The organism is Pantoea sp. ACRSC (assembly GCF_022346785.1).
In the GTDB taxonomy this organism is placed as follows: Bacteria; Pseudomonadota; Gammaproteobacteria; order Enterobacterales; family Enterobacteriaceae; genus Pantoea; species Pantoea alvi.
The window spans coordinates 1-55,990 of sequence record NZ_JAKRNN010000022.1 but is presented as its reverse complement, the minus strand read 5'-3'; the positions used below and the strand labels follow the sequence as shown (position 1 = coordinate 55,990).

Annotated in this window: 53 protein-coding genes, 3 pseudogenes and 1 riboswitch; of the genes and pseudogenes, 23 read left to right on the top strand and 33 right to left on the bottom strand. The window is 57.3% G+C overall.

Going from position 1 to position 55,990, the window contains the following annotated elements; genetic code table 11:
• Positions 1–116: 116 nt before the first annotated feature.
• Entirely contained in the window at positions 117–275 is a 159-nt protein-coding gene (locus MHZ97_RS18330; RefSeq protein WP_158253400.1) for a hypothetical protein, read from the top strand.
• Here MHZ97_RS18330 and MHZ97_RS18325 read toward each other — a convergent pair.
• The 9 genes from MHZ97_RS18325 to MHZ97_RS18285 form a co-directional block, all read right to left on the bottom strand.
• Complete coding sequence (locus tag MHZ97_RS18325; protein ID WP_103796962.1) at positions 272–790, bottom strand: O-acetyl-ADP-ribose deacetylase; 519 nt, start codon at positions 788–790, stop codon at positions 272–274. The genes MHZ97_RS18330 and MHZ97_RS18325 overlap by 4 nt on opposite strands.
• 68 nt (positions 791–858) lie before the next feature.
• On the bottom strand, positions 859–1,800 hold the full coding sequence (locus tag MHZ97_RS18320) for an ABC transporter substrate-binding protein (protein ID WP_239315345.1): 942 nt from the start codon (positions 1,798–1,800) through the stop codon (positions 859–861).
• A 9-nt stretch (positions 1,801–1,809) separates the two neighbouring features.
• Positions 1,810–2,544 carry an ABC transporter permease gene (locus tag MHZ97_RS18315; protein WP_239315344.1) on the bottom strand — a complete coding sequence of 245 codons (735 nt, stop codon included), beginning with the start codon at positions 2,542–2,544 and terminating at the stop codon, positions 1,810–1,812.
• On the bottom strand, positions 2,537–3,271 hold the full coding sequence (locus MHZ97_RS18310; protein ID WP_239315343.1) for an ABC transporter ATP-binding protein: 735 nt from the start codon (positions 3,269–3,271) through the stop codon (positions 2,537–2,539). Before MHZ97_RS18310 ends, MHZ97_RS18315 begins: the two co-directional genes overlap by 8 nt.
• Positions 3,268–4,236, bottom strand: a complete 969-nt coding sequence (locus MHZ97_RS18305) for a HesA/MoeB/ThiF family protein (RefSeq protein WP_103796966.1) — start codon at positions 4,234–4,236, stop codon at positions 3,268–3,270. Before MHZ97_RS18305 ends, MHZ97_RS18310 begins: the two co-directional genes overlap by 4 nt.
• 12 nt (positions 4,237–4,248) lie before the next feature.
• Positions 4,249–5,007, bottom strand: a complete 759-nt coding sequence (locus MHZ97_RS18300; RefSeq protein ID WP_103796967.1) for a thiazole synthase — start codon at positions 5,005–5,007, stop codon at positions 4,249–4,251.
• 3 nt (positions 5,008–5,010) lie between these two features.
• Positions 5,011–5,208 (bottom strand): sulfur carrier protein ThiS, encoded by a 198-nt coding sequence (thiS, locus tag MHZ97_RS18295; protein ID WP_239315342.1) that lies wholly within the window; start codon positions 5,206–5,208, stop codon positions 5,011–5,013.
• Positions 5,192–6,133: an FAD-dependent oxidoreductase gene (locus MHZ97_RS18290; RefSeq protein ID WP_239315341.1), complete on the bottom strand. Its 942-nt coding sequence runs from the start codon at positions 6,131–6,133 to the stop codon at positions 5,192–5,194. The genes thiS and MHZ97_RS18290 overlap by 17 nt, the downstream gene beginning before the upstream one ends.
• A 140-nt stretch (positions 6,134–6,273) precedes the next feature.
• A riboswitch (TPP riboswitch) is annotated at positions 6,274–6,393 on the bottom strand.
• A 41-nt stretch (positions 6,394–6,434) separates the two neighbouring features.
• Positions 6,435–7,364, bottom strand: coding sequence for a DMT family transporter (locus MHZ97_RS18285; RefSeq protein WP_239315340.1), 930 nt, complete (start codon positions 7,362–7,364; stop codon positions 6,435–6,437).
• A 602-nt stretch (positions 7,365–7,966) separates the two neighbouring features.
• Between MHZ97_RS18285 and MHZ97_RS18280 the strand changes: the two genes are divergently transcribed.
• From MHZ97_RS18280 to MHZ97_RS18265, 4 genes are all read left to right on the top strand, one after another.
• The gene (locus tag MHZ97_RS18280) at positions 7,967–8,860 is read left to right on the top strand and encodes an SDR family oxidoreductase (RefSeq protein WP_239315339.1); all 894 of its coding nucleotides are present in this window, start codon (positions 7,967–7,969) and stop codon (positions 8,858–8,860) included.
• Between the two features lie 85 nt (positions 8,861–8,945).
• Positions 8,946–10,787: a glycoside hydrolase family 15 protein gene (locus MHZ97_RS18275; RefSeq protein ID WP_239315338.1), complete on the top strand. Its 1,842-nt coding sequence runs from the start codon at positions 8,946–8,948 to the stop codon at positions 10,785–10,787.
• The gene (locus MHZ97_RS18270; RefSeq protein ID WP_239315337.1) at positions 10,787–11,206 is read left to right on the top strand and encodes a VOC family protein; all 420 of its coding nucleotides are present in this window, start codon (positions 10,787–10,789) and stop codon (positions 11,204–11,206) included. Before MHZ97_RS18275 ends, MHZ97_RS18270 begins: the two co-directional genes overlap by 1 nt.
• Before the next feature lie 421 nt (positions 11,207–11,627).
• Positions 11,628–11,795 carry a general stress protein gene (locus tag MHZ97_RS18265; RefSeq protein ID WP_103796973.1) on the top strand — a complete coding sequence of 56 codons (168 nt, stop codon included), beginning with the start codon at positions 11,628–11,630 and terminating at the stop codon, positions 11,793–11,795.
• A gap of 242 nt (positions 11,796–12,037) precedes the next feature.
• Here MHZ97_RS18265 and MHZ97_RS18260 read toward each other — a convergent pair.
• The 6 genes and pseudogenes from MHZ97_RS18260 to MHZ97_RS18235 form a co-directional block, all read right to left on the bottom strand.
• A pseudogene (locus tag MHZ97_RS18260) lies at positions 12,038–12,451 on the bottom strand (Tn3 family transposase); the annotation flags it as partial.
• 300 nt (positions 12,452–12,751) lie between these two features.
• Entirely contained in the window at positions 12,752–13,015 is a 264-nt protein-coding gene (locus tag MHZ97_RS18255) for an immunity protein (RefSeq protein ID WP_239315336.1), read from the bottom strand.
• Positions 13,015–13,446, bottom strand: a pseudogene (locus tag MHZ97_RS18250) (klebicin D activity protein); the annotation flags it as partial. The pseudogene MHZ97_RS18250 and the gene MHZ97_RS18255, both read right to left, overlap by 1 nt.
• A 1,135-nt stretch (positions 13,447–14,581) precedes the next feature.
• Positions 14,582–16,561: an autotransporter outer membrane beta-barrel domain-containing protein gene (locus MHZ97_RS18245; protein WP_103796978.1), complete on the bottom strand. Its 1,980-nt coding sequence runs from the start codon at positions 16,559–16,561 to the stop codon at positions 14,582–14,584.
• A 261-nt stretch (positions 16,562–16,822) separates the two neighbouring features.
• Complete coding sequence (locus MHZ97_RS18240) at positions 16,823–17,149, bottom strand: gamma-glutamylcyclotransferase (RefSeq protein ID WP_103796979.1); 327 nt, start codon at positions 17,147–17,149, stop codon at positions 16,823–16,825.
• Positions 17,150–17,555: 406 nt separating this feature from the next.
• On the bottom strand, positions 17,556–18,605 hold the full coding sequence (locus tag MHZ97_RS18235) for an NAD(P)-dependent alcohol dehydrogenase (RefSeq protein WP_239315334.1): 1,050 nt from the start codon (positions 18,603–18,605) through the stop codon (positions 17,556–17,558).
• A gap of 110 nt (positions 18,606–18,715) precedes the next feature.
• Here MHZ97_RS18235 and MHZ97_RS18230 point away from each other — a divergent pair, with 110 nt between their 5' ends.
• Positions 18,716–19,114 carry a helix-turn-helix domain-containing protein gene (locus MHZ97_RS18230; RefSeq protein ID WP_103796981.1) on the top strand — a complete coding sequence of 133 codons (399 nt, stop codon included), beginning with the start codon at positions 18,716–18,718 and terminating at the stop codon, positions 19,112–19,114.
• Between the two features lie 34 nt (positions 19,115–19,148).
• Here MHZ97_RS18230 and MHZ97_RS18225 read toward each other — a convergent pair whose 3' ends face one another.
• Positions 19,149–19,970 (bottom strand): Cof-type HAD-IIB family hydrolase, encoded by an 822-nt coding sequence (locus MHZ97_RS18225; RefSeq protein ID WP_239315333.1) that lies wholly within the window; start codon positions 19,968–19,970, stop codon positions 19,149–19,151.
• Positions 19,971–20,214: 244 nt separating this feature from the next.
• On the opposite strand from MHZ97_RS18225, the gene MHZ97_RS18220 reads away from it, so the two are divergent.
• Positions 20,215–21,477 carry a DUF1479 domain-containing protein gene (locus MHZ97_RS18220; RefSeq protein WP_239315332.1) on the top strand — a complete coding sequence of 421 codons (1,263 nt, stop codon included), beginning with the start codon at positions 20,215–20,217 and terminating at the stop codon, positions 21,475–21,477.
• Between the two features lie 75 nt (positions 21,478–21,552).
• Entirely contained in the window at positions 21,553–22,302 is a 750-nt protein-coding gene (locus MHZ97_RS18215) for a DNA-binding transcriptional regulator YciT (protein WP_239315331.1), read from the top strand.
• 8 nt (positions 22,303–22,310) lie between these two features.
• Here MHZ97_RS18215 and MHZ97_RS18210 read toward each other — a convergent pair whose 3' ends face one another.
• Positions 22,311–23,195: a LysR family transcriptional regulator gene (locus MHZ97_RS18210; protein WP_103796985.1), complete on the bottom strand. Its 885-nt coding sequence runs from the start codon at positions 23,193–23,195 to the stop codon at positions 22,311–22,313.
• A 99-nt stretch (positions 23,196–23,294) separates the two neighbouring features.
• Here MHZ97_RS18210 and MHZ97_RS18205 point away from each other — a divergent pair, with 99 nt between their 5' ends.
• Positions 23,295–24,020 (top strand): SDR family oxidoreductase, encoded by a 726-nt coding sequence (locus MHZ97_RS18205; protein WP_239315330.1) that lies wholly within the window; start codon positions 23,295–23,297, stop codon positions 24,018–24,020.
• Positions 24,021–24,103: 83 nt separating this feature from the next.
• On the opposite strand, the gene MHZ97_RS18200 is transcribed toward MHZ97_RS18205, so the two are convergent.
• The 3 genes from MHZ97_RS18200 to MHZ97_RS18190 all read right to left on the bottom strand — a co-directional run bounded on the left by MHZ97_RS18200 (position 24,104) and on the right by MHZ97_RS18190 (position 27,320).
• Positions 24,104–24,325, bottom strand: coding sequence for a YdgH/BhsA/McbA-like domain containing protein (locus MHZ97_RS18200; protein ID WP_239315329.1), 222 nt, complete (start codon positions 24,323–24,325; stop codon positions 24,104–24,106).
• A 101-nt stretch (positions 24,326–24,426) separates the two neighbouring features.
• A complete protein-coding gene (locus tag MHZ97_RS18195) occupies positions 24,427–25,125 on the bottom strand; it encodes an aspartate/glutamate racemase family protein (protein WP_239315328.1) in 699 nt (232 codons plus the stop codon).
• Between the two features lie 146 nt (positions 25,126–25,271).
• A complete protein-coding gene (locus MHZ97_RS18190; protein WP_239315327.1) occupies positions 25,272–27,320 on the bottom strand; it encodes an FUSC family protein in 2,049 nt (682 codons plus the stop codon).
• 208 nt (positions 27,321–27,528) lie between these two features.
• On the opposite strand from MHZ97_RS18190, the gene MHZ97_RS18185 reads away from it, so the two are divergent.
• Positions 27,529–28,455: a sulfonate ABC transporter substrate-binding protein gene (locus tag MHZ97_RS18185; RefSeq protein WP_239315353.1), complete on the top strand. Its 927-nt coding sequence runs from the start codon at positions 27,529–27,531 to the stop codon at positions 28,453–28,455.
• Positions 28,456–28,824: 369 nt separating this feature from the next.
• On the opposite strand, the gene MHZ97_RS18180 is transcribed toward MHZ97_RS18185, so the two are convergent.
• From MHZ97_RS18180 to MHZ97_RS18170, 3 genes are all read right to left on the bottom strand, one after another.
• Positions 28,825–29,799 (bottom strand): ParB family protein, encoded by a 975-nt coding sequence (locus MHZ97_RS18180; RefSeq protein ID WP_103796988.1) that lies wholly within the window; start codon positions 29,797–29,799, stop codon positions 28,825–28,827.
• Positions 29,800–29,806: 7 nt separating this feature from the next.
• Positions 29,807–31,006: an AAA family ATPase gene (locus MHZ97_RS18175; protein WP_103796989.1), complete on the bottom strand. Its 1,200-nt coding sequence runs from the start codon at positions 31,004–31,006 to the stop codon at positions 29,807–29,809.
• A 1,406-nt stretch (positions 31,007–32,412) separates the two neighbouring features.
• Positions 32,413–33,345, bottom strand: coding sequence for a RepB family plasmid replication initiator protein (locus tag MHZ97_RS18170; protein WP_103796990.1), 933 nt, complete (start codon positions 33,343–33,345; stop codon positions 32,413–32,415).
• Between the two features lie 436 nt (positions 33,346–33,781).
• Here MHZ97_RS18170 and MHZ97_RS18165 point away from each other — a divergent pair, with 436 nt between their 5' ends.
• Positions 33,782–35,152, top strand: a complete 1,371-nt coding sequence (locus MHZ97_RS18165) for an aldehyde dehydrogenase family protein (protein ID WP_239315326.1) — start codon at positions 33,782–33,784, stop codon at positions 35,150–35,152.
• 160 nt (positions 35,153–35,312) lie between these two features.
• Here the strand turns inward: MHZ97_RS18165 and MHZ97_RS18160 are convergent, their stop codons facing one another.
• Positions 35,313–36,203 carry a LysR family transcriptional regulator gene (locus tag MHZ97_RS18160; RefSeq protein ID WP_239315325.1) on the bottom strand — a complete coding sequence of 297 codons (891 nt, stop codon included), beginning with the start codon at positions 36,201–36,203 and terminating at the stop codon, positions 35,313–35,315.
• Positions 36,204–36,308: 105 nt separating this feature from the next.
• On the opposite strand from MHZ97_RS18160, the gene MHZ97_RS18155 reads away from it, so the two are divergent.
• Positions 36,309–36,818, top strand: a complete 510-nt coding sequence (locus tag MHZ97_RS18155; protein WP_103796992.1) for a phenolic acid decarboxylase — start codon at positions 36,309–36,311, stop codon at positions 36,816–36,818.
• An 89-nt stretch (positions 36,819–36,907) separates the two neighbouring features.
• On the opposite strand, the gene MHZ97_RS18150 is transcribed toward MHZ97_RS18155, so the two are convergent.
• From MHZ97_RS18150 to MHZ97_RS18135, 4 genes are all read right to left on the bottom strand, one after another.
• Positions 36,908–38,140: a sensor domain-containing diguanylate cyclase gene (locus tag MHZ97_RS18150; RefSeq protein ID WP_239315324.1), complete on the bottom strand. Its 1,233-nt coding sequence runs from the start codon at positions 38,138–38,140 to the stop codon at positions 36,908–36,910.
• A 412-nt stretch (positions 38,141–38,552) separates the two neighbouring features.
• A complete protein-coding gene (locus MHZ97_RS18145) occupies positions 38,553–40,097 on the bottom strand; it encodes a methyl-accepting chemotaxis protein (RefSeq protein WP_239315323.1) in 1,545 nt (514 codons plus the stop codon).
• A gap of 464 nt (positions 40,098–40,561) precedes the next feature.
• On the bottom strand, positions 40,562–41,080 hold the full coding sequence (locus MHZ97_RS18140; RefSeq protein WP_239315322.1) for a GNAT family N-acetyltransferase: 519 nt from the start codon (positions 41,078–41,080) through the stop codon (positions 40,562–40,564).
• Between the two features lie 88 nt (positions 41,081–41,168).
• Positions 41,169–41,714: a helix-turn-helix domain-containing protein gene (locus MHZ97_RS18135; RefSeq protein ID WP_375337775.1), complete on the bottom strand. Its 546-nt coding sequence runs from the start codon at positions 41,712–41,714 to the stop codon at positions 41,169–41,171.
• Between the two features lie 102 nt (positions 41,715–41,816).
• On the opposite strand from MHZ97_RS18135, the gene MHZ97_RS18130 reads away from it, so the two are divergent.
• Positions 41,817–42,482 carry an AzlC family ABC transporter permease gene (locus tag MHZ97_RS18130; RefSeq protein ID WP_103796997.1) on the top strand — a complete coding sequence of 222 codons (666 nt, stop codon included), beginning with the start codon at positions 41,817–41,819 and terminating at the stop codon, positions 42,480–42,482.
• The gene (locus MHZ97_RS18125; protein WP_103796998.1) at positions 42,479–42,802 is read left to right on the top strand and encodes an AzlD domain-containing protein; all 324 of its coding nucleotides are present in this window, start codon (positions 42,479–42,481) and stop codon (positions 42,800–42,802) included. The genes MHZ97_RS18130 and MHZ97_RS18125 overlap by 4 nt, the downstream gene beginning before the upstream one ends.
• On the opposite strand, the gene MHZ97_RS18120 is transcribed toward MHZ97_RS18125, so the two are convergent.
• The 3 genes from MHZ97_RS18120 to MHZ97_RS18110 form a co-directional block, all read right to left on the bottom strand.
• Complete coding sequence (locus MHZ97_RS18120) at positions 42,784–43,329, bottom strand: GNAT family N-acetyltransferase (RefSeq protein ID WP_239315321.1); 546 nt, start codon at positions 43,327–43,329, stop codon at positions 42,784–42,786. The genes MHZ97_RS18125 and MHZ97_RS18120 overlap by 19 nt on opposite strands.
• 80 nt (positions 43,330–43,409) lie before the next feature.
• Positions 43,410–44,354, bottom strand: a complete 945-nt coding sequence (locus MHZ97_RS18115) for a glycosyltransferase family 32 protein (protein WP_239315320.1) — start codon at positions 44,352–44,354, stop codon at positions 43,410–43,412.
• Positions 44,355–44,372: 18 nt separating this feature from the next.
• Positions 44,373–45,326 carry a glycosyltransferase family 32 protein gene (locus MHZ97_RS18110; RefSeq protein WP_255729656.1) on the bottom strand — a complete coding sequence of 318 codons (954 nt, stop codon included), beginning with the start codon at positions 45,324–45,326 and terminating at the stop codon, positions 44,373–44,375.
• A 287-nt stretch (positions 45,327–45,613) separates the two neighbouring features.
• On the opposite strand from MHZ97_RS18110, the gene MHZ97_RS18105 reads away from it, so the two are divergent.
• The 7 genes from MHZ97_RS18105 (at position 45,614) to MHZ97_RS18075 (ending at position 54,263) form a co-directional block, all read left to right on the top strand.
• Positions 45,614–46,510, top strand: coding sequence for an alpha/beta hydrolase (locus tag MHZ97_RS18105; protein ID WP_239315318.1), 897 nt, complete (start codon positions 45,614–45,616; stop codon positions 46,508–46,510).
• A gap of 471 nt (positions 46,511–46,981) precedes the next feature.
• Positions 46,982–49,693 carry a cation-transporting P-type ATPase gene (locus MHZ97_RS18100; RefSeq protein WP_239315317.1) on the top strand — a complete coding sequence of 904 codons (2,712 nt, stop codon included), beginning with the start codon at positions 46,982–46,984 and terminating at the stop codon, positions 49,691–49,693.
• 307 nt (positions 49,694–50,000) lie between these two features.
• Complete coding sequence (locus tag MHZ97_RS18095; protein ID WP_239315316.1) at positions 50,001–51,200, top strand: M20 family metallopeptidase; 1,200 nt, start codon at positions 50,001–50,003, stop codon at positions 51,198–51,200.
• A 10-nt stretch (positions 51,201–51,210) separates the two neighbouring features.
• On the top strand, positions 51,211–52,059 hold the full coding sequence (locus tag MHZ97_RS18090) for a transporter substrate-binding domain-containing protein (RefSeq protein ID WP_239315315.1): 849 nt from the start codon (positions 51,211–51,213) through the stop codon (positions 52,057–52,059).
• Between the two features lie 6 nt (positions 52,060–52,065).
• Positions 52,066–52,791, top strand: a complete 726-nt coding sequence (locus MHZ97_RS18085) for an ABC transporter permease (RefSeq protein ID WP_103797004.1) — start codon at positions 52,066–52,068, stop codon at positions 52,789–52,791.
• Positions 52,792–52,800: 9 nt separating this feature from the next.
• Complete coding sequence (locus tag MHZ97_RS18080) at positions 52,801–53,484, top strand: ABC transporter permease (protein WP_239315314.1); 684 nt, start codon at positions 52,801–52,803, stop codon at positions 53,482–53,484.
• The gene (locus MHZ97_RS18075) at positions 53,484–54,263 is read left to right on the top strand and encodes an ABC transporter ATP-binding protein (protein WP_239315313.1); all 780 of its coding nucleotides are present in this window, start codon (positions 53,484–53,486) and stop codon (positions 54,261–54,263) included. Before MHZ97_RS18080 ends, MHZ97_RS18075 begins: the two co-directional genes overlap by 1 nt.
• A 12-nt stretch (positions 54,264–54,275) precedes the next feature.
• Here the strand turns inward: MHZ97_RS18075 and MHZ97_RS18070 are convergent, their stop codons facing one another.
• Both MHZ97_RS18070 and MHZ97_RS18065 read right to left on the bottom strand, forming a co-directional pair.
• Positions 54,276–54,689, bottom strand: coding sequence for an ASCH domain-containing protein (locus MHZ97_RS18070; RefSeq protein ID WP_103797066.1), 414 nt, complete (start codon positions 54,687–54,689; stop codon positions 54,276–54,278).
• Between the two features lie 4 nt (positions 54,690–54,693).
• A complete protein-coding gene (locus MHZ97_RS18065; RefSeq protein ID WP_308544715.1) occupies positions 54,694–54,981 on the bottom strand; it encodes a hypothetical protein in 288 nt (95 codons plus the stop codon).
• A gap of 668 nt (positions 54,982–55,649) precedes the next feature.
• On the opposite strand from MHZ97_RS18065, the pseudogene MHZ97_RS18060 reads away from it, so the two are divergent.
• Together MHZ97_RS18060 and MHZ97_RS18055 are read left to right on the top strand one after the other, a co-directional pair.
• Positions 55,650–55,871, top strand: a pseudogene (locus MHZ97_RS18060) (phenolic acid decarboxylase); the annotation flags it as partial.
• A gap of 31 nt (positions 55,872–55,902) precedes the next feature.
• The coding region (locus MHZ97_RS18055; protein ID WP_239313698.1) for a hypothetical protein at positions 55,903–55,990 on the top strand (88 nt) is incomplete at its 3' end.

Genomic DNA, 55,990 nt, shown 5'->3' with positions numbered 1-55,990 from the left:
CAGGGATCCTCCTGCCGGCACGCCAGGGCTGGCATAAGTTTTTAGTAGAAGTGTAAATCGGCTATCACCCCCGCTGCTGCTATGTTAAATAAGGCTTTTTTTAGCGGGAGTCTGGCATGTCTGCATACTTACTGGTTTCGCTTATGGCGCTCTGCATCGCGCTGGGATTCTTAATCACGGGCGTTAAGCGCCAGCAGAAAAACCTGCTGACGCGAGCGGGCGTCTATGCGGTGGTGGCTGTGGTACTGCTTATCCTTGGTCTGGTGATGAATTAGTTCAGCAGTCCGGCATATATCTCGAAATTCTCCTCATCGAAGCAGACGACGATCACCTCTTCCAGCGCGGGATTGTCCGCCAGCGCCTCGCGCATCGCCGCCAGCGCAATCTCAGCCGCCTTCTGCTTTGGAAAGCGGTAGATGCCGGTGCTGATGCTGGGAAAGGCGAGCGTTCTGATATCGTGCTGGCGCGCCAGCGCAAAGCAGCTCTGATAGGCGCGCTTTAGCAGCTCCGCCTCTTTTTGACTGCCGCCGTTCCAGACCGGCCCGACAGTATGGATCACATAGCGCGCGGGCAGTTTGCCTGCGGTAGTGATCACCGCGTCGCCGGTATGACAGCCGCCCTGACGGTTGCGAATGATTTTGCACGCCTCCAGTATCTCCGGCCCGCCGGCGCGGTGAATCGCGCCGTCCACGCCGCCCCCGCCGAGCAGCGAGCTGTTCGCCGCGTTAACGATAGCGTCAGCCTCAATTTTGGTAATATCGCCCGCCACCAGCCTGATCTTCTCTGTCATCGTAAGCTCCTTATCCTTTTTCTTTAGTCTAGTCGCGTCGGCTAAAGGGCATGAGACAAAGCGCGCATTTACTGCGACGGCAGCGAGTAGCGCGTCATCGGTGCCATCTGGCTGATAAGCTTATTGTCCAGCATATAGCGGGCAAAAGCCTGATAGCGCGCCGCGTCGAATCGGCCGGCATCGCTGGCGAACAGCGGCAGCGTCGCCTGCCACGCCTGATGGTTAAGCGGCGTGTCGAGTTCCGGGTAAGCGCGGATAAATGCCTGCCAGACCGCTTGCGGATGCGCGCGCAGGTAAGTAACCCCCTCGTTCAGCCCGTGAAGAAACTTGCCAATGCGCGGATCGGTCGCCGCCGTATTAGCGTTGGCCAGCAGGATCAGTTCGTCATAGGCGGGCACCCCGTGATCTTCCGGCTTGAACGTCAGGGTATCCGCGCCCTGCTGCTTAAGCTCCAGCAGCTCATAGTTGCGATAAATGGTCATCGCGCCGCTGATTTTGTGGCTGAGCAGCGCCGAGGCGGCATCCATATTGAGGTTGATCAGCTTTACCTTATCGACGTCCACGCCCGCTGACCTGAGCATGGTCTGGATGGCGACATCTTCAAAGCCGGGAATAGCGTAGCCGAGCGTTTTTCCCTCGAAATCTTTTAGCCTGTGGATATCGCTGCTTTTCAGCGCGGTCAGGGTGTTGAGCGGCTGGTCGATCAGCGTGCCGACGCGGATCGCCGGTACCCCTTTATCCACCAGCGTATAGAGCTGCGGCTGGTAGCCTACGGCGAGGTCCGCCTTCCCTGCCGCAAGCAGCAGCGGCACCGAGGCGGAGTCCGCCGGCGCAATCATCTCGACGTCCAGCCCCTGACGCGCAAAGGCGCCGCTCTCTTTGGCGGCAAAGATCGCCGCATGGTTGGGATTAACGAACCAGTCGAGCAGCAGGCGCACCTTCTGCGCCGCCTCGGCGGGCGCGGCCGCAGCGATCAGCAGCGCCGCCAGCATCAGCATCACTTTTTTCACGATTATTCCTTATGCAGAGTAGAGAAAGCGGCGGCGCAGCAGCGCGACAACGCCGGATAACAGCAGCGCCAGCAGCATTAACAGCGCCAGCGCGGCGAAACTGAGCGGCGTGTCGAGACGCGCGCTGGCGTGCATCATCAGATAGCCAAGCCCTTCGCTGGCGCCGACCCATTCGCCGATCACCACGCCTACTGGCGCGAGGATCGCCGCCATCTGCAGGCCGGAAAAGAAGTTCGGCAGCGCGGCGGGCCAGCGCACGTGCAGAAAGAGCCGCAGCCGCGATCGGTTCATGGTCTGTGCCAGCTCCAGCCAGCCGGGCGGCGTGCGACACAGCCCGTCAAACAGCGACAGACAGAGCGGGAAAAAGACGATCAGCGCCGCGACCAACACTTTGGAGGCGACGCCGAAGCCGAGCCACAGCACCAGCAGCGGCGCCAGCGCGAATACCGGAATGGTCTGGCTGGCGGCGACCAGCGGAAACAGCAGGCGGCGTAGCAGCGGGCTGGCGGCCATCGCGATCGCCAGCAGCACGCCCGCGCCGCCGCCCAGCAGCAGCGCCAGCGCAATCTCGCCGAGGGTATAGAGGGCGTGATGGGCCAGCAGAGCGTGCTGTTGCCGCAGCGCCTGCCCCACCGCCTGCGGAGAGGGCAGCATAAATGCGGGCACGCCGCTGTAGCGCGCCAGCTGCCACGCGCCGCCGACGATCGCCAGCAGCCAGGCCAGGCTTAGCAGGCGCTTAATCATGGCTGAGCAACTGAAACAGCTGGCTTTGCGCCCGCAGGATCGCCTCTGACTGCGCCGAGCGCGGCACCTCGCCATCGGGGGCGGGCACGTCGCGGACGCGCAGCGGCACATCCTCCAGCAGCCAGATATCATGCGCCAGGCGGCACGCCTCGAGCGGATCGTGCGTCACCAGCAGCAGCGTTCTACCGCGCAGCAGCCCGGCGGTCAGGCTCTGCAGACGGAGTCGGGTCATCACGTCGAGCGCGGCGAACGGCTCATCCATCAGCACCACCGGGCGATCCTGATAGAGGGTGCGCGCCAGCGCGACGCGCTGGCGCATGCCGCCGGAGAGGGAATCGGGCCGCGCATCCCCCAGCCCGGCGAGGTCAACCTGCGCCAGCAGCGCCTCGGCGCGTTTGCCGTCGGGCCGCTGACCGTTGAGCCGTGCGCTGAGCATGACGTTGTCGCGCACCGACAGCCAGGGATAGAGATCGTCACGCTGCCCCATCCAGGCGACCTGCTGCGACAGCGCCCCCGGCAGCGAACTGCTGACGCCTCCCTGCTGCGGCGTCGACAGGCCCGCCGCCAGTCGCAGCAGCGTGCTCTTGCCCGCGCCGCTGCGGCCCAGCAGCGCGTTGGTTTTGCCGCCGCGCAGCCGCAGGCTAAAGCGCGCGCAGAGGGGTTTGCTCTGCCAGCCGAAGGTGACGTCGTCGAAGAGAATATCGGGGCCGCACGGCGTCAGGCTCATAGCTGGTTTGCCGCGATAATCGCCAGCTGGCTGACGCCGCGCTGCGCCAGCGCGTCCGCCGCCTTCGCCGCCCGAATGCCGCTGGCGCATACCAGCACCACGCGCCGACCGACCGGCGGCTGCCATGTAGCGATCGCCTCAGGCAGCAGCCGCTCGACCTGCGCCGCCACGCTGTGCGGCGCTTCCGCCAGGCTGCGCAGCTCAAGGATACAGTCATCGTCACGCAGCAGATCGCGATCGATAAAGGGAACGGCGGGCTGCGTCGGCTCCTGTGCGTCGTCAAAGCGAAAGGCGCGGAAGTGCCACTGGCTAAAGTCGCAGTTCACCAGGCTACCGAGCGGCGACGGCGTCAGGCCAAGCAGCACGCTGAGCGCCATCTGCGCCTGCATCGCGCCCAGCGTTGCCACCGCCGGCCCCATAACGCCCGCGGTCGCACAGCTGGCGGCCGAGGCGGGCAGCCGCGGAAACAGGGCACGATAGCCCGGCGCGGTGCCGCAAAAGCCACCGACATAGCCCTGCCGTCCCAGCACCGAGGCGCTGATCAGCGGAATATTGCGCAGCTGGCAGGCGTCGGAGAGCGTATAGGTCACGGCGAAGCTGTCCGCCGCGTCGATCGCCAGGTCCACCTGCGACAGCGCCTGCCCGACGGTACTGGCGCGCAGCGCCTGCTGCTGCGCCTCGGTGATGCAGTCGCGGTTGCGCGCGGCCAGCGCACGCGCGGCGCAAAACGCCTTAGGCTGGCCAACATCCTCCTCGGTGTAGAGCGTCTGGCGATGCAGATTGTGCAGCTCCACCCGGTCAGGGTCCCAGATGCGCAGAAAGCCGACGCCCGCCCCCGCCAGCAGCGGCAGCAGCGCCGATCCCAGCCCGCCCGCGCCGACCACCAGCACGCGCGCGGCGCGCAGCCGCCGCTCTCCCGCCTCGCCGATTTCCGGCAGCATCTGCTGCCGCTGATAACGATTCATCATCTTGTCCTGTTAGCTGAGCTGCGCCAGACCAAACACTGGCGTTGACGCGGCGGCCATATCGCGCCGCTCCATCAGGCCCGCCTGATGCGCCTGATGCCCCGCGCGGATCGCATCCGCGAAGGCGCCCGCCATCGCCGCCGGATCCTGCGCTTTCGCCACCGCGGTATTGAGCAGAATGGCGTCAAACCCCATCTCCATCGCCTGCGCCGCCTGGCTCGGCGCGCCGATACCGGCGTCAATCACCAGCGGCACCCCGCTGAACCAGGCGCGGAAGCTGCGTAGCCCTTCGATATTGCGCAGCCCCTGACCAGAGCCGATGGGCGCGCCCCAGGGCATCAGCACTTCGCAGCCCGCCTCCAGCAGCTTTTCGCCGACAATCACATCCTCGGTGGTATAGGGAAAAACCTGGAAGCCGTCCGCGCAGAGAATGCGTGCCGCCTCTACCAGCGCGAAGGGATCGGGCTGCAGCGTGTCGGCGTTGCCGATCACCTCCAGCTTTATCCAGGGGGTGTCGAAGAGTTCGCGCGCCATATACGCCGTGGTCACCGCCTCTTTCACGCTGTGGCAGCCAGCGGTATTGGGGAGCACGCGGCGGTTGAGCTGGCTGAGCAGATCGCGAAACGCGCCGCCCTGGCTGCCTTCGCGCCGCAGGCTGACGGTGATGATCTCCGCCTCCGCAGCGCAGATCGCCTGCTGCAAAACAGCGGGCGACGGGTAGCCAGCGGTGCCAAGCAGAAAACGCGAACGGGGAACAAAGCCGTAGAACATGGTTTAGCCTCCCTGCATCGGCGACAGCACTTCGAGACGGCACCCCGCCTCTAGCCGCTGGCTCTTATACTGCGCGCGCGGCAAAAACTGGCCGTTATAGGCGCTGGCGACGCAGGCGGCGTCGATCTGCCGCTCCTGCAGCAGCGCGGCGACCGTCGCCGCCTCGGTTTCCACTCGCTGACCGTTAAGTTCGATTTGCATGATTCGACTCCTGACTAAGCAGTTGTATAAGCTGCTGCGCCATGGCGGGCGCAAGCAAAAAACCGTGGCGGTACATGCCGTTAAGGGAGAAAACGCCGTCGCGGTAGCGCACTTCGGGCAGGTTATGGCGATAGGCGGGACGTCGTCCCGTCCCGCTCTCGACAATGCGCGCTTCGGCCAGCGCCGGGTGGATGCTCCAGGCGGCGCTGAGCAGCTCCATCATGGCGCGGGCGCTAATCGGGCTGGCGTCGTCACTCTCGACCATAGTGGCGCCGAGCATAAAGCGGCCCCCGGCGCGCGGCACCAGATAGCAGGGAAAACGCGGATGCAGCAGCCGGATCGGCCGGGAGAAATGAAGTTCGTCGCACTGCAGGATCAGCATCTCGCCGCGCACCGCGCGCAGTTCAGGCTGACGTTCCACGGCGTGAATGCCGCGGCAGTCGATAAGGGTTCCGCCTGGTTTACCGCGGTGAAAGGCGACGCCGCGCGCCTCCAGGCTGGCGCGCAGCTGGCGCAGGGCGTCGCGCGGATTAAGATGCGCTTCATCGGGGAAAAACAGGCCGCGCGCAAAGCGCCCCGCCAGCTCAGGCTCAAGCTGCGCGGGATCCGCCCACTGGTGCTGCCGCGTCATGCGGGCAAAGCGCGTCAGCTCCGCCGCGTCGCGCGGCGACGCCACCACCAGCGTGCCCTGATGCGCGACGCCGTCAACCCGCTGCGCCCACCATCCGGCGGCGCGCTGCCCCAGGTCGATAACCTGTTCAGGCGCGCTCTCCCCTTCGCAGAAAGGCGCCAGCATACCGCCTGCCCAGTGCGACGCGGGGGTCTCGTCGCTGACGATTACCTCTGGCGTTTCGCCCTGTTCAGCCAGCAGCGTGGCGACGCATAGCCCGGCGACGCCGCTGCCGAGTACCGACCAGCGGCTCATGACGCGGTCCTGACAGAGAAAAGTGTTTGAAATAGAGTTAGGTTCACGCTGGCCTCGACGTTGACGACCCGTGATACGTGAAGGGAAAGAGCGTGAGCAATGATCGAGCTCGCGCGGCAGGCATCTCATAAAGCGTAAAAACAATGAGATACAAGTCTTCCTACGCCAGTATCAACTGGGTCAGGTTCAAAGGGTCGCTAAACCGCGCGCTGCGCTCTTAGCCTCTCAGTCTCTCTGGCGAGACTCCCCCGACGGCCATTAGTTGTAGGGCAACTGCCTGCCCGACGTCAAGTACGGCGTGTTAATCAGCGGTCTCGCTGCGGGCAGTGAATCGCGCTGACGCCACCCGGCGACGCTCGCTTAAAACCGAGTAGATACCGGCGAACGCCACCAGGCTGGCACCGATCAGGGTGAGCTTTTCCGGCAGCGCGCCCAGGAAAATCACGCCGATAATCACCGACCAGAGCAGCGAGCTGTAATCGAACGGGGCCAGCAGCGAGGCGTCAGCGTAGCGCATGCTCAGCGTCAGCAAAATTTGCGTCAGTCCGCCGCACACGCCGCATCCCAGCAGCAGAAGCAGCTGCTCGCCCTGCGGAAAGCGCCAGCCAAACGGCAGCGTCAGCAGCGAGGTGGCGCCGGTCATGGCGGTAAACCAGAAGGCGATCGCGCCCGGCTTCTCCTTGCCGCTCAGATAGCGGATCTGAATCAGCGCGCCCGCCGTGCAGAGCGCCGAGAGCAGCGCCAGCAGCACGCCGACGGAAGAGGCCAGGCTGGCCACCGTCAGCCTGGGCGGGCCGCTGAGCGACAGGTGGCCGGAAAGCATAATCACGATCCCCGCGAAACCGGCCACCACCGACAGCCAGCGGTTGAGCCGCACCTTTTCGCGCAGCACCACGGCGGCAAGCAGCACGGTGAACAGCGGCGCGGCGTAGTTGATGGCGGTGGCGTCGGTCAGGGAGATATAAATCAGCGAGAGATAGCTCAGGTACATGCTGCAGGTGCCCGCCAGGCCGCGCCCGATATGCCCTTTCACATTGCGGGTTTTTATTCCCTGAATAATGCCGCCCTGAAAGGTCAGCCATAGCAGCAGCGGTATTACGCCTACCAGCGAGCGGAAGAAGATCACCTCCCCGACCGGCAGCGCCCCCTCCAGCCCTTTTACGCAGGCAAGCATCAGCGTCGAGCTAAGGGTCGCCATAATTTTAAGTGAAATTCCCGTCGACGCGCTCACGTCGCGCTCCTTATTTGCCCGCTGCAGAAAGTGAGCCTTCAGGTTAACGTAAAGGCGCGGGGCAGGCGGCGGGAAACCGCAGTAAATACAGCGTATTCTGCCTTTATGAACCTGACGCGCAGCATAAATATGCGCGCGATTTTTCCACCCGCGCCACGCTGCCGTCAAAAAAAATATTTACCGGTTTGCTTAGGGCGAGTGAATATAATTTCTCGCCGCGGCGGCGTACGCGGCCATCGCCAGACAAAGCGGCCGCAGCTGAAAAACCAGGCCAGAATAAATTTATATATTTCCGCAGACGCAAAATCAGAAACAATATCCAAGCAACTGAAGTTAATAGGATTTAAACACTTACCCTCTCTCAGCACTCGCTGGCAACCTCAAGTCACCGCAGGTTATATAAATCGTTTACTAAACCGTCAGTTAAATAGCCGTGGCAAAAAAAACAGTGCTGCTCGCCCTTAAACTCAAAAAGGCGTCTTATTATTAATGCTGATCCCTAAACAGGTGGATTTAATAAGCCAGCGCGAAATTAAATGTGACAAACCTCACATATGTGCCAGGCTTATTCTTATCCGAAAACGATGTGCAAGGAGCGAAGCATGAGTAATCAAAACGACAAAACACTCGTCCCGGTTGAATTTCCAACACCCTCTTTTCCGGGCCAGAAACAACCTGTGCCAGGACTTGCCAGCAAAATGGATCCGGTTCCGGACCACGGGGAAACCTCCTATCGCGGCACGGGCCGCCTGACCGGACGTAAGGCGCTGATTACCGGCGGCGATTCCGGTATCGGCCGCGCCGTCGCTATCGCCTACGCCCGTGAAGGGGCTGACGTGGCGATTAACTATCTGCCTGAAGAAGAGTCTGACGCGGCAGAAGTTATTCAGCTGATTGAAGCAGAAGGCCGCAAAGCCGTGGCGATCCCTGGCGATATCCGCGATGAAGCCTTTTGCCAGTCGCTGGTTAAACAGGCGGTAGAGAAGCTGGGCGGGCTGGATATTCTGGTGAACAACGCCGGTCGTCAGCAGTTTAACGAATCTATTCGTACCCTCTCCACTGAAGACTTCGACGCCACCTTTAAAACCAACGTCTATGCGATGTTCTGGATCACCAAAGCGGCGGTTGACTACCTGCCGCGCGGCGCGTCCATTATCAACACCTCATCCGTGCAGGCCTATCAGCCGAGCGAGATTCTGCTCGATTATGCGCAAACCAAAGCGTGTATCGTCGCCTTTACCAAGACGATGGCGCAGCAGCTGGGCAAAGAAGGCATCCGCGTGAATGCGGTCGCGCCAGGCCCATACTGGACGCCGCTGCAGGTTTCCGGCGGCCAGCCGCAGGAAAAAGTAAAAGAGTTTGGTGCCAGTGCGCCGCTGGGTCGTCCCGGCCAGCCGGTAGAGATTGCGCCGCTCTACGTGACGCTCGCCTCGGTCGAGAGCAGCTATACCTCTGGTCAGGTATGGTGCTCCGACGGCGGCACCGGCACGCTGTAACTTCCCTGCTATCCGTCCAACTGGCCGCCCTGTGCGGCCAGTTTTTTCGTCTGTAGAGAATGCGTTTCAGACAAGGATGCTTCTGATGAAAAACGGTGATTACGCCTCGCCCGTGCGCGAGGAGGGTTTTGCTGGCCTCGGCGACTACGCAGCGATTGGCGAAGGACGCTCGGTCGCGCTGATTGCCCCCGACGGCGCCATCGACTGGTGGTGTGCGCCCAATCTTGATTCGCCGCCGCTGTTCGATCGTTTGCTCGATCCAGACATCGGCGGCTTTTTCGCGCTTACGCCTGTTGAACCCTATCGCATGCAGCGACGCTATCGCGAAGAGAGCAACGTGCTGGAAACCTGCTTTACCACCGAGCAAGGCGAAGTGCGCCTGACGGAGTCGCTGAACAGCACCCTGGCGGGCCGCCTGCCGTGGAGCGAGCTGGCGCGTCGCGTGGAGGGCGTGCGCGGCAGCGTAAAGCTTAAACTCCATCTGCGCTTTGGTACCGTGGGGGAGACGCGTTCGCCGTGGATGGCCAATACCACGCAGGGCAATGTTTTTCATATCGGCGATATTATGGCGATGCTGCGCACCAGCGACGACGTAGTGATTACCCATATGGATGACGAGCAGGTGATTGCCGAACTGACCGCGCAGCAGGATTCCCGTTCGCTGGTGGCGCTGCTGATTACCCAGCGCGAGCCGCTGGCGGTGCCGGATCTCGAGGCTATCGATACCCGCATTGAAACCAGCCATACCGCCTGGCAGGACTGGACGCAAAGCCTGAGCTATGAGGGCGAGTATAAAGTCCACGTCAAACGCTCGGCCCTGTCGCTGAAGTTTCTCTGGTACTCCCCTACCGGCGCGCTGGCCGCGGCGGCCACCACCTCGCTGCCGGAAGGCATCGGCGGCGAGAAAAATTACGACTACCGCTACGCCTGGGTGCGCGACGCCTGCCTGATTATTAAAGCTTTTGTCTACCTCGGCGCGCTGGAAGACTGCAAAGCGGCCTTCTCCTGGCTGTCGCAGACTATCCTGCGCCACGGCATCGAGCTGCGCACCTGCTATACGCTGGAAGGGGATATCGTGCCGCCCGAGCGCTATCCGACCCTGCGCGGCTACAAAGATTCGCGGCCGGTGCGCGTCGGCAACAACGCCCGCGACCAGCGGCAGCTCAGCATGTATGGCGATATGCTCGCCACGGCACAGCTCTTTATCGAAGCAGGCCACGTACTGGATCTCGGCACCTCGCGCCTGCTGGGGCAGCTGGCTAACCACTGCGCCGACCGCTGGCGGCTAAAAGATTCCGGTATCTGGGAGCTTCACGACGAGCAGCACTATACCCATTCGAAAATGGCGTGCTGGCTGGCGCTGGATCGCGCGGTCGCCATGGCGAAGGCGCGCCATATCGAGCCAACCTGGATGGAGCGCTGGGAGCGCGAGCGCGACCGCATTCGCGACTGGGTAGAGGCGCACTGCTGGTCGGAGAGCAAGCAGGCCTACCTGTTTTACGTCGGCAGCGAAGATCGGCTCGACGCGTCGCTGGCGCTGGTGCACCACTACGGCAATGCGGTAAACCCGGCGCGTATGCGTTCCACCTACGCCGCAATCCAGCGCGAGCTGGGCCAGGGGCGCGCCATGCTCTATCGCTACAGCGGCGTGGAAGAAGAAGAGAGCACTTTTATCGCCTGCTCCTTCTGGCTGGCGGAAGCCTGGGCCTCGATCGGCGAGCCTGAAAAGGCGCGCGCCTGCATGGAGGAGATCCTCGAGACGCTGTGCGACAGCGGCAACGTTGAAATATTTAATGAGATGTTTGACGTGCGCAGCAACGAGTGGCGCGGCAACCTGCCGCAGGGTCTCAGCCACCTGGCCTTAATCTGCGCCGCGCAGGCATTGACCTGTCATCAACATAGTCAGAAAACCGAGGGAGAAGCCTGATGGCGATCAGAGGCATTGAGCATATCGGCATCACCGTCAGCAATATTGAGCAGGCGGAAAACTTTTTTATCGACGCGCTCGACGCGTCCATTCTCTACCGCATCGTGCCCTGGCAAAAGAGCGAACAGCGTATCGGCGGGGCTCAGATGCGCCCGGTGAACGGCTTTCCGCCGCAGCTGAGCGTGGTCGGGCTGTCGATGCTGCGCCTTGGCAACGGCTGTAATATTGAGCTGTTTCAGCTGGATCCCGGTATCGCCGACGATCTGGCAAATATTGGCCAGGCGGGTGTTAACCATTTCTCGATTCTGGTGGACGATATCAATGCGACGGCGGAAAAGCTCAAGGCGCACGGCGCGCGCTTTTATGACGGCCCGAGCGACTGTTTTGCGCAGGAGGCGGGGCCGGGCAATCAGACCTAGTTTTGCCTGACGCCGTTCGGCGTACTGATTGAGCTGATCGCCCTGCCCTCGCCGCTCAAGTATGACGACGAAGCGACCCGGACGCGCTGGCTGCCCGCCGAATGATCGCTTTACCGGACCGCGCTGCGGCGCGGCCATCTCGCCAGCAACAGCCTGAGTCGCAGGCCGCGGCAGACTATTTTTATTTTTTTACGTTAGCCAGAACCTGTACACCGTTATTATCTTTATACAACTTCACCTGTATTTTCTTTTATTTCCAGCCGCTTCCCCTCACCGGAAAAATATCTCTCCCGCGCCGCGAAATATACTCGCTTGCCGTAGCGCTTGCGCATTGAAACAGAGGTTCTAACCTTTAAAAGGTAAGACGCGCACAGCTTTTCACCTCTGCTGTGTTATTTTCAACTCATGAAGAGGACCCATTATGGCTCAACATCGAGGCGGATCAGGTAACTTTGCTGAAGATCGTGAAAGAGCGTCAGAAGCTGGTCGTAAAGGCGGACAGCACAGCGGCGGTAATTTTAAAAACGACCGTGAAAAAGCGTCCGAAGCGGGTAAAAAAGGCGGGCAGAACAGCCGCCGGGGTTCCTGACAGTTAACCGGCTTTACAGGCTGTCCGTAGCCTAAACACGCTCTACAGTCAGGACTAAACCGCTAATGAGTGCGCCGGGTTGCGAAGCCTGGCGCATATTTTTATGCGCGCGATAAGCGAAACAGATCGCGCTTCGCTAAATAAACGCGGTTTAATTAAACGCGACGCCTTCCCTTTCTGATCTCTTATTCATCCGCGTGCTGCTTTCACGGGGTCTGAGGGCCAATATAACGAAACTTGCGTTAAGGAGATAGTTCATTGTTTACAATAAAATTTAATGGCCTGAGTTCTCTGTTTAGAATATCATCCGGCAGGGTAAACCTGTAATACCTCAGTATATTGATATATCCGTGCATCTGTGGGGATAACCGGGCGATCTCCTCACCTTAGGTTTCTTCTCCATGACTGCGCATCCAGCGCGCCGTAGTCTGTCAATTTCTCCACCCGCCAAAAACGTTCTCACCGGCATCAGCAAGTCGGGGCGAGAACTGATATCCCAGTAACCGAAACAGGTTAAAGATAATGTCGCTGGCACCTGCCGTGTCCATCATTATCTCAACGAGATTAAGCCCTGTCTGCTGCTCCAGAAGGCCTTCAGGCACAAAAATGAATTCTGTAATATGCCATTTATCTGGCGCGTTTCCGGGGATGTAGAGGTTTTAAGGTCGCTCTTTTACTCAGGAGCTACCGGAAACATCGCCAGCACCCATCGGATGATTCTGGCAACATCTATTATGTTAAGTAAAGGCTGTGTTGGCTCAATTAATTCGAAATGTATCCCTGAGACCGCTGTTACGTGTCGGCTTAGAAATTCTGCCTCCTGGTTTAACGTGCTGCAAAATCTGACATCTTTTGTCTTTGACGCAAGCTGGGCAATTCTCAATGTAAAAAAATGCCCGGCGAACCCAAGTCTGCCGGACGCTGTTTGAAACGAATTCATCGGAAAGTATCGTCGATTATTCGATACCGTACTTCTTCTGGGTCACGAAAGCGGGTTCCTTCCAGTTTGGGCCCTTTTCAGGAAGAGGTTTACCCGTTTCAGTCAACTTGCCCTCTTTACATAAACGTTGATAAGTTCGAAGTAATTCACCATTTTCTATAACATCAAATTTAAATCGAACGTACATTCGATCAATGCCGGGATAAGGTGTTTGTGGAGCAAAATGAAGGAGAACATCCTCTACACTCTCATTTTTGTAAATACCTTCAAGATCTAACATTATTTACCCTCCTGAGCATTCCAATACGCTTCATCCGCTTCTGGCGTATACAATGGCTGGTCAATTTCGTTTATTTTATAGTCTTCAAGTGTTGCAGTATGCGTATTATTCCACACTTCATTTGCATTCTCAGGAATTTCACCATCAGCAATTCCCAGATTCCTGTACCGCTCCAGCTCACGGATTTCATGCGTATAAAAACGCTTGTCCGTATCGGTAGGCTGCAGTTCACCCCTCAGGATTTTTTCCAGGCGATTTATCATGACTTCATTGTCTGGTGATGCGCCAAACCGCCCCGTATGCAGCTTCACCCTGTCCACGCCCGCGCGGTCAATGGTAGCGCCTCTCCAGTCCAGATCCTGAACCGGGCCGCCAGCCCTGTCTGTGTTGTAATCACGACCGCTGTACTGACCTTTCGCTGGATGCGGGCCTGATTCTGCGGATTACTCATGTACTGCGAAACCGCCTGCTGCGTTGCGCGGGCCTGCCTGTCCGGCTCACCTTTGCTGCGGTCCAGCTGGGGAAACATCTCTTCCGGCTGGCGGTGGTTGGCGTTTGCCACCGCAATCTGAAGCTGTTCCTGACCGGTTCGCGGAGGTTCTGAAACCTTTGTCACCCCGGATGCGTTTCCATTACCGTCAAGCGTGACGCGGTAAACGTAACCGTCAACGTTTGCGATAAATACGCCGTCTGCGCCAAAGGCCGAAGGACTCCCGCCCCCCGTATTTCCACCCGGCGCATTGCTGCTTCCGCCGCCCCCGTTGTTCCCCGCAGGAACCCTGCTCCAGCCGCCCCCAATAACGATATGAGGCTGACCTGATGAATCAACGTAGCTACTGTTTGACGGATTGTAAGACCAGCCCCAGCCACCACCGCGTCCGCTCCCCCCAGACCTGTGGGCCCACCGTTTACACCTCCGGTAGGGCCACGACTGCCGCCTCCGAACTGGTTATTGTGTGCATTGTCACCACCATCCCCACTCATGCTTACTCCTTGTTTTATTGAGTCACAAACCACATTAACTGTATGTGCATACAGTATTAATGGTTAGCCGATGCTACTCTTTTTTCTTTGATATAAATCAACAAAAATTCAGGTGGATGGATTCAACACAGCGGAGTGAGAAGGTAATAAAAAAACCAGGGCTGAATTATCAAGTGCGTTAAACATCGGTTATGTTGAAAGCTATTTTGGTCGTGATGAGCTAATGACTATTCGTTTACCGAAGGATTTCAATATACCTGGCACTTACTCGATTACGGGGTTACGCCATATAAAATCAATAAAAAGTGGATGGAAATCCAGAGAAGAAAACATTCCCCTACAATCGGAAATTTTGAGGATTCAGAGGAACCAGCTGAGCACAGCATTTTCTGTCAGCAGCGCTAGTAAGACACTGTGCCGTTGATAGAGGCCTGCCTGCTAAATTAAAATTGAATATAAAAATGGATTGCCCTCTTAACGTACGTTCCCGTTCCCGTGGACCTAAAACTCCTGTACAAATTAAAAGCTTCTGGCCAGGCTCCCATTTAAACCGGGCCAGCCCGCAAGGCTGGCCCGCGTCAGTTAAAAGGTCGCGTTTACGCCGATATTCCAGCTGACCTGATGCGCATCGCGGTTGCCGCCTATGGCGGATACGCCAGCGAAGGCGTTAACCGTTTCCCCCAGCGGTACGTTGGCGCCGACGGCGGCATCCAGCCAGTTGCTGTCGCGCGCCCCCGTGGTGCGGCTGAAGGCGGTGCGGGTCGACTTCAAACCAGCGGTAACGGTAGAGTCGGTATCGCCAAACTGATGGTTGTAACTCACCTGCGCCCAGGGATTGACCGGCCACTGATGGCTGTCAATGCGCCAGCCCACCGCGCCAATTTGCGAGTGGCTGGTCTGATCGCCGTAGCGCATCGAGGTGCTGCTGTTGCCCTCCTCGCGGTAGCCGCCAATGCGGCCATAGTCGAGCGCATAGCTTGCCACCGGACCGGTAGTGAGATGCGCGCTCAGCGGCAGATCCCAGCCGGTCTGCACGCGCATTCCCAGCAGCTTGCCGCCGGTATTGCCCTGCTCGGTGCGGGTCGCCGGGCCAATTTTTATGTCGCGCTCGATATCGTCAAAATCCAGGTCGGCATAGTGAAGATCGGCGTTGATCCACGCCCGATCGCCCAGCTCCAGCTGGCTGTAAAGCGCCACCAGATTGCCGCGCAGGCGGTAGTCATAGCGCGAGGAAGGCGACTGCCGCTGGTTGGTATTCGAAAAAAGCACACCAGTCTGCCAGCTGTCGGTGATCTGATAGCCCAGGCCCAGCGTGAAGCTGGCGGTAGTCGCGTCGCCGTTGTACCAGGCGTCCCCTTTATAGTCAACATGCTGGCCGGCATAGCCGCCGAACACCGAAAGATCCCCCGCGCTGTTCGCCTGATGCCGCTGCTGTTGCAGATGCCCGTCCAGCGTGTTTTGCATATCGCGCGACAGGGATTGCGGCACCTGCGACAGAGCCGCGACCTGCGCAGGCGCGTCAAGAATCGACTGAATATAGTCCGCCATCATAGCCTGCACGTCGGGGCTGGGATGGAGGCGGTCAGCAAACAGATAGGCTTGCGCGCTGGAAAAACCCGGGTCGTCAGAGGCGCAATCATCCGCCGCAGTGCCGACCGGACAGGCGATGCCGATAGTATTGGTCAGGCCGTAACGGGTCGGATCGGCGATCACCTCGTTAAACAGCCCGGCGATATCGACGCGCACGATATTGCCGTTGAGCGTCGCCAGCCCCTGCTCTTCCTGCTGATTGTAGCCCGCCGTCAGCGCCGAGACCTGCGTGCTCAGCGCCTGCCAGGCGTTATAGAGCTGCTCCGCCAGCGCGTCGCGCACGGCGGGCACGCCAGATACCTGCGCCGCCGCCTGAGTAAAGGCGTTGCGCACCGCCTGCTGACGCGAAGCGCTGTCAGGCGTGGCGGCAGCGTTAAGCGACTGAAAGGCGGCGGCCGTCGCCGCGCTGGAGGCTGGCCCCAGCGCGCGCAGCACCGTTAAGATCATATAGGGCGTTTCGCCCAGCTGCGGTACGGTCGGCACTATCACCGCGCCTGCGCCGGCGTCCAGCAGCGTTTTTACCTGTGCCGTGGCCGCTGCCGCGCTGGTATCAAGGGTATCGGACGCGGTAAGGGGATTAGTAACGGCGGCCGCGACGTCGTTAGCGCCTACCCAGTGAATATAAAGCCCGTTGCTGTCGGCGCGTCCCCCAGTGGATCTCAGGTAGCCGGCGAGCTGGTCTTCGGTGTTAAGTCGAGGGTCGAGCCGGGGACGAGATACCGCGCCGCCCTGCGCATAGTTACTGCCGCCCAGCGTTGAACGCTGTAAGTCCTGCCCCAGATGCGCAGCCAGAATTTCGTCATAGAGCGGATGACGGCCGCCATCCCAGGTAAAACGGCCAATATTGCCGCTGTCGCTCAGGCTGTCGCCGAACACGGTAAGGCTGTCCCACGCCAGCGCCGGGAGCGGCGTCATTAATGCGCCGATAGCAGCGAAGGCAGCGAGAGAACGCGTGTCTTTAGGGGTTTTCATCATCGACTCCGGAAATCGCCAGGCATCGCTCGCCTGGCCGCAGGGGTGAAAGTGAGGCGCGGTCGAAGATGCCCGCGCAGCCAGAAACAGGCCGCATCAGCGATGCGATCGTAAAAAAAATGTTAACAAGGACGATTAGAAAACTAGTCAGAGAGAGGCGCTATTGCCACTATTTTGGCAATATTTCGTCAGGCAGCTGTTAAAGCGGAGCGCGAGAGGTAATGCATTGTTGTGCCAGCACTCCTTACCGGCACAGGCTTTTCAGGCGGGCTGGATTTGATAAACCCAGGCGGTAACGCGATCGCCTTTTTCAGTGTTCACTGTAACAGGCACGCGATCGTAACCTGCTTCAAACTCATCCAGCATTGGCCAGTGCTGCGCCAGCCTGGCTGACTGAAACACAAAGCCATGCACGGGCGCGCCCTGCGCATCCAGCTGGATGGCGGGAAACCCCAGCGCCGCACCCCAGCCCGATTCATGCAGAATGCCATTAACCCATCCCGCCAGCCAGTCGCCGCCGATATTTTCCAGGATATGGGCATTAGAACGCCCCGGACATAAGGTGCCATAGACAAACAGTTTTTCCACTTCCCCTCCCCTTTTACATAGCGCAAGCCAGACTGTACCGACGATATTCCCTGTTGTCATGCTCTCTACCGGTTACAGTGAACAGGTCTGACGTGCGGATGGGTTACTGATTACAGTGAATCTTTGCTCGATCAGAGAGAGCATGGCGCTGCTGATTACAGTCAATTTGCGCCTGTAACCGCTCTCTGCTCACTATATCGGCCAGGTTGTCTAAACCCCGAGCGATTACCGGATGAATTTTGATCACTTCCGCCCGCGGTGAAGCATTCACTGTAATCAGCAGGGGATGGTCAAAAAAAAGAGGATATGCAAGGGGTGTGGGCAGGCGCTTAGCGCCTGGCTTAACTGGCGATTTCAGGCTGAAATGCTTATATATCAAGGGGCTTATCCCTAAGCCCCTTTGTTGTTACCAGCGCGTCTTTTCCATATCGATAACAAAGCGGTATTTCACATCGCCTTGCAGCATACGAGCAAAGGCGCTTTCAATCTCTTCGCCAGCAATGATCTCAACGTCAGAGGTAATATTGTGCTGACCGCAGAAATCGAGCATCTCCTGCGTTTCGCGGATGCTGCCGATGGAGGTGCCGCTAATGCTGAGACGACGAAAAACCATCGGCGTAACGTTCGGCGACGGGTGCGGTCGATCGGGAATGCCCACTAAAACCAGCTGTCCGTTGGTTTTCAACGTCGCCAGATAAGGATCGAGATCGTGCGGCGCGGCAACGCAGTCGAGAATAATATCAAGCGAGGTCTGACAGGCCGCCATCTGCTGTGCATCACGCGAGACCACTACGTGGCTGGCGCCCAGGCGACGTGCATCCTCGCCCTTCTCCGGCGAGGTGGTAAACAGCGTCACCTCTGCGCCCAGCGCGCTGGCCAGCTTAACCGCCATATGCCCCAGACCGCCCAGTCCGATAACGCCGACTTTATCGCCCGGCTGCACATTATAGTGACGCAGCGGCGACCAGACGGTGACGCCCGCGCACAGCAGCGGCGCAACTGCTTTCAGGTCAAGGTTCTGCGGGATGGAAACCACAAACTGCTGATCGGCAATTAAATGCTGAGCGTAGCCGCCGAAGGTGGTATTACCGGTATATTTGTCGGTGCCGTTATAGGTCGGGGTAAAGCCCGCCTCACAGTACTGTTCTTCCTGCTGCTGGCAAAAATGGCACTGCCCACAGGAGTCAACCATAACGCCGACGCCAACAATGTCGCCCGCTTTGAAGCGGGTTACGTTGGCACCGGCGGCTTCGACGCGTCCGACAATTTCATGGCCCGGCACCAGCGGATAGCGGCTTACGCCCCACTCATTGCGCGCCATATGCAGATCGGAATGGCATACGCCGCAGTAGGTGATGGCAATTTTAACGTCGTCCGGCTGCAACTCGCGCAGTTCAATCTGACCCGCCGCCAGCGGTTGCGTAGCCTGCTGCGCGACCAGTGCGTTAATTTTCATAGTTTCCTCCTGATGTCTGCCTGAAGCGGCAAAGAAAGCGGCCCACTATAGACAGGCGGGAACGCTATTGGTAGTAGTTACCTTTTGGTAACCATGAGGAAAATTTTGCTATGCCCGCCTGGATTGATGGAAAGCTGATGTTCTTTGCCGACTCTCCGCCGCGTCGTCTGCTAGAGCTGTTTGCCGTAAAGTGGAGCACAATGGTGCTTCACGCCCTTTATCACTGGCCTGAGCAACGCGCACGCACGGGCGAACTGCAGCGCAGCCTGCAGGGTATTTCAAAAAAAATGCTGGTGCAGACGCTGCGTGAGCTGGAGCAGCGCGGACTGGTGTCGCGTAAGGTATTTGAGGTGGTGCCGCCAAAGGTCGAATATGCGCTGACGCCGCTGGGCAAAAGGTTCGCTGAACCCATTGAGCGAATGTATCAGTGGGGGCTGGAGCATCAGGCCGCGCTGGATGAGATGGAGCAGAATCTCGAGGCAGCGCGGCGGCAAGATAGCGCATCCTGACCCCGGAGGCGTCGCACGCGGGGCCGGCAGAGGTTTAGCCGAAGGGAAACTCACGCGAGAGCACGCGGGCGATCACGTTTAATGCGCCCTCGTCGTTATTGCTCTCAGTTTTATAGCGCGCCACGGCGCGTACCGGCTCTACGGCGTTCGCCATCGCAAAGCTGAAGCAGGCCTGGCGCAGCATCTCCAGATCGTTTGCGCTGTCGCCAATTGCCACCACTTCGCAATCGCTGATACCCCATTTTTCCTGCAGCAGCGCGATGCCGTGCGCTTTGTGGCAGCCCGGAATAATCAGATCGATAAAACCATAGCCGCTGGAAACCGGATGCATAATGTTTTCGATTTCGCCCAGCTGGTTGTGCAGGCGCGCCATCAGCGCATCAACCCCTTCATGCGCCAGGTTCAGGGAAAACTTAAAGATGGTGTCGTCGATCCCATAGAGATCGTCGCGTTTTTCCAGCCGGGCATAGTGATTCGACAGCAGGCTGACCACCTCATCCGGAACCGATGAATGAATATAGGCGCCGTTGCGACCGCAGACCACGGTGCTGATGTCAGGCTCTTTGGCGAGGATCTCCAGCACCTGATGCACGCGCGACTGCGCCAGTTCGCCACAAAAAATCTCTTCATTGCTGTCTGAGACCCAGGCACCGTTCTCGGCAACAAATGCGATTTCATCTTTAATCTCAGGAAAGTAACGCTGCAGCTGGTAGTACTGATTGCCGCTGGCGACCACGAAACGAATGCCTTTCTCTTTCAACAGCGCGTACTGCCGCAAAAAGCGCTGAACGTTGTACTCCTTGTTGTCGTCGAGAAAGGTGCCATCCATATCCACCGCGATCATCTTTACCGCCATTGTCATCTCCTTGCTGAGGCTGTTGTTTCAGTGATGCCCACTCAAAGGGTAAAGCTTACCCGCAGTGTGGATTAATGAGAATTCTAATAATAAGAATGTTCAGGGCTTTCGGAGCTTTCCTTACGCCTTGTGCAGACGATCACGAAACCAAGGGTTGCCTAAAGGTTACTGCGCTGCTTAAACTTACGAACGAAATAAAAATTTATTATAAATGAAGAACACTTACCAGCCTGCGGAGGCCCAAATGACCCTACATGTTCAGGCTACGCCGTTGCCCGACAATATTAGCGTAGCGATTCGCACCTTTAAGCAGCAGATTCGAGAGCAAATCGGCGATGTAGAGGCGCTTTTCGCCCGCGTCAGCCAGCGTATCGAAAGCGCCATTGCCGAAGCGAAAGCTGAAGAGCAGCGTTACGGTAGCGCCTGGCCGGTGGTTACGCGGGAAGCTATTGCAAAAGGCGAAGTTTCGAATGAAACCCTGGCGCGTATTAAACGGCGCGGCTGCCTGGTAGTAAAACAGCACTTCCCGCGCGAGCAGGCGCTGGCATGGGATCAATCGCTGCTGGACTATCTCGACCTGAATGACTTTGACGCGCAGTATCGCGGTCCCGGCGATAATTTCTTCGGCAGCCTGGAGGCGTCACGCCCGGAAATTTTCCCCATCTACTGGTCGCAGGCGCAGATGCAGGCGCGCCAGAGCGACGCCACCGCGCAGGTGCAGTCGTTCCTTAATCGCCTGTGGCGCTTCTCTTCTCACGGCAAGCAGTGGTTCGATCCTGACGTCAGCATTATCTATCCCGACCGCATCCGCCGCCGTCCGCCGGGCACCACGTCGAAAGGGCTGGGCGCGCATACCGATTCCGGCGCGCTGGAGCGCTGGCTGCTGCCCGCTTATCAGCAGGTGTTCGCCGCGGTCTTCCATGGTGATATAGAGGCTTATGATCCCTGGGATGCCGCCTGGCGCACCGAGGTAAATGAATATGATGTGCCCGACACCACCAAATGCTCTGCGTTTCGTACCTTCCAGGGCTGGACCGCGCTGTCGGATATGCTGAGCGGACAGGGGCTGCTGCATGTGGTGCCGGTGCCGGAGGCGATGGCCTATATTCTGCTGCGTCCGCTGCTTAATGACGTGCCGGACGACGAGCTGTGCGGCGTTGCGCCCGGCAAGGTTTTGCCGGTCAGCGAAAAGTGGCATCCGTTACTGATTAACGGCCTTTGCTCTATTCCGCCGCTGGAGGCGGGCGATTCAGTATGGTGGCACTGCGATGTTATCCACTCCGTCGCCCCGGTAGAGAACCAGCAGGGCTGGGGAAACGTCATGTATATCCCGGCCGCGCCGATGTGCGCGAAAAACCGCGCCTGCGCGCAGGAGGTTGCCGAAGCGCTGGCGCTGGGCCGCTCCCCCGCAGATTTCCCGCCGGAGAATTACGAAACAGGCTGGCGCGATCGCTTTACGTTCGACGATCTCAACGCCAACGGCCGACGCGCGCTTGGTCTGGCCTGATCCTTGCCGCGCAGCGTCCCCTGCGCGGCTTCTCTCTGCTACACTGGCGCCACCCTTTTCCATTAAACGGCCCGCATGAACGCTCGTCATCAACAGATTATTCAACTCGTTAATACGCGCGGCAGCGTTACGGTCACTGAGCTGGCCCAGCTGACCGGCGTCTCTGAAGTGACCGTCCGTCAGGATCTCAACCTGCTGGAGCGCGACCATTTTCTGCGCCGCGTCCACGGCTCCGCTATGGCGCTGGACAGCGATAATGTCGGCATGCGTATGCATACCCGCTACGAACTCAAGCAGGCTCTGGCCAGCCACGCTGCAGGCCTGATTGAGCCAGGCGAGGCGGTCTTTATTGAAGGCGGCAGCACCAATGCGCTGCTGGCGCGCTTGCTGGCCGATCGCGCCGACGTCACGGTGATTACCGTTAGCCATTTTATCGCCCACCTGCTGAAAGACGCGGCGTGCGACGTCATTGTGCCAGGCGGGCTGTTACAGAAAAGCAGCCAGTCTATGGTCGGGCCGCTGACGCGCTACTGCATTCAGCAAATACACTTTCATAAAGCCTTTATTGGCGTTGACGGCTGGCAGGCGGAAACCGGCTTTACCGGCCGCAATATGCTGCGCTGCGATGTGGTGGATGCGGTACTGGCGAAAAACGTCCCCACCTGGGCGCTGACGGACGCCTCGAAGTTCGGGCAAATCCATCCCTACCCGCTGTCGTCAGGCTATCGGGTGGCGCAGGTGATTACCGATAACGGGCTGGACGCTGAGGTGCTGGCGCAGCTGGAGGAACAGGGCGTCGCGGTGACCTGCGTTGCCTCTCGCTGACGCTCGGCTCAGATCTTCATATGATCGATAAGCGCCCGGAGCTTGGGCGCCAGATTTTTTCGGCTGGGGAAATAGAGATAGAAGCCGGCGAAGGTCGGCAGATAGTCCACCAGCAGCGGCACCAGCTCGCCGCGCGCGATATAGGGCCGGTAAGTCTCCTCCATCCCGAATGCGATGCCGCCACCCGCGCAGGCGGTGCGGATCATCACCCCCATATCGTTGGTATTCAGCCGCGCATTGACCGCGACATCAAACTCCCTGCCCTCTTCCGCAAACTCCCAGCGATAAGGGGCCACGCCCGGTTCGCGTCGCCAGCCGATGCAGCAGTGCTGTAACAGCTCATGGGGATGGCGCGGGGTGCCGCAGCGCGCCAGATAGTCGGGCGAGGCGACGGCAAGCTGCCGCTGACGCAGTGAGACCGGAACCGCAATCATATCTTGCGCGATAATCTCTCCCAGCCTGACGCCAGCGTCATAGCCCTGCGCCACGATATCGAACTCTTCGTCAGTCACTGAAATATCCAGCTCGATCTGCGGATAGCGGCTGAGAAACGACGCCAGCAGCTCGCCGTTGATAAAGCGCTCGGCAATGGACGAAACGGCCAGCCGCAGCAGCCCCCGTGGCTCCCCTGCCAGCGCGCTGATGTCGGCTACCGCCTGGTTGAGCTGGGATATGGCTGGCGCCACTTCGGCATAGAGCCTTTCCCCCGCCTCGGTAAGGCTGAGGCTGCGCGTGGTGCGCCGAATCAGCGAAATCTGCAGCCGATCCTCCAGCCGCCTTAACGCCTGGCTAACCGCCGGCCGCGTTACGCCCAGTTTCTCTGCCGCGATACGAAAGTTGCGTGTTTGCGCCAGCGTGACAAATACCTCCAGCGCATTTTTATCCAGCATCATTGGTTAGCCTGTGTTACCAGTCAGGTAAGGAATGGATGGATTCTCTTTATAAAGCAGCAGGACCAAAATAACCAGACCCTTAACAACAGGAGCGAAACCATGAGCAATAAAGTGATCTTAATCACCGGCGCCTCAAGTGGCATTGGCGCAGGCATCGCACGCGAGCTGGCGGTGAGCGGCGCGGTTTTGCTGTTAGGCGCCCGCCGCGTCGATCGTTTACAGGCGCTGGCGGCGGAGCTGGAGCAGCAAGGCGCGGAAGTGGCCGTCGCTGCACTTGACGTCACTTCGCGTGCCTCAGTGCAGCAGTTTGCCGAGGTCGCGCTGGCGAAATGGGGGCGGATCGACGTGATGATCAACAATGCGGGCGTTATGCCGCTGTCGCCGCTGGCCTCGCTGAAGGTGGATGAGTGGGATCAGATGATTGACGTCAATATTAAAGGGGTATTGTACGGCATCGCCGCTGTGCTGCCGCCGATGCTGGCGCGTGAAGCGGGCCATATCATTAATATCGCCTCTATCGGCGCGCTGAGCGTTTCGCCCACCGCCGCCGTTTACTGCGCAACGAAGTTTGCCGTGCGGGCTATCTCAGACGGCCTGCGTCAGGAGAGTCAACAGCTGCGCGTAACCTGTATCCATCCCGGCGTGGTGGAAAGCGAACTCGCCGCCAGCATCACCGACCCCGCTGCTGCCGCGCTGATGGCTGATTATCGTTCTATTGCCCTGCAGCCCGCCGCCATTGGACGCGCCGTGCGCTTCGCCATTGAGCAGCCTGACGATGTCGACGTCAGCGAGATTGTAGTGCGCCCTACCCGCTCGCCCTATTAATCTGGCGCAGAGGGTTAAACGGGCACAACAAAAAAGGCTGCCTTGCGGCAGCCTTTTCTGGCACGTCCCTGTACGACCATCCGTTATTTATAGAGTTCAGCGGTCATGTAGACGCCGTTGTCGGCGCGGGCGCTGGTAATTTTGTAGCCTGACGCGCCCTCAGCCTGTGCTTTAGCGGCGATATGCGCTTCAGCGCTGTCCAGCGTGCTGCCGTGCGCAGAGATGCTTTGTGCAGCAAAGCTGCCAAATGAGATCATTGAAAGAGCAGCAACGGTAGCAATAGCGAGAGTTTCTACGTTTTTCATGGTCAAAATCCTTCTTTTGTTAGTGCGAGGCAACATGCCTTCGATGGGTGATATAATAACCTTAGTTACTATTACGCGACTAACAAAAAGTGCGATCTGGATCACTCTCCCTGCAGCGCCTGCTGAACGGCGCGCTGCGCATGAATTTGCGTCGTGTCGAACAGCGGCACGCTGGCATCGTTCACTGTAACCAGCATGGTTATTTCGGTGCAGCCGAGAATAATGCCTTCGGCACCCTGGGCAGCAAGCCTGGCCATAATTTCGCAAAACCGCACCCGTGATTCTGGATTGATAATCCCCTGACACAGCTCCTCATAGATGACCTGATGGATAAAATCGCGATCCCTCTGCTCAGGGGTAATGACCTCCAGCCCAAATTTATCCGTCAGTCGCCCGCGATAAAAGGCCTCTTCCATGGTAAAGCGCGTGGCCAGCAGCCCCACTTTGTTTAGCCCCATCTCATGGATCCGCTGCGCAGTTGCATCGGCGATATGCAGCAGCGGGATCGCGACGGCCTGCTCGATTTGCCCGGCAACTTTATGCATGGTGTTGGTCGCCAGCACCAGAAAGTCTGCGCCCGCCAGCGACAACGCCTGCGCGGCTTGCGCCAGCAGGACGCCAGCCTCATCCCATCGCCCTGCGCTCTGCAGCTTTTCAATCTCGTCAAAGTCCAGGCTATAAAGCACTACGCGCGCGGAATGCAGGCCGCCAAGCGCGCGCTTAACCTCCTCATTCAGGATACGGTAATAGAGCGCGGTCGATTCCCATGACATGCCGCCGATCAAGCCGATTGTTTTCACACTGCCCCTCGCTTATCCAGATAGTTATTGTTTACAGCATGCCTGATAACGGGCTGTGCTGGCTCACCTTTATTGCGAAACTGACATCTCTTTATGCAAATAAAAAACAGCCGCGCTGGCGGCTGTTTTTTATTATTCACAACGGCTCAGGCCTGCTGCGGCCAGCGGGCCAGAGGGAACAGCGCGAGCCGCACGTTAAACAGATACAGCAGCGGCGCGTAAAAGCGACTATCGCGCTGCGCCAGCGTTTGCAGCGCGATAATAAGCAGGTTCAGCTCTTCAAGCAGCGCCTGATGCGGCTGGGTCTGTAATAACCGAATACGATTTTTGAGGAACAGGCGCAGCTCGCCGAACAAGCGGTCACTGCTGATATCCCGTTCCGCCAGCAGTGACTGATGGCGCACATAGAAGTCATAGCAGTTAGCGCCCAGCCAGGCTTCGGTAATCAGATTACCGCCCACCGCCAGTTCCGCATCACTGTCGATACGCTTGCGAGGAAGGATAACGTTGACCTTATCCAGCGTGCGCGCGACAAACTGCTGACGCATCAGCAGCGAAGCGCCGTTAAGCTCTATCGCGTTGATAAACTGCAGCAGCTCCTTCAACCCTTTGCGCAGCGCGCGTTTAGCAGTCCACGCAGGACGTTTGTTACGGATCACCGCCGTCACGATAACCGCGGCGGCAATGCCGGTTAGCGTTGAGAGTGAGGCATTCACTATAAGCAGCAAATTGGGTTTGAAGTGATGGCTCATCCCGATCAGGCCAGGGATCTGCGTCGCCACGATCAGTCCGATCAGGTTGGTGGAAGGGTTGGCAATAACCAGCCCTAATGCCATCAACCCAGGCGCCAGGCAGAGCACCAGCGATTCAAAGGAGGTCGCCTCCGGTATCAGCAAGGTGGTGTAAAGCATGCTTATGCCAATAGCCACCACCACGCCTTTAAGGAAGATTTTCATCGGTGCGAGCGGGCTATCCATTGCCGCAAAGAAAGAGCAGAGCACGGCTGCCATCATTGGAGCGGTCGCGCCATCTCCCCAGCCGCTGCCGATCCAGAACAGGCAGGTAAGGAAGGTGGCCAGAAAAGCGGTAAAACAGGAGAGCAGCAGCATCCCCTTATCGACATGCTTATGGCTGCGCGCCATCTTGCCCGGCTTCGCCCTGGGCGTCAGATCGCTGACGCGTTCGGCCACCGTCTGACAGGCTTCTGCAATACGCACAAAATTCAGCAGCCTTTCCAGCAGGCCGGCGAGCAGAATGCTTTCCTCAACCGGCAGTTCGCCACTTTCCCACTCCGCCTTTAGCTGCTGCTGCGCCGACAAGAGCCTTTCCTTAATCCCCTGCGTCTCTGCACCATGTTCTGCGCTGTTCAGCCAGTGCAAAAACAGCTGAAAGGTCTGCGCGATATATTCTGGAAAGCGAACCTGCTGTTCCGCCAGCAGGCTGAGCCGGGCCTCAATCGCCGTGAGCGTAGGAAGTAAGTAAGAGAGGTGTTGATACTGAACGCTGACCAGCCGGATCAGTCGCCGCGCCGCTTCGCCTTCGTAGACACAGTGGGTTATCAGGGTTTCGACGCTCAGCGGATAGTTTGCCATCTGGACAAGGATATCTTCTCGCTCCAGCGACTTCTCTTTCGGCATCACAGTAATCAGCTCGGCGCAGAGCTTTCTGGCATTTTGATACCAGTTGCTGACGCTCTGCTCCAGCATGCTGCTCATTGAGACCGGCATAATGAGCCGATGCACCAGACTGCTGCACAGAATAGCCACACTGATCTCTTCCACGCGTGAGATAACGGTATAGGTGATATCGGCGGGAGCGGTGACGTCCGGAAAGCCCATAATTGCCGCGCTGTAGCCCGCCAGCATAAAGATGTAACTTTTGGGCGTGCGGTCATGAAGCGACAGATAAAGACAAAGCGCAACCCACAGCGAGACAGAGAGGCTAAACAGCATCGGATCTTCCACTGTGGCGGGGTAGATAAGCAGCACAAAAAGGCCGCCCAGCAGCGTCCCTAAAAAGCGGAAGACGGATTTAGAAATAGTGGAGGCAGAATAGAGCTGCGAGGCAACGTAGACGGTGGTCAGTGACCAGGCGGGCTTATCCAGATTAAGTTCTAATGCGATATAGAGCGCTAAAAAGGCGGCAAGACAGGTTTTGCTGGAAAAGAGTAGCGCGCTTTTTGAAAACCACTTCATACAGTGAATGGACCTCAGACAGGCATTTTTGGCGATATCCTGACAGAAGGGATAGCGGAATGCTCTTCGATTATTACTACAAATCATGAACGTGCTAACTATTCTTGCACAGCATAAGTGAATGCAATTGGTTATTTATTGGTTATAACCGCTTTTTGCTAAGGTTGGAAAAAAAGCGGAGAGTTCAAAAATGAAAATCAACGGATTTATGCTGGGAATGCTGACCTGCGCCCTGAGTTCACTGTCTGCTGCAAGCTTTGCGGCGCCTGAGCAGATAAATATTGGCTATCAAAAGGCGAATATTTTCGCGCTGCTTAAATATCGCGGCACGCTGGAGGAAACCCTCAAAAAAGAGGGCATCGCCGTTCGCTGGGTGGAGTTTCCGGCCGGACCGCAAATGCTGGAAGGACTAAATGTAGGCAGCATCGATCTGGCGGCAACCGGCGATGCGCCGCCCGCGTTTGCTCAGGCAGCAAAAGCTGACCTGGTTTACCTCGGCCATTCCCCTGCTAATCCCAAAACCGAGGCTATTGTGGTGCCTGCCGCATCCGCCATTCACAGCGTTAAAGACCTTAAGGGCAAACGCGTTGCGCTCAACAAAGGTTCAGACGTTAACTATTTGCTTATCGCCGCGCTTGAAGAGGCGGGTCTGACCTACAAAGATATTACGCCAGTTTATCTGCCGCCAGCCGATGCGCGCGCCGCGTTCCAGAAAGGTGCCGTCGATGCCTGGGTTATCTGGGATCCCTATCTGGCAGAGGTGGAGGCCAGCACGGGAGCGCGTCAGGTACGTAATGCAGAAGGGTTGGTTCCGCATTACACATTCTATCTTGCCAGCCGAAATTTTGCCGACGGCGAACCGGAAACAGCCAAAAAAGTGCTGGATGAGCTGGGTACGTTGAGCAATTGGGCTAATGAACATCAGGATGAGGCCGCTGCCATTCTGGCGCACTCTACCGGCCTTAATAAGTCTGTCTGGCGCACCACGCTGACGCGTCTGCCTTATGGTGCAGAACGCATGTCTGACAGTGTGTTTGCACAGCAGCAAACGCTGGCTGACGCCTTCACACGAGTGAAGCTATTGCCGGTCAAAGTCGACGTGCGTTCGGCTACCTGGTCAGCTGATAAAAAGTAATCTCTGATTGCCCTGTAGCAGGGGCAATCCTCTCCTCAGCCAGCGCGTCAGACTGGCGATTTCAGCCTGAAATTCTCAATGAAAAATTTTTTTATTCAATGACTTATGCGTGAAATTGCGCTGGAGAGTCCTGCCTCTATTTCTGAGGAGCAGACCCGCAGTAAGATGCTGAGCTGACAAGCTTTCTTACCCTGAGCCGAGTGGCTTTTATCTGAAAGAGGGCGAAAGCCTGGCGATTTCAGCCTGAAATTTTGTCAGAAAAGGCTTCAAAACAGTGAGTTAGGAGTGAAAAGACGCTGGCGAAGTGAGAGGAAAACTGAGGGGGGTTAAAAAGAACATCCGGGTAAAGAGTTACCCGGATGTAAGAGCTTACTGTTCGCCAAGATATTTACGTAGCGTATCGGCAATTACTCTGTCGAGCTCTTCCTGCAGCTCCTTAGACTGGCGATTAAACTCGTAGCTAAACATGCGGCCGCGGATTTTCTTGCGGGCGAAGCGATCTTTATCCGCAAAGGTCCACAGGTTCTCCGAAACGGGTTTCTCTTTAGCAGGCATCTCCATCAGCGTCTGACTGCCGTTGCGCACCAGACGAAGAATATGATTTTTCACTTCGTCTTCCGCCAGCCCTTCACGGGCGCAGATACTGTCCACATCCATTGAAACCGTTTCGATAAGCCGCTCAATCGGCTGCCCGGTCTCAGTGAGTTTATCGGCGGCCATCAGCAGCGCCTTGTAATCGGGATAGGTGAGTTCGGAATGGTTAGGGAAAAGTGAGATCAGCTCTGCCGGCACGCTCGCCGCCTGCAAAGCTCGCGTCACTTTCGCCTGCGACAGTCCCTGACTTTCCGCAATCTCTTTTTGCGACAGGCCGCCATTTTTAAGCGACAGCAGTCTTAGCCCGACTTCACGCAGGTTATGCTCGCGCGCGGTCTGGATATCCTGCGCCAGGCGACGCGCCTCTTCGGTAGTAATGGCCGTCTCGGAGACCAGAATATCCAGCCCGGTCTTGCAGTAAATCGCGGCGGCGCGACGGCGTGAGCCGTCCAGAATTTCTATGCGTCCATCCCGCTTAACGCCGATAGCCGGGAAAAACTGCTGGAGTTTAATGGTGCGGATAATATCGCGCAGTGAATCTGGCGTCAGGCCCGCCTGGTCACGCCCGTTGGTTTCCATCACCACAAAGGTTTTATCTTCTATCTCTCTGGCTTCGATGCGCTCGAGACGAAAAAGGGCGCGCTTGCCGGTTGAGAGAACAAAGGTTTGTGTTGGGGTATCTGATGATGCTTCCGCCTGAACAGGCGTCTGGCTGAATGTTCTGCCGATAGTAATTCTTTTTGCACTCATAGCGACCTCAGTTCAGGCGAATAAATTCAATACGGTCAAAGACCGCTTTCGCAAAATCTTCCGCAGCTGAACGCGCATTTTTTAACGCTTCGCTGCTGCCGACGTAAGTAGAAGGGTTAGCCGAGATAACGGTGTCAAAGGACTCGCCGCAGCGCTCAAACCCATCCAGACGCGGCAGCGCGGCATCGAGCATATCGCCGCCAAAGATCTCTTTCGCCAGGCTGTGACAGAGCTTGTGATCCGCTTTATTCGACAGCTTGGACATAAAGCCGATATTGCCCTGTAAGCGGCAGGGTGCGCCGGACTGCTCAATGATATCGATCAGTTCGGGCAGGCGCGTCAGGTACTTCAGGGTGGAATGGAAATCGACCTGCGCCGGTGGTACGGGCGTCATCAGCAGATCGGACGCGGCAATGGCATTTTTCAAAAACGCATCCAGATGCGGGCCGCTGTCGATAAAGATAAAGTCATAATCTTTTTTCAGTTTTGCAATGACGTTCTCGTAAAGCACCGCATGCACGTTTTGACCCGGGAGATGTTCAGCGCAAAGCTCATCCCAGCGCGAGGCGATAAAGGCGTCGTCAATCGAGGCCGGCAGGACATCCACGCCGGGAATAATTGACGGCACGATAAACTCTTTTATTAGCTCTTCACGGCTGACGTTTTGCAGCATCGCCTGCGCGGCAGTGGCTTCAACGATGCCGACTGAACGCTCATGGTTAAGAAACATGGTCGCTGAAGACTGCGGATCCAGGTCGATAACCAGAATGCGCAAGTCTTCAAAGAGCAAATGCGGGTGCGCACGCAGCGCATGGGCAAGCGAAACGGTGGAAACGGTTTTCGAGACGCCGCCTTTCAGATTGCCGACAAAAATCGTATAGGCTTCCGGATGGCGATCGCGATATTTAGGCACGCCGCGATGCTGGTAGATATCGATGATGTTTTCAATCGACATAGCGTACTTGGTCGAACTGCCCGCTGCGCGCTTATCGAACTGGTAGCCGCTTTCTTCCATCTCGTTAACGGCATAGTCGACGCTGGCGCGCGTCAGCTTTGGCAGCTTGGCCAGCGCAGCTTTGGCATAAACCTGGTAAAAAGTATTCTCATGCAGCTCTTCTTTTTGCGCCTGAATCTGTTCTGTCAGGCTGAGCAGCATTCGCTCAGACCGTTGTGCGACCTTCAGCACCTGCTTTTCGTCATTAGCCATACTTACTCCACACATGTAGGATTTGTGACTTTATACATAAATCCTGCATGTCGGGCAAGAAAATATCTTACATACCGAAATAGAGAAGGTTGCAAATTTGGCTGCAAAGATAAGAAGTTGTTTCAACGTTCACTGTAATCAGCACGATTCCGCGGACAGTAGAAGGGGGCAGGCGAGAACATTCACTGTAATCAGCAGTTCGTTTACTGTAATCAGTAGTCAGAGCGTGTCGGAAAAGACGTTGCCCTTTTCAATAGGGTTAGTGCGACCGCAGCCTGGCAAAGATTCACTGTAATCAGCAATGGCGGCCTGAACATTCACTGTAATCAGCAGAAGGGACCAGAGATTCGGCTTCAGGCGTTAGCATTCACTGTAATCAGTAACGGCTCGCGATGGGGAGCCATTCAGACTGCCACAAAGAAGCGTTCACTGTATTCAGTAAAAACGTTCACTATATTCAGTAAAAACGTTCACTGTAATCAGTGAATCTCTCAACGTTCACTGTAGTCAGCAACAATCACTTTTCTCTTTGCGGCACGGTGAGAGGTATCGGAACAATAAGGCAGCAAACATTCACTGTAATCAGTATGACAACAGCGTTGCTGGCAGAACAGGGGCGATAACATTCACTGTATTCAGTAAATCCGCACAGGGTCTCTGTCAGAGGGCGGGGGAGTAAAGACCAGGCTGCACCGCACAGGGGTGGAAAGGCAAAAGATTCACTGTAATCAGGAAAGAGGTAATTACACCAGACCGTCTGACCAGGGGGTCAGTATTCACTGTAGTCAGTGAAGAATCGCGTGACTCGCCATTCGCCAGCCAGAGAGGGGGAGCAGGGTTCACTGTAATCAGCATCAGCGCCTGGATTCGCGCAAATGCCACGCACTATCCCGTAACTGTTCACTGTAATCAGCAAAAGCGCTAACCCTGTCACGTTTCGCTGAACCTTGTGGGTTAACGTTCACTGTAATCAGCAGCGAAGAGAGGCCAACGGGTCGAAAAACTTAATTTACCTTGTTATTCAACAGGTTGGAAAAGGCATTCACTATAATCAGTAATCTAAACCCTTCACTGTAATCAGTAAGAGCGCAGGCCATAGCTGCGCCAGAGAATATTCACTGTAATCAGTGTAGATAGCATTACTGAGATCGCAAGAAAGAGGTCATGTAAGTTTGTGAGCACTAACTATTATATCAAGCGATTGTTTTTAAAAGAGTATTAATATGAGGTGGAGGGCGGGGAAGGACGCTGGAGGCAACTGAGTTTACTGATTACAGTGAATGATGCTGATTACAGTGAACGCTGGCAGCGCTGACTACAGTGAACAGGGAGCAGCATCCGCGGCTGTCACGTTTCCGGGAAAAGTGACAATGCCGCGGCGGCATACTGATTACAGTGAACAGCGCTCATGACTCGTCAAAATCGATCTCGTCGAGAGAATCGATACTTTCTAATGAACTGATTCCGTCAAGTTTTGGCGTGCGGCTGTGGATGATAAAAAAGACCGAACGCCCGCGTTTAACCTCGGAGTAGTCAAGATAGCCAATCTCTTTCAGCTGCTCCATAGCGCGCCGCACCACATGGTTCTGCGTGGTCGTTTTCGAGCCCAGATTCAGGCGCATACGCAGGCGCGCCAGCGAAATAGGCGCAGGATTGGTCGGCAGGCTCTCAAGGAAGGTATAGAGCGCCTGCGCAGACTCTTTGCGCTTCAGCCGGGATATCGCCCTGAGCTGCAGGAGAACTTTATGGTCGAAGTTGTAGAGCTCAAATAGCTTGGGATCGGCCTGAATGCGCACCACATCTTTTTCGCGGTCATAATAGGCTGACTGCACAAGGTGCGTATGGTACGCCTTGCCGTTGCCCTCAAACGAGAGCGTGTTGGTCGCGATACGCCGCAGCGAGGCATCCAGCCGCTTACGCAGCGCCGCAGAAGAGTTAGCAGAAGGAATGCCGCACATCTTCACGAAATCGATAAAGGGCAGGGTAACGGTATCGCCCTGGGTGGGGTAACGGGAAAAAGACTGGATGATCCCGGCCCACGTCTTGAAATCGTTATCCATATCCAGCCTCGCGCCGGTAATGGTAATCTTCTCATAGCCCTCTGCTTTCACCAGCGACAGGTTTTTAAGCTCTTTTGTCGCGTCGGTAGAGGCCATCGCGCCTGACTTACCGCGCGCCGTTGATTTCAGTGTCGGGACAAACAGTCCCAGACGCATCAACGCGACGGGCTGAACAGTGTTGTTCTTATTGGGATGAAGCTGAATAACTTCACCGCTGTTTTTGGTCACCGACAGAAAAGGTTCAAGTAACGCTTTGTTTTCGCTCTCTTTATCTGCCATAGCATGAGATCTTCATTCGGTGGATGAAAAGGATCGTTTTCTGACTACAGTGAACACTAGCACTGTTTATAGTGAACATTCTACTGTGTATAGTGAATAAAGTACTGATTACAGTGAACTCTTTACTGATTATAGTGAACGCGATCACCTTCTGAGCCCTTGTGGCGTGCGGCCTGCAGCGATCGGGGATCTCTTAGGATCTCTTTTAGATCTCTTTATGATCGTTTATTAGGATCTGATCACTGTATATGTGGATAACCGATCGATACCGTTGTGCATCACCGATGCTGGCTGTCAGGGATCAATCCACTGAAAACGCCTCGCCACCCTTATCTGTTCATAATATGAAAATAAGTTACTCACTATTATTCATTTTTCATCACTAACTTTGTGGCGTAGGCTAAACCTCTCAATAACAGACATTCTAAGAGGCACCATGACCGATTACGCTGTTTCAAAAAATCCTGCCAACGGTGAAATTCTGGCGCGCTATCCTCTGCAATCTCTGGCTGAGCTGGACGCAACCCTTGAGGCCAGCGCAAAGGCCTTTAAGCAGTGGCGCGAGACCGATATGGCGTTGCGCGTAAAGGTGCTGCGCCAGCTGGCTGAACAGCTGCGTCAGCGCGAACCTGAGCTGTCGCGCGCCATCACGCTGGAAATGGGCAAGCCGCTGGCGCAGGCGCGCGCCGAGATCCTTAAGTGCGCCAGTCTGAGCGAATGGTATGCCGAACACGGCCCGGCGATGCTGGAGGATCAACCCACGCAGGTGCCTGATGCCTGGCAGCGTTTTAAACCTGTCGGCACTATTCTGGCGGTGATGCCGTGGAATTTCCCGTTCTGGCAGGTGCTGCGTGGTGCCGTGGGCATGCTGCTGGCCGGCAATACCTATCTCCTTAAACATGCGCCGAACGTAATGGGCTGCGCCTCGCTGATGGCGCAGCTGTTTGACGCAACGGATCTGCCGAAAGGGGCTTTCGCCTCAGTTAATGTCGACAATGACGGCGTCTCTACTGCGATCAAGGATCCGCGTATCGCCGCCGTCGCCGTAACCGGCAGCGTGCGTGCTGGCTCCGCTATTGCTGCACAGGCGGGCGCGGCGCTGAAAAAAACCGTTCTTGAACTGGGCGGCTCAGATCCTTTTATTGTCCTGGCCGACGCCGATCTGGACGAAGCGGTAAAATCAGCCGTGGCAGGCCGTTATCAGAACACCGGACAGGTCTGCATGGCCGCCAAACGCTTTATCGTTGAGGCGGCCATTGCAGATGAGTTTGAGGCGCGCTTCAGCGCTGCGGTGCAGGCGTTAACCATGGGCGATCCGCTGGATGAAAAAAATTATCTCGGCCCGATGGCACGCTTCGATCTGCGCGACGAGCTGCACAAGCAGGTTGAGCAGTCGCTGCGTGAAGGCGCACGTCTGGTGCTGGGCGGCGAAAAGATCGCAGGGGAGGGCAATTACTACGCGCCGACGATCCTGTCCGACGTCACTACGGAGATGACGGCGTTTCGTGAAGAGCTGTTTGGCCCGGTGGCAGCGATAGCTATCGCCCGCGATGCCGATCATGCGCTGGCAATTGCCAACGACAGCGAATTTGGTCTGAGCGCCACGGTCTGGACCGGCGACAGCGCAATGGCGGATCGTCTGGCCGATCGGATCGAAACCGGCGCCGTGTTTATCAACGGCAACGGCGCGTCGGATCCGCGCGTGACCATTGGTGGCGTTAAGAAGAGCGGCTATGGTCGCGAACTCTCCCATTTCGGCGTGCATGAGTTCTGCAATATTCAGACCGTCTGGAAAAACCGCCGCTAAGGCTTTCTGCGTAGCTGAAAGAGAAGCGAGGGCCTGGCCCTCGCTTTTTTGGTTAAAGGGCGTCAGGAGGCGCTGAGGCTTCAGATAAGCGCCTCGCTGAGCCCGTTCGGACATGACGGGCATCTTCCAGCAGGTTTGTCTCTTTTAACGCTGTGCCGAACTACATTGCCTGCGCAACACGCTCAATAAATAGCGCGGCCAGCGTAGATATCGCGCTGTTGCCCGGCAGTCTTTCCTCGTTGATGCGTAACATCAGCGACGTTGAACGTCGACGCCCCTGCAGCAGCGGCAGCGGACGCAGTTCACCGCTCTCCAGCAGCGCTGCGATATTCAGCTCCGGTAGCCAGCCATAGCCTAACTGATGCTGAACCGCCTCAATGGCGGCCGGCAGCGTTGTGAATGACCAGCTCTCTGCCTGCTCGCCATTCACTTCGGACTGCTGCTGCTGCTGGCGATCCAGAATCGTTATGCAGGGCCAGCGCGCAAGTGCGGCAGCGCTAAGCGGCCCCGGCTCGCGGTGCAGCGGATGATCGCGGTGGGCGACGGCGATAAAATCGACGCTCAGCAGGCTTTCTCCCGCTATCTGCTCATCTCCATACTGCGCGACCAGCCAAAGATCCGCCTGCTCCTCAGCCAGCCTGTCGGGCGTTTCGCTGCGGACAATTTCACTCAGCCAGATGCGCACATGGGGATAGCGTTGCTGAAATTCACGTAACACATCAAACAGCAGCGATTTCGGCATAATCGCATCCACCATCAGATCGATGCGCGATCGTTCGCCACGCTGCAGCGCACTGGCCCGGGCTTCCAGCGCGCTGAACCCCTCCAGCAGCGGCCGTACCTGAGCGAGCAGCTGATGTCCGTCTGCGCTGAGAACGGCGCGGCGTCCTTCCTGCTGCAGCAGCGTCATGCCCAGCCGCTGCTGCAACAGGCCAAGCTGATAACTCAATGAGGACTGGCTGCGGTTATTCTTCTCCGCCGCCAGCGCAAAGCTGCCCTCTTTTACGACAGCATCAAGCAGATACCACTGTTCTAAGGTCGTCTTGTGCATGACTATTCATCTAAAAAATGGATGATTAAGCGCTAAAAATAGCGTTATTAATCGTTTTTGCAACGAGTAATAATCTCCTCAAGGCAAATAAATGAGGAGTTCACAATGAGCACTTTCGATAAACACAATCTCTCTGGTCTGGTTGGCAAACATCTGGTTTATACCTACGACAACGGCTGGAATTACGAGCTCTATATAAAAAATGCCAGCACCGTTGATTACCGTATCCACAGCGGCATGGTGGGCAACCGCTGGGTAAAAAACCAGCACGCGTTCATTGTTCGACTGGCGGAAGATGTCTATAAAGTTTCCTGGACCGAGCCTACCGGTACGGACGTCAGCCTGGCGGTTAACCTGGCCGAAAAAGTCTTCCACGGCACAATCTTCTTCCCGCGCTGGGTGATGAACAATCCGGAAAAAACCGTCTGCTTCCAGAACGATCACCTGGATGAGATGGCCAGCTACCGTGATGCGGGCCCGGCATATCCCACCGAGGTAATTGACGAGTTTGCGACGCTGACCTTTGTGCGTGACGCAGGCGAAAATAACGACAGCGTGATTGATTGCCCGGCCAGCGAGCTGCCCGCTGATTTCCCGGCCAACCTGAAAAACTAAAAAACCTCAGAAGAGCTCACGATGAGCTCTTCTGGTTTCTGCTGGTTGGGGGCGAAGAAAGGTCTCAGGCGAGAGGGCAGCCGTTGAGGCTAGAAAAACTGGTATGATCCATCGCCACGTGCTTTCGCCTGATACATCGCGATATCGGCGTTTTCAAATAACAGGGCGGCCGATGTCGTGCCGGATCGCGCAAGGCTGATGCCGATGGCCGCCCCGATCCAGACATCCATGCTGTTGATAACAAACGGCTCCTTCAGGCTGTCAATAATGCGCTGGGCAATAGCGGACGCGGCATCGCGATGGCCACATTTCGCAGCGACAACAAATTCATCGCCGCCCAGCCGCGCCACTGAATCGCCAGGCCGCATGCAGCGCTGCAGCCGCTCGCTCACCTGCTGCAGCAAGGCATCCCCTGTCGCATGTCCCATCGAATCATTGACCGCCTTAAACCCGTTAAGATCGATAAACAGCACGGCGGTGTAGGCCGGATCTTCGCTCTGGGCGAGCATGATGCCAATCTGCTGGTTGATCCAGGCGCGGTTAGGCAGCCCGGTTAAGGTGTCGCGGGTCGCCAGCGTCTCAAGCATCCGCATTTTTTCTTTATCACGCGTGATATCGCGTGAAACCAGCACCGCGCCGATGTTGTGGCCCGTATAAGGATCGCTGACGCCGCAGGCTTTGGTGCCCAGCGTAATGTAATAACCGTCGCGATGAAGCTTGCGCACTTCAACTACGTCCGGCAGCACGCCGCCTGTAAAAATATTTAGCAGCGCCTCTGCGGCGGGTTCGCGATCGTCAGGATGCAGGAAATCGACCACCCGCTGACCGATCATCTCTTCGGCGGACCAGCCGATCATTTCACTGTAGGAAGGGGAGATCGACACGTATCTGCCCTCCGCATCGCAATGAGCGATAAGGTCAGTACTGTTTTCTATCAACAGACGGTATTCCGCCGCGGTACGCAGCGCATCTTCAAGCGCTTTGCGCTGCCCGGTAATATCAAGAATGAATCCGTTGTACTGCAGGCGAGAAGCCGCAGGCTGGCAATCTGGTAAGCCAGAGACCAGTACGCGTCGCGTGGTGCCGTCAAGACACTGTATCGGCACTTCAATATGAAAGGGGATCACGCACTCTAATGCGGCGGTGAGCTGCAGGGCCAGCTGCGCATCATCATCGGCCTGCGCGATGCTCAGCCATTCGCACAGGGTAATGCCTTTCAGCGCCGGGATCAGGCCGACAGGACTTTCCTGACTGACAACGCAAATGCCTCGGGCGTCCGTGGTCCAGAGAGCGGAAAAGGTAGGCTGGATCACAGGATTCATAGTGGTCGGCTCCATTGTTGGCTGACGATACTGGATAACCTCGACACCGGTCGTAACAAACCTCTCAATCGCGCTGTTTGCGGCTAATGCAAACCAGGAACGCTTCGACGAAGTATTCTCAGCGCTGCGGCGTGCCGCGACTGAAAAGGCGCATCGCTGATCTGATGCGTGGTAAAAAATATAAGTCTGGCATTATCGGCGCATTCCCCCCCAATCTTTAATTAACCGGCGGGTGGACAGCTGCCTCACCCTTTATGTGAATGATAATGACCTGCGCTGCGCCAGAAATAACCGCCTGCGTCCGCTGAGAGAGCAGGGTGGCGTTTCACCCGCCGCGGCATGATAAGGAGTGGCGAGCGCTCGCCAGACGGGGGATGAGCGACCGCGGCTATCCCCCGTTCAGGCCTGCGGTTTAGCGGGCGGAAAGGCGGAAAGTTGACACAGAATAGGTCAGATGCTGCACCTGCTCTTCAAGCGAAGCCGCCGCCGCTGCCGACTCCTGCACCAGCGCGGCGTTTTGCTGGGTAACGGAATCCATCTCAGTCACCGCCTTTTCAATTTGCTCAATGCCGCGACTCTGCTCATCAGAGGCGGTTGAAATATGCTCCATAAGGACGTTAACGCGGCTGACAGAGGAGATGATGGCATTCATCGCCTCGCCTGTCCGGCTGACTTGTTCAGATCCTTTTCCTATGATGTTGACGGAATCGGCAATAAGGCTCTCGATCTCCTTCGCCGCCACGGCGCTGCGCTGCGCCAGGTTACGCACTTCGCCAGCGACAACGGCAAATCCTCGCCCCTGCTCGCCGGCGCGGGCAGCTTCAACGGCCGCATTCAGCGCCAGAATATTGGTCTGAAAAGCAATGCCGTTAATAACGCTGATAATATCTTCAATTTTCTTCGAGCTGGAATTAATTAATTCCATTGAGACAATAACTTCACGCGAAACATTCTCGCCTTTTTGCGCATTCTCTACCGCTTCGCCTGTAAGGCGACAGGCTTCATAAACGTTATCGGTATTTTGTTTTACCGTGGCGCCGAGTTCTTCCATGCTGGCGGCGGTTTGCGTTAACGCGGCTGCCTGCTGTTCAGTTCGGGAGGCGAGATCGACGTTTCCTGCGGCTATTTCGCTGGAGGCTGAAGAGACGGAATGCGCGGAATCACGCACCTGCATAATAATTGTCGTCAGCGACAACCGCATTGCCTCCAGCGATCCCATCAGGCTCTGAATTTCGCTGCGGGAAGCTGGCTTAACCGGAACGGGCGCGTCAAGATGGCCTTCGGCAATAAGATTACAGTGCCTTCCTGCCTGAATTAAAGGTTTAAGCACAAAGCGATGCATCAGGACAGATATAGTGATAACCACCAGGCCAAACATCATACCGATCAGCAGCAGCAAAATAACGCCCGAGCTGAAATGGCTTTGAGCATCTTCATTCAGTTTTCTGGCGTAGGCTTCATGCTGCGCCAGCACTTTATCCAGGATAATTTCATAGGCGCGATCCAGGCGAATGACCGTAGGCAATAATTGTGTGAAGCGAGCCTGATCCCGAGCCTGAGCAGCCTCAATCAGCGGTTGAATAGCCTGGTTTCTGTATGCCAGATAAGCCTGCTGGTAGGCCTCCGCCTCCGCTTCTTCCCCTTGCAGGCGCGGGCTATTGATATAAGCCTTAAACGCCACGTCCGCTTTCTCTGCGGCGTTTTTCACCCCATCCAGTGACGGGGATATCTGACCCTCATTTGACTCGATCTCTTTCATATATTCCATTAACCGGACCCGCAGAGTGCGGCTGTGGTTGATGGGATCGATAACAGAGAGCACCACGCGAATCTCTTTATTTACCGCATTAAGGGATTCGTTACTGCGTACAAGCAACCAGATGCTAACCGCAACGCTGGTCAGAAAGAGGATTATCATCAATGAAAACACAAGCAGTGAAGACTTTTTCAGCGACATAACAAATTTCCATTTTTACAGGGTTAGCCGGTATATCGGCCTGGCTGGCCTACTCCTTAGTTCGTTACGGTCTGATTAGCATGCAGTTGACTTTAAACTAATGATTAATCTGGCGATCAATTTTAAAAAGAAAAAGCGTACCAGCCGGTTCATAATAACGGAGCGGTGAAAATTAGCGCGATCTATTTGAATTTCAGAGCCTGATAGCGCCTGAATATCTTTTTACCTGCCTGAACGGACTAATATAGTCTTCGGCTGGAAGAGGTAAATCTGACCGTTTGCTTCTGTTCAGCATTTATTTAAGCAGAAGCCGGGCGATAAAGATGCGGGGGAAAATTAAACCGCAAGCGGAGGATGGCAGGCCGTGATTAAGGTTAACTGGCGCCCGTCTTTATTTACGAAAAGAGGGGTATTCAGGACTGAATAGCAGGCGGCGCAGGCTGTGACGGCTGCGCCGATCGGGATTACTCCGGCGAGGTGGCATCGCCCTCGCCAAGCTCGCGCTGCATCAGATGGGTATCCAGCCAGCTGCCATGCTTAAATCCTACCGCTTTCAGCACGCTGGTGGCGCGAAAGCCGAGCGCGCGGTGCAGGCCAATCGACGCCTGGTTGCTGTTGCCTGCGATCACGGCAACGATCTGGCGAAAGCCCCGCGCTTCAGCAAGACGGATGGCCTCGGTAAGCAGCGCGCGGCCTGCGCCGCGGCCGGTATGTTCAGGATCGAGATAGATCGAATCTTCCAGCGTAAAGCGATAGGCGTATCGCGGCCGATAGGGGGCAAGATAGCAGTAGCCGATCACGCTCTCCTCCTCCAGCGCCACCAGCCAGATCCCGCCTTTCTCCAGCAGCGCGTTCAGCCGGTTCTGCATCTCCTCAATGCCTGGGGGCTCGGTTTCAAAGGTGGCGCTGCCGTGCAGAACATGCCAGGCGTAAATATGCTGAATTGCAGGTATATGAGCGGCTGTGGCGGGAAGAATGTGCATAACGTCCTCGGTATCGACCTTGATAAGGTCATACTACACCTGCAATTTCCCACCGGCAGCAGAAAGAGCCACAGGAAAAAGTGATGGCTCAGCTGTGCTCCATCACCAGTACCGCCAGCGTATCCGGCTCCAGCGCGCGAAAGAGATGTTCCTCGTCGCCTGCGTAACTGATGTAGTCGCCGGGGTGCAGCTCAACGGGTGAGGCTTTCGGGCCCACCAGGGCGCGCCCCTGCGTCACGATAATATGCTCGATGGTGCCGGGCGAGTGGGGCAGCGAGCAGCGTTCGCTGCCGGGCTGCGTATTCAGCAGGTAAATATCGCGCCGGGCGCCGGGCGGACAGGTTGCCAGCAGCACCGCCTGATAGTCCGCCAGCTCTGCGGTTACGGTCGGGCCTTCGCCGCGTCGGATTATCTGCATGCGCTTCTCTTCCGGCTCCATCAGGCGTGAAAAAGGAATATTCAGCGCGACGCACAGCGCCCACAGCGTTTCAATGCCGGGATTGCCGTTGCCAGATTCCAGCTGCGACAGGGTCGACTTTGCGATACCCGCGCGGCGGGCGACTTCAGCCAGCGAAAGGCCGGCGCGCTGGCGTTCACGCACCAGGCCATTGGCAATAATTGTGATCGGGGTCACGTTCACTCCTGTTTTCTAAAACGAACGAATCGTTCGTATTGTAAAACGATTCGGCTGCGTTCATTATAATAGATATTTCGTTCGTTATAAGAAGGATTTGTTATGCCAGAGCATCGCATTCCCTTAAGCCGGGAGGTGGTTAAAGCCATTTTTCTGGTCTGTCTCGCTGACGGGATCGTCGGCTTGTCCTACGGATCGCTGGCCATTGCCGACGGTTTTTCGATTTGGGTGCCTGTGGCGCTCTCGACGCTGGTGCTGGCCGGCGCGTCAGAATTTCTGTTTATTGGCATCGTGGCGGGTGGCGGCAGTCCGCTCACCGCGGCGCTGGCTGGCCTGCTGGTGAATGCGCGCCACCTGCCGTTTGGCATCGCGGTAAAAGATCTGGTGGGGAGTGGGGCGCGCGGCCTGTTCGGCTGTCATATCATGAACGATGAAAGCGTGGTGTTCGGCATTTCCCAGTCGACGCTGGCGCAGCGTCGCGCTGCCTTCTGGCTTTGCGGCATCGGAATCGGGCTTATCTGGCCGCTGACGGTTATTACCGGCGCGGCTATCGGCCAGTTTATTCCCGACGTTTCCGCTATCGGCCTTGACGCGGTATTTCCCGCTATTTTGATCGCGCTGATATTCCCGGCGCTGCGCCAGCGCCGTACGCTGATCCCGGCGTCCGGCGGCGCGCTGCTGTCGATTCTGGCGACGCCTTTCGTTCCGGCTGGCATGCCGGTGCTCTTTTCCCTGCTGGGATTACTGTCGTGGAGGATGCGTAAATGAGTCATCAGGCGCTGATCGTTGCGGGTATCGCGCTGCTGGCATCGGGCACCTATCTGATGCGGCTGGCGGGCGTGAAGCTGGGCAACCGACTGCCCATCACGGAGCGAACGCAAACTATGCTGTCGGACGCGGCGACTATCCTGCTGCTGGCGGTCGCCTCCACCAGCACGCTGTTTGAAGGCCAGCATTTTGCCGGTATGGCGCGGGTGCTGGGCGTCGCTTTTGCTATTTTTCTCGCCTGGCGTAAGGCACCGCTGATTGCAGTGATCATCGGCGCGGCCGTGATGACCGCCGCGCTGCGCTACTGCGGCGTGCCCTGAGCGGCGCGCCACTGCGCGCGCGTTATGGCAAAGGTCAGGCTGGCGGGCGCGTCGGGCACATCATAAACGTGCCCGTTCACCGTAAATCCCGCCTTCTCCAGTACGCGCTGCGAGGCGAGATGATTTGCCCGCACCGCGGCGTCAATAACCTGCAGCCCGCACTCCTCAAAGCCATAGCGCACCATGGCGCGCGCAAACTCGGTAGCCAGGCCCTGTCCCCAGGCGTGGGTCGCCAGCCGATACCCCAGATTATTTACCGGCCTGCCGCCGAACTCGCGCAGGGTCAAACCGCCAAAGCCGAGGATGGCATGCGGCGCATCGCGCTGCGTCAGTGCCATATTGCCAAAGCCGTGCTGCTGCCAGTGCGCAATCCAGCGATCCAGCAGATGCTGCGCCTCATCCAGATTTGCCAGCGGCCCGGCGGGGTTAAAGGAATTGGTGGCGGGATCGCCATAGATACGCATCAGCGTCTCCCTGTCCTGCGCGACAACGGGACGCATCGCTAAACGTTCGGAAATCAGTTGCATATTCAGCTCCCTCGGCGGCGATGACCGGCGGCCATCCGCCGCCAGCATAACCTGTTTTCATCCCTGAATAACGCGCTGCGTTAAGGCGCGCTCTGTGACAGCAGCTTGCCCATCACGCTGTCGCGCTCCAGAATGTTCAGCCTGCGCACCAGCGGCAGAAAGCGGCGATCGTCATTGGTAAGCTTAATCAGTTTGGGATGGGTGGCCGGTTCGCGCACGCAGAGTAAAAACAGCGACATCTTCAGGCTGTCCCACTGGAACACATCCTGATAAAAGAAGGCGGAGCTTTCGCACTTTTTCAGATAGCAGCTAAAGCCTGGCTGCTCGCGCATAACGATCTGGCAAAGGAAATTAATAATAATATAGCTGCCGCGGTTGATGCCCTGGCGGATCTGCGCAAAGTCGCTGCGCTGGGCGATCTGCGCGTAGTAGTCGTCAATACCGATCTGCGTAAGCGGCATAATCAGCTCCAGCCAGCGGGCGATAAACGCATTGTTTGGCGGCGAGGCGAGGAACCAGGCTTCCACCACCGGAAAGTCTTTATCCACCGTGGTGCCGTCGCTGTAGTAGCCGACGATATCGTAACCGCTGCGCTGGTGAACCCAGGCGAAATCCTGATAGACCAGCGTCGAGCTGTCGACCCAGATGCCGCCGTAGCTTTTCAGCAGGGCGAGACGGATAACGTCCCCTTTGTGCGACATACCTGTCTGGGCGTAATCAAAGCGCAGCCACGGCAAAAACTCCCTCACCGACTCGCGGTTCAGCAGGTGGACATGATGGTCCGGGTTCATCTGCTTTATTTTTTGACAGAACGCCTGAATAAAATCGGGCGGCGTCAGATCGTCCCAGTACATCCAGATCACTTTTGGAATAGCGGGCGCGGCGGCACGCTGACCAATATCCTTCACATCATTGTCCTGCGCCTCGGAATAGGCCAGATCGGGAAAGCGAAAAAGGCGCAGCTTATATAAAACATAAAGCAGGAGAAATTTTGCCGTTCTGAGATGTCGTTTCAGCTTTTGCATTTTTGCTCCGCCTGTTATTTAAGGACGCTGTTGTTCAAGCATTAATTTTCCCAGAATGCTTTCGGCTTGGAGGATGCGCAGCTTACGGGCCAGCGGTAAAAACTGGCGGTCGCTGTTGGTCAGCTTAATTAACGTCGGATGAGAGGTCGGCTGGCGCGTGCAGAGTAAAAACAGCGACATCTTCAGACAGTTCCACTTAAAGACATTCTGATAATAAAAAGCGGAGGTTTCGCACTTTTTCAGGTAGAGGTTGACGCTGTCCGCTTCGCGCATGGCTATCTGGCAGAGATAGTTGGTGGTTAAATAGCTGCCGCGCGGGATGCCCTGTTTAATGCGTTCGAAATCGGGACGATCTTTAATGCGACGATAGTAATCGTCGACGCTGATTTTGGTCAGCGGCATAATCAGTTCCAGCCAGCGGCTGACGAAGCCGTTTTCCGGCGGCGCGCACATAAACCAGGTTTCGATCACCGGAAAACGCGCATCCTGGGTGTTGGCGTCGCTGTAATAGCCCACCATGTCATAGCCGTTGCGTTCATGCACCCAGCTGAAATCCTGATAAACCAGCGTCGAGCAGTCGACCCAGATGCCGCCGTAGCGCTTGAGCAGGGCAAGGCGGATCACGTCGCTTTTATGCGCCAGGCCGATACCCTGATAATCAAAATTCAGCGTTGGAAGATATTTTCTCAGGCTGTTGCGGTCGAGCAGAATAATTTCATGCGCCTGGTTAATCGTCTTCATTTTTTTATGGAAGGCCATGATATGGTCAGGTGGGTTTGGGCTATCCCAGTACATCCAGATCACTTTTGGGATAGCGCTTTTTTCGCCGTCGTGTCTGGTGAGAATATCTAATGCCTCATTTTCATCGCGATCTGAATAGGCGAGGTCGCTGAATTTGAATAATCTCAGTCGAAACAGGGCGTACAGACATAAAAAGCGTACAACCCTTATCGGGTATTTAAGGCGATCCATTTCACAACCTCTGTTTAATGGCTTTGCTGGTGTTGGTTGAAAGGGACACCGGCGCGCGCTTACTGACAATCGGCCGGTATCAAAATAAAAAAAAGTCTGGTTGAATGCTGAAATTTAACGATCTGTGATGTCGGTTCGCAATCCCCGCCCCGCTAATTCAGAGTTTAGCTAGCGGCTCAGATAAGCAGCCATAAAGCAACCTGGTGTGCTTTGTTGAGAAAGCTTCTCATTATCGCAGCTGATTTGTTAGGATGGCGCAACTGTTTGTCAGGTCAGGAAGCCTTTTCATGCATCACCCACTGAAGATTTTCTCCGCGGTGCTGCTGGCGATCGGCGTTATCTTAACGCCCGCGACGCTGGCGCACGCCAGACCGAGCATGGAGCCGCTGGGCGATAACGTGGCCGATCGCGGCTCGGCGTTTTATCGCTTTAGCACGCGGACCTTTATCTCTGCCGACGGGCTGCGTCGCTATAAAGTGTGGCTCGGCGTGCCGAAGCAGGCGGCGCCGTCAGCGGGCTTCCCGGTGCTCTATCTGCTGGACGGCAACGCCGCGATGGCGCGCCTCAGCGAAAATCGCCTGAAGCAGTTGGCGGACAAGCGGCCGCCGATGCTGGTGGCGGTAGGATATGATACCCGCCTGCCGTTCGACGTTGAGGCGCGCGCGCTGGACTATACGCCGCCCGGCGGAGAGCAGGGCGATGCGCGGCACGAACGCTATCGCGGCGGCGGAAGCCACGCGTTTCGCGAGCTGCTGCAAAAGCAGATTGCGCCCTGGGCGGAGAGACAGGCAAAAAGCGATCCGCAGCGTCGGGCGCTGTGGGGCCACTCTTACGGCGGGCTGTTTGTGCTGGATAGCCTCTACAGCGGCGCGGGCTTTACGCACTATTTCAGCGCGGCGCCGTCGCTGGGCTGGCGTCATCAGCGCATCGTCGAGCTGGCGCAACAGGCATCGCCGCAGGCGCTGAGAGGTAAACGGCTCTACCTGATCGAAGGTGACGGGCGCAGCGATCGCCATGAAGAGAAGCGTGCGGCGCAGATCAACGACGCCGACCGTCTGCTGATCGCCACGCTGCGCGACAAGGGCCTCAGGCTGGATGAAATTCGCTATCCGGGTCAGACCCATGGCGAGCTGCTGCCCTCATCGCTGGAGAGGACGCTGAATATCGTCTCCGGCGCGGAGTAACGCGGCAGCGATATGTAGCACAGGCGCAGCTCGGCAACGACATATCACACTATTTTTATACCGTTGTTTAGCTGCTGTTTAATTTATTACAAAGACGCTTTCCGCCGCGTTTAAATAGCCGGTAAAAAGAGGTTATTTTAGCGACAAATAATCGCATCTGCGAAATAAACAGCCTGGCTTACAGGAAATTAGCGACCACATAATAAGTCAGCCACCCCACGGCGCTGGTGGCAGCAACAGCGAAAAGAACAAATACTAAGACCTTGATTTTTATATTATTTACCAAGATGGTTGCTCACTATAATCAGATTGAAACTAACAGGGTTGCGGAATTATTTAGGCAATAGTTTTACTGAATTAAAACCACAAAAATATGACCTGAGTCATTATCACTCTATTTAAGCTGACGCACTATGCTGGCCCATTAATTTAACTGCGATTCTGTCGCCGGTTGCCTGTACGGAGTGAGAAATGAATAACGACCGCAAGAGAGTGCAAAATGCCGCTTTAAAAGCGCGGCCGTGGTATCAGTATCAAAGCGAAGCCGTTTTCGCCGAGCTTGAAAGCTCCCCGCAGGGGTTATCTGCTGACGAGGCGCAGGCGCGGCTGGCAGACATCGGCCCCAACACGCTGCCGCAAAAGAAACCCCAGCCGGCCTGGCTGAAGTTTTTGGCCCACTTCAACGATATGCTGATCTATATCCTGCTGGCGGCAGCAGTGATTACGGCGATCATGGGCCACTGGGTTGATACCTTTGTGATTCTCGGCGTTGCTGTCATTAACGCCTTTATCGGCTTTATTCAGGAAAGCAACGCCGAGAAGTCACTGAAGAGCATTCAAAATATGCTCTCCAGCGAAGCGGTGGTGGTGCGCGGCGGCGAAGTGATGACGGTGCCGGGCGAAACCCTTGTGCCTGGCGACGTGGTCATGCTGCGTCCCGGCGATCGTATTCCGGCGGATCTGCGCCTCTTCGACGTGCATAACCTGCGCGTGGAAGAGGCTATCCTGACCGGCGAATCGACCGTGGTGTCAAAAAGCAGCGCAGCGATTGCAGGGGAAAAAGCGCTGGGCGATCGGCTTAACCTCGCTTTTTCCGGCACCACCGTCAGTTCGGGCACCGCCTCTGGGGTGACGATCGCCACCGGCCGCGACACCGAGCTGGGTCATATCAACGATATGATGAGCGATATCGAAACCGCCAAAACGCCGCTGCTGCAGCAGATAGATAAGCTTGGCAAAGCGATCTTTGCGGCGATCCTGCTGATGATGGGCGGGCTGTTTGTGTTTGGTTTTCTGCTGCGCGACATTCCGCTGGCCTCGCTGGCGCTGTCGGTAATCAGTCTGGCGGTCGCGGCGGTGCCGGAAGGCCTGCCGGCGATTATCTCGATTATTCTCTCACTGGGCGTGCAGTCGATGGCGCGCAAACAGGCCATCATCCGCAAGCTGCCGACGGTAGAAACCCTGGGCGCAATGTCGGTGATCTGCTCCGATAAAACCGGCACGCTTACCATGAACGAGATGACGGTCAAGGCGGTGGTGCTGGCGGAAAGTCAGTGGCGCGTCAGCGGCGACAGCTACGAGCCGGTGGGCGAGATCCTCCCGGCAACGACGGAGAGCGGGCGGACGGCGGCGCAGGATCCGGTGATGGCGCGCTTTCTCACCGCTATTGATATCTGCAACGAAAGCCAGATCCAGCAGGATGCGACAGGGCGCTGGCGCATCGTTGGCGGGCCGACCGAGGGCGCGCTGAAAGTACTGGCGGCGAAAGGGGGGATAAAAGCGGGTCAGCAGCAGCTGGCCAGCAAGCTGCCCTTCGACTCGCTCTATAAATATATGGCGGTCAGCGGCGAAGCGGACGGCGAGGCCTGGGTGCTGATGACCGGCGCGCCAGACGTGCTGCTGTCGCTCTGCGCCCATCAGCAGAGCGCCAGTGGCGCACAGCCGCTGGATCGCGCTTACTGGGAGGCGGCAATTACCCGCTACGCCAGCGAAGGGCTTCGCACCGTGGCGGCGGCGTGGAAGCGCGTGCCGCATGCCCTCGACTCGCTGGATCATGCGGATCTGCGCGAGGAGATGGTGCTGCTGGGTCTCGCCTGCATGATGGATCCGCCGCGCCCTGAAGCGGTTGCGGCTATCGACGACTGCCAGCAGGCTGGCATCCGCGTCAAAATGATCACCGGCGATCATCAGGAAACGGCGATGGCGATAGGCAAAATGCTGGGCATCAGCAACAGCGATAACGCCCTGACGGGGCGCGATCTGGAGTATATGAGCGACAGCGAGCTTGCTCAGGCGGCGCGACAGTACGATATCTTCGCGCGCACCAGCCCGGAGCATAAGCTGCGTCTGGTGAAGGCGCTCTCTGCCAGCGGTGAAGTGGTTGGCATGACCGGCGACGGCGTCAACGACGCGCCGGCGCTTAAACAGGCGAGCGTTGGCATCGCAATGGGCATCAAAGGGACAGAGGTGACGAAAGAGGCCGCCGACATGATCCTGGCCGACGACAACTTCGCCACCATTGCCGCCGCGGTGAAAGAGGGGCGACGGGTCTACGATAACCTGATTAAAACCATTCTGTTTATTATGCCGACCTGCCTGGCGCAGGGGCTGCTGATTATTATTGCAATTCTGATGGGGAACCTGCTGCCGCTGACGCCGGTACAGATCCTGTGGATGAATATGGCAACCTCTGCCACGCTCTCATTTGGCCTGGCCTTTGAAGCGGCCGAGGCGAACGTGATGCGTCGGCCACCGCGCGACGTCAGCGCCTCCGTAATGGACGGCTATGCCGTCTGGCGCATGATCTTTGTTGGCCTGCTGATCTCCGTCAGCGCCTTTGTGCTTGAGGCCTGGCTGCAGACGCGCGGCTATGAGCCGGAATTCATCCGTACCGTGCTGCTGCAGACGCTGGTTACCGCGCAGTGGGTCTATATGCTGAACTGCCGCAGCGCCAGCCGCTTCTCGCTTGATAGCGGCATGCTGAAAAACCGCGGCATCTGGCTGGTGAGCGGTGTGCTGGTGCTGCTGCAGGCGCTGATTATCTATCTGCCGCTGATGAATACGCTGTTCGGTACCCGCCCGCTCCCGTTTAAATACTGGCTCATCGCCCTGGTTGTCGGTGCCGTGCTTTTTAGCATCGTCGAGCTGGAAAAATGGCTGACGCGTCGCTGGCGTCGCGCCTGATTACTTAAAAACGCCCTGCGAGCAGGGCGTTTTTTTTAGCGCCGGGGAGCGCTTTGTGCAATAACATAATTAGACGATGTGATTAACGAAGGCGGATTATTAATAATCTTGCTGATCCGCTGCATTCTCATGCGTATTAAAAGTCATGTTATTTAAGTGTATGATTCAAATGTTATTTTTATGTTTTTTCGCGCGTTGCTTTCTGCTTTCCTCTGTGAATAAATAAAGCCTGCAAACACAACAATATAGCCAGCGGCCCGATCCGCTGCGACTGTCGCCTCTTTTAAAGGCGTTCTGCAGGGAAAACATGACTGACGAAAAAGCACGGCTGGCCAGGGAAATAAGCGCCAGAGTGGCTGATATTGAGCCGCAACTTATCGCCATCCGGCGCGATATTCATGCCCGTCCCGAACTCGGCTTCGATACGCTGCGCACCGCGGAGATCGTCGCCAGCTGGCTGCGCGAACATGGCCTGGATCCCAAAACGGGCGTCGGCCGCACCGGCGTGCTGGTGGATATTGTCGGCGCACAGCCGGGCAAAACGCTGCTGCTGCGCGCGGATATGGACGCGCTGCCGATCCAGGAGCAGACCGGTCTGCCCTTTAGCAGCACCATCCCCGGCAAAATGCACGCCTGCGGACACGATCTCCATACCGCCACGCTGCTTGGCGTCGCCGCTATCCTGCCGCACTACCGTCAGCAGCTGAAAGGCAGGGTACGCCTTATCTTCCAGCCCGCTGAGGAAACCCCGGAAAGCGGGGCGGAAGCGATGATTGCCGACGGTGCCGCTGAGGGGGTCGACTGGGCCGTCACGCTGCACAACAAGCCTGAGCTGGCAGCAGGGGAGGTGGCGCTGACGCGCGGCGGCAGCACCGCATCGAGCGACGAGTTCGACGTGCGGGTGTATGGCGTCTCGACTCACGCCGCGCGGCCCCATATGGGCGTCGATCCCATCGTTGCCACGGCCTCGCTGATTGGCCAGCTGCAAACGCTGATCTCACGCGAGCGCGATCCGGCTCACTCTGCGGTGCTGACCATCGGCCATATTCAGGGCGGCGCCACGCATAACATCATTCCCGACAGCTGTTTGCTTCAGGGCACCATCCGCACCAAATCGCCGCAGGTGCGCGCCGATATGGAGAGTTCGTTCCGCCGCGTATGCGCAGGCGTCGCGCTGGCGATGAACGTGCGCGTCGAGGTGGACTATCAGCGCGGCGTGCCGCCGCTGATGAATGACGACCGGCTGATCGACGCGCTGGAGGGGATCCTTTCGCATCAGTTCGGCAAATCCATCCTCGCGAAACCGAGCGACAGCTTTGGCGCGGAAGATTTTTCACTGTTTACCGAGCGCGCGCCGGGCTGCCAGATCCATATCGGCTCCGCCACGCCGGGGCGCGACGACCACCTGCATAACTCCGACTATCAGCCCGATGAGCGCAGCATTGCCGCTGGCGCTCAGGCGCTGGTGCGCCTGTCGGTCGATCTGCTTTCTGACAATAATAACTGAGGATATCACTATGATGATGCGCAAAGGGCTGTTCGCAGCCACCCTGGCTCTGGGCCTGGCGGCCGTACCGGCGCTCAGCCTGGCAAAAGATTTCGGCACCCTGAAGTTCGCCACCGAAGGCAGCTATCCTCCGTTCAACCAGACCACGCCGAACGGCAAGATCGTCGGCTATGAGCCCGATATCGTGGCTGAGCTGGCGAAGCGCGTCGGCTTTAAATATGAAATCAGTGCCCAGAAGTGGTCAGGCATGATCCCTGGTCTGATTGACGGTAAATATGACGCCGTTATCGATGCGGTGACGGTTACGCCGAAGCGCGCCGAAGCTATCGACTTTACCCAGCAGTACACCGTCAGCGTCTCCAGCTTTGTCACGGCCAAAAACTCACCGCTGGCGACGCTACCCGGCAGCGGCAGCGTGGTCACCGCCGATGACGCCGCGGGCATGCAGAAAGCGATCGACGAGTTGAAAACCACCTTCAAGGGCAAAACTATCGCGGTGCAGGTCGCCACCATTCAGGCGGACTTCCTGCAAAAATATCTTGCGGACGTTGCCACCATCCGTACCTATCAGGCCGGCCCGGAAACCTACGCCGACCTGCTGAACGGCCGCGTGGACGCGGTAATGGCGTCGCGCACTAACCTTAACGCCTTTGTGAAAAAGCATGCGTCCGCCATCAGCAGCAGCGGCTACGGTTTTAGCGGCGGCGTGCTGGGGGCGGGATCGGCGATCGGCCTGCGCAAAGGCAACGCCGAGCTGAAGGCGGCGCTGGATGAGGCGCTCGCCGCGATGATCAAAGATGGCACGCTGAGCAAACTTTCCGTTAAATGGTTCGGCGAAGACGTCGCGCCGAAAGCCTGATAGCCGATGTTGACGCAAATCGACTGGCAGCTGATTGGCTTCGGCGACGAAGGCTGGGGCGGCGTGCTGCTGAGTGCCGCTACTGTAACGGTTACCGTTTCGCTCTGCGCCTGGCTGCTGGGGGCGGCGCTGGGCAGCCTGCTGTGCTGGATGCAGATTGCCGGTTCGCGCTGGCAGCAACGGCTGGCGTCGGGTTATATCACGGTGTTTCGCGGCGTGCCGGAGCTGCTGGTCATCTACCTGTTTTACTTCGGTGGACGCCAGGTGCTCTCCTCGGCTGGCACCGCGCTGGGCATGCAGGGGCCGTTTGATATTAACGGCTTTATCGCCGGCGCGATCGCCATTGGCCTGATCTCGGGCGCCTATCAGAGCGGCGTATTTCGCGGCGCCTTTTACGCCATTCCGCGCGGCACGCTGGAAGCGGCAACGGTGACGGGGATGGGGCGGATGATGCTGTTCCGCCGCATGATCGTCCCCCAGGCGCTGCGCACCGCGCTGCCGGGAATGGGCAACCAGTGGCAGTCGGTGATCAAAGAATCGGCGCTGGTCTCCGTGACCGGGCTGGTGGAAACCATGAATCAGATCACCATGGCCGCCAACTCTACGCAGATGTCTTTTTTCTTCTACAGCGTCGGCGCCGTGATCTATCTGATTATTACCACCTGCTCAGACTGGGTGTTTCGCGCGGTAGAGAAATTTGCCATGCGCGGCCAGCAGCGCGCCAACGTGTAAGGAAAGCCAATGGACCTCCCTTTTTTGCAGGAAACCCTGCTGGCGCTGCTCAAAGGCCTGCCGCTGACCGTTAATCTGGCCCTGCTGTCGCTGCTGGGCGGCGGCCTGCTGGCGCTGGGACTGAATCTGCTGCGGCAGACGCGCGTCGGCGCCTGGGTCGCCCGCTTCTACGTCTGGCTGTTTCGCGGTACGCCGCTGCTGATTCAAATTTTTATGATCTACTACGGGCTGGGCAGTTTGCCGGCGGTGCGTGAAAGCGTGCTGTGGCCGCTGCTGCGCGATCCCTACTGGTGCGGCTTGCTGGCACTGATCCTCAACGACGCAGCCTATACCTCAGAGATCCTGCGCGGCGGCCTCAATGCGGTAAGCCCTCAGTCGCTGGAGGCGGCGAAAGTCTGCGGGATGCCATCGCACAAGATTTTCACGCGCATTACGCTGCCGATCGCCATCCGCCAGGCGCTGCCCGCCTACAGCAACGAGATTATCTCAATGCTTAAATCTACCTCGCTGGTCAGTACCATCAGCCTGATGGAGATGACCGGTATCGCCGACTCTATCGTCTCCTCTACCTTTCGCGCGCTGGAGGTTTTCCTCAGCGCGGCGGCGATCTATCTGCTGCTCAGCATACTGGTGAGCAAAGGCGTCTCTCTGCTGGAGCGGCGCCTCTCCCCCTACTACTTTGGAGCGCGTTGATGACCCAACCCACCATCAAGCTGAGCCATCTCAGAAAAAGCTATGCGGGACATGAAGTGCTGCACGATATCAGCCTGACGGCGCAGGATGGCGATGTTATCTCGCTGATCGGCGCCAGCGGCTCGGGCAAAAGTACGCTGCTGCGCTGTATTCCCTTTCTGGAAGTACCGCAGGCGGGCGTCATCGCCGTGGGCGAGAACAGCGTCACGCTGGATAATCCTGACGAAAAGCTCAGCCGCGCGCAGCGTCAGCGCATCAAGCTGATGCGAATGCAGCTCGGCTTTGTGTTTCAGAGCTTTAACCTCTGGCCCCATAAGACGGTGATAGAGAACATCATCGAAGCGCCGGTGCAGGTGCAGAAGCGCAGCGTTAAAGAGGCGACGGAAGAGGCCGAGGCGCTGCTGCATAAAGTGGGTCTTTACGCGAAGCGCGACGCCTGGCCGTCCCAGCTGTCGGGCGGCCAGCAGCAGCGCGTGGCGATCGCGCGCGCGCTGGCGCAGCAGCCGAAGGCGATTCTGTTTGATGAGCCGACCTCGGCGCTCGATCCCGAACTGGTGGGCGAGGTGCTGCGCGTTATTCGCGGCCTGGCGGAGGAGGGCCGCACGATGATCATCGTCACGCACGAGATGGGCTTCGCGCGCGACGTGTCGAACAAAGCGGTGTTTCTGCATCAGGGCATAGTGGAAGAGGAGGGGCCGCCGGAGCAGCTCTTTCTCGATCCCATTTCGCCCCGCTGTCGTGCGTTTGTGAACAGCCACTTTCAGCGCAACGCGAGCTAACCGCCGTCAGATCTATACCACCTCGACCAGCTGGAAGGTTTCGAACACCAGTTCCATCTCGGGGTGAAAGGTGCCTTCGTTCTGGAAAAAGCGCTGATGCTCGCGGCGCCAGCTCTCCAGGCTGAGATCGTCCTCACCTTCCAGCATCGCCATCTCCGGCGTCACGCGGTCGAAGCGGGTCAGAAACAGGCCGGTGGTGCGGATAACGCAGCGCGGCTGACCCGCGCCGTCCAGGATAATGCTGTAGCCGCCAGGCTCAGGCTTCGATTCCTCATCCTGCCACATCTGCAGTGAGCCGCAGCTCGCCATTTTTTTACCGGCGATTACCAGCGTAACCAGACGGTCGGCCAGCTCGGCCGAGTCGCCGAACGCCCACGCGTTCGCCTCAGGGTACTTATCGATCAACTGCTCCAGAGAAACGGACATCAGATCACTCCCGATCGGGTGCGCCGCGGCTGCCGTTCGCGCGCGTAACGACGCACAAATGCAGGCTGGCCAGCGGCAAAGGTAAGGTAAACAGCTGCAGCCACAGCGGGGGATAAACCGCATCGACGCCGTGGTTCTGCAAACTGTTGTAGAGCTTAACCGGAATGGCCTGCGCTAAACAGGCAAAGATCATCGCGACGGCGAATTTGCCGATTGCGCGCCCAGACGCGCGCCACCGCAGTCGCCAGGTCTGGCGCGGCGAGCGGCAGCGACAGCAGCAAAACATCGCCACGGCGATGCGCCCTGGTAGTGCGCCAATAAAAAGGGCCAGTTATCAACCCGTTCAGCACCGGTATGCGCCAGCCGCGAACCCTGTATTTTCAGGTAAGAAGCAGCGTTAATAAAGGAGAGGCAGAGGGGCAACCAGGTAGTTAATTACGATCTCAGCCTGCACCTTCTGGTTTTTAACTTTTAACTGCCATAAGGTTCTTCATTAATTAATTAATGGGCCGGTAAGTGTCATCAATAGCGTCATGGTGTAACAGAAGATTTCTGTCTGGCTATATTTCGTAAAGCGCGATAGCGGGTAATCGCTTATTTTCTCGCTGGAGAAAAAGAAAAAATCCGGCGGGAAGCGCAAGCTCTGCCGCTATTTCCATCATCTTATAAATTCCTTTCAGCAGGAAATAATGGCCCTTCTTTGCAGTTTTATTCTGCGCCGCTTCACCTGCGTGGTGACTGCTCCACGGCATAAAAGGGTGACGTAAAGCCGTGCGCTCCCTCGGCAGCAGCCTCTCGCGGCCCCGGCGCTGAGCGATTTTTCATCGCCGCTAAGGTGGTGATTAACGGATACTCATCAATAATAAGTGAGACGGTAAAGGCTACCGTCTGGTGTCAAAAAGAGAATGTGGCGCTGCGCAACTGGTCAGCGCCCTCCTTACTGATAACATGAGGTAATCCATGACTATCGCTTCGCTTAACGAGTCATCCCGCGATCTTTCGCAGTTTGTCGGTACGCATTTTGTCTACACCTACGATAACGGCTGGAAGTATGAGTGGTACGCACGCAACGAAACCACCTGCGACTACCGCATCCATCAGGGGCTGGTGGGCGGCCGCTGGGTTACTCATCAGAAAATGAATGCCGTGCAGTTCGCACCCGGCATCTTCAAGGTGGACTGGGCTTTGTTGAATAAATCGAACTTTTGCTGAGTTGAAGGATCAGATCACGCATCCTCCCGACAACACAGACCGTTCCGTGGCAAAGCAAAAATTCAAAATCACCAACTGGCCCACCTACA

Bases quoted from the DNA above. Each gene is read 5' to 3' on its own strand.
- MHZ97_RS18330 (WP_158253400.1), top strand. From the start codon at position 117: ATGTCTGCATACTTACTGGTTTCGCTTATGGCGCTCTGCATCGCGCTG.
- MHZ97_RS18325 (WP_103796962.1), bottom strand. From the start codon at position 790: ATGACAGAGAAGATCAGGCTGGTGGCGGGCGATATTACCAAAATTGAG.
- MHZ97_RS18315 (WP_239315344.1), bottom strand. From the start codon at position 2,544: ATGATTAAGCGCCTGCTAAGCCTGGCCTGGCTGCTGGCGATCGTCGGC.
- MHZ97_RS18310 (WP_239315343.1), bottom strand. From the start codon at position 3,271: ATGAGCCTGACGCCGTGCGGCCCCGATATTCTCTTCGACGACGTCACC.
- MHZ97_RS18305 (WP_103796966.1), bottom strand. From the start codon at position 4,236: ATGAATCGTTATCAGCGGCAGCAGATGCTGCCGGAAATCGGCGAGGCG.
- MHZ97_RS18300 (WP_103796967.1), bottom strand. From the start codon at position 5,007: ATGTTCTACGGCTTTGTTCCCCGTTCGCGTTTTCTGCTTGGCACCGCT.
- thiS (WP_239315342.1), bottom strand. From the start codon at position 5,208: ATGCAAATCGAACTTAACGGTCAGCGAGTGGAAACCGAGGCGGCGACG.
- MHZ97_RS18290 (WP_239315341.1), bottom strand. From the start codon at position 6,133: ATGAGCCGCTGGTCGGTACTCGGCAGCGGCGTCGCCGGGCTATGCGTC.
- MHZ97_RS18280 (WP_239315339.1), top strand. From the start codon at position 7,967: ATGAGTAATCAAAACGACAAAACACTCGTCCCGGTTGAATTTCCAACA.
- MHZ97_RS18275 (WP_239315338.1), top strand. From the start codon at position 8,946: ATGAAAAACGGTGATTACGCCTCGCCCGTGCGCGAGGAGGGTTTTGCT.
- MHZ97_RS18270 (WP_239315337.1), top strand. From the start codon at position 10,787: ATGGCGATCAGAGGCATTGAGCATATCGGCATCACCGTCAGCAATATT.
- MHZ97_RS18265 (WP_103796973.1), top strand. From the start codon at position 11,628: ATGGCTCAACATCGAGGCGGATCAGGTAACTTTGCTGAAGATCGTGAA.
- MHZ97_RS18255 (WP_239315336.1), bottom strand. From the start codon at position 13,015: ATGTTAGATCTTGAAGGTATTTACAAAAATGAGAGTGTAGAGGATGTT.
- MHZ97_RS18245 (WP_103796978.1), bottom strand. From the start codon at position 16,561: ATGAAAACCCCTAAAGACACGCGTTCTCTCGCTGCCTTCGCTGCTATC.
- MHZ97_RS18235 (WP_239315334.1), bottom strand. From the start codon at position 18,605: ATGAAAATTAACGCACTGGTCGCGCAGCAGGCTACGCAACCGCTGGCG.
- MHZ97_RS18230 (WP_103796981.1), top strand. From the start codon at position 18,716: ATGCCCGCCTGGATTGATGGAAAGCTGATGTTCTTTGCCGACTCTCCG.
- MHZ97_RS18225 (WP_239315333.1), bottom strand. From the start codon at position 19,970: ATGGCGGTAAAGATGATCGCGGTGGATATGGATGGCACCTTTCTCGAC.
- MHZ97_RS18220 (WP_239315332.1), top strand. From the start codon at position 20,215: ATGACCCTACATGTTCAGGCTACGCCGTTGCCCGACAATATTAGCGTA.
- MHZ97_RS18215 (WP_239315331.1), top strand. From the start codon at position 21,553: ATGAACGCTCGTCATCAACAGATTATTCAACTCGTTAATACGCGCGGC.
- MHZ97_RS18210 (WP_103796985.1), bottom strand. From the start codon at position 23,195: ATGATGCTGGATAAAAATGCGCTGGAGGTATTTGTCACGCTGGCGCAA.
- MHZ97_RS18205 (WP_239315330.1), top strand. From the start codon at position 23,295: ATGAGCAATAAAGTGATCTTAATCACCGGCGCCTCAAGTGGCATTGGC.
- MHZ97_RS18200 (WP_239315329.1), bottom strand. From the start codon at position 24,325: ATGAAAAACGTAGAAACTCTCGCTATTGCTACCGTTGCTGCTCTTTCA.
- MHZ97_RS18190 (WP_239315327.1), bottom strand. From the start codon at position 27,320: ATGAAGTGGTTTTCAAAAAGCGCGCTACTCTTTTCCAGCAAAACCTGT.
- MHZ97_RS18185 (WP_239315353.1), top strand. From the start codon at position 27,529: ATGCTGGGAATGCTGACCTGCGCCCTGAGTTCACTGTCTGCTGCAAGC.
- MHZ97_RS18180 (WP_103796988.1), bottom strand. From the start codon at position 29,799: ATGAGTGCAAAAAGAATTACTATCGGCAGAACATTCAGCCAGACGCCT.
- MHZ97_RS18175 (WP_103796989.1), bottom strand. From the start codon at position 31,006: ATGGCTAATGACGAAAAGCAGGTGCTGAAGGTCGCACAACGGTCTGAG.
- MHZ97_RS18170 (WP_103796990.1), bottom strand. From the start codon at position 33,345: ATGGCAGATAAAGAGAGCGAAAACAAAGCGTTACTTGAACCTTTTCTG.
- MHZ97_RS18165 (WP_239315326.1), top strand. From the start codon at position 33,782: ATGACCGATTACGCTGTTTCAAAAAATCCTGCCAACGGTGAAATTCTG.
- MHZ97_RS18160 (WP_239315325.1), bottom strand. From the start codon at position 36,203: ATGCACAAGACGACCTTAGAACAGTGGTATCTGCTTGATGCTGTCGTA.
- MHZ97_RS18155 (WP_103796992.1), top strand. From the start codon at position 36,309: ATGAGCACTTTCGATAAACACAATCTCTCTGGTCTGGTTGGCAAACAT.
- MHZ97_RS18150 (WP_239315324.1), bottom strand. From the start codon at position 38,140: ATGAATCCTGTGATCCAGCCTACCTTTTCCGCTCTCTGGACCACGGAC.
- MHZ97_RS18145 (WP_239315323.1), bottom strand. From the start codon at position 40,097: ATGTCGCTGAAAAAGTCTTCACTGCTTGTGTTTTCATTGATGATAATC.
- MHZ97_RS18140 (WP_239315322.1), bottom strand. From the start codon at position 41,080: ATGCACATTCTTCCCGCCACAGCCGCTCATATACCTGCAATTCAGCAT.
- MHZ97_RS18130 (WP_103796997.1), top strand. From the start codon at position 41,817: ATGCCAGAGCATCGCATTCCCTTAAGCCGGGAGGTGGTTAAAGCCATT.
- MHZ97_RS18125 (WP_103796998.1), top strand. From the start codon at position 42,479: ATGAGTCATCAGGCGCTGATCGTTGCGGGTATCGCGCTGCTGGCATCG.
- MHZ97_RS18120 (WP_239315321.1), bottom strand. From the start codon at position 43,329: ATGCAACTGATTTCCGAACGTTTAGCGATGCGTCCCGTTGTCGCGCAG.
- MHZ97_RS18115 (WP_239315320.1), bottom strand. From the start codon at position 44,354: ATGCAAAAGCTGAAACGACATCTCAGAACGGCAAAATTTCTCCTGCTT.
- MHZ97_RS18110 (WP_255729656.1), bottom strand. From the start codon at position 45,326: ATGGATCGCCTTAAATACCCGATAAGGGTTGTACGCTTTTTATGTCTG.
- MHZ97_RS18105 (WP_239315318.1), top strand. From the start codon at position 45,614: ATGCATCACCCACTGAAGATTTTCTCCGCGGTGCTGCTGGCGATCGGC.
- MHZ97_RS18100 (WP_239315317.1), top strand. From the start codon at position 46,982: ATGAATAACGACCGCAAGAGAGTGCAAAATGCCGCTTTAAAAGCGCGG.
- MHZ97_RS18095 (WP_239315316.1), top strand. From the start codon at position 50,001: ATGACTGACGAAAAAGCACGGCTGGCCAGGGAAATAAGCGCCAGAGTG.
- MHZ97_RS18090 (WP_239315315.1), top strand. From the start codon at position 51,211: ATGATGATGCGCAAAGGGCTGTTCGCAGCCACCCTGGCTCTGGGCCTG.
- MHZ97_RS18085 (WP_103797004.1), top strand. From the start codon at position 52,066: ATGTTGACGCAAATCGACTGGCAGCTGATTGGCTTCGGCGACGAAGGC.
- MHZ97_RS18080 (WP_239315314.1), top strand. From the start codon at position 52,801: ATGGACCTCCCTTTTTTGCAGGAAACCCTGCTGGCGCTGCTCAAAGGC.
- MHZ97_RS18075 (WP_239315313.1), top strand. From the start codon at position 53,484: ATGACCCAACCCACCATCAAGCTGAGCCATCTCAGAAAAAGCTATGCG.
- MHZ97_RS18070 (WP_103797066.1), bottom strand. From the start codon at position 54,689: ATGTCCGTTTCTCTGGAGCAGTTGATCGATAAGTACCCTGAGGCGAAC.